Genomic DNA, 57,671 nt, shown 5'->3' with positions numbered 1-57,671 from the left:
GCATAAATAACAGTGCCAGTGATATTCATTTGGAAGTAGGCGAGCAGCCCGCGCTGAGGATCAACGGATCTCTTGTCAGGTGCGATGATTTTGAATCTTTATCATCTGAGAATATGGACGGGATACTGAAAAAACTGCTGACAAAAGAACAGGCGGAGAAGTTCTATCTTGAACGTGAATACGACTTCAGTTTCAGCCTTTCTTACGGAGCAGGGGAGAGCCAAAGGTTCAGATGCAACTTTTCTTTTGAACGCGGTAATCCTGCGATCGCACTCCGTATAATCACAACTAACATACGTACAATAAAGCAGCTCTGCCTGCCTGAAGAACTGAAGAGCATCGCATACAGGAACAGCGGGCTTTTTCTTGTAACCGGTCCGACAGGCTCCGGCAAGTCAACGACCCTTGCTGCCGTTATTCAGGAGATAAACCTAAACCGTTCGGTGCATATAATAACGATCGAAGATCCAATAGAATATATATACAATTCATCTCAGGCCCTAATCCATCAGAGGGAGGTCGGAAGCGACACAAAAAGTTTTGCCGAGGCGCTGCGCAGGGCAATGAGACAGGATCCGGACGTCATAATGATAGGAGAGCTGCGTGACCTTGAAACTATAGCGGCCGCAGTAACGGCTGCCGAAACAGGCCATCTTATCCTTGCGACCCTGCATACATCAGATGCACCGCAGAGCATTGACAGGATCATAGATGTATTTCCGCCTTATCAGCAGCAGCAGATACGTATCCAGCTGTCCTCCATATTGATAGGCATACTGTCGCAACAGCTTGTGCCAATTGCTTCAGGAGCCGGGAGGATGGCTGCAACTGAATTTTTAATAGCAAATAATGCTGTGCGTAATTGTATAAGAGAGGCTAAAACAGCACAAATCAAGAATGCTATACAGACGGGATCTACGCTCGGGATGCACACCATGGACCAGGACCTTGCGAGGATGTATAAGGAAGGTTTCATCAGCCGTAAAGATGCGCTTGCATGTTCTTACGACGTGAAAGAGCTTGAGCGATATCTTATTTAAAAATTATGAAGGCGCACACCGGTGCAATGCTGACAGAAACTATAGCGGCCTGTTCCATTGCCTTTATCACAATTGCCGCGGTAGCGTCTGTTTTATATACCGCAGCAGCAGTTGTCGGGGATTCAAATGACAATCTTATTATGGAACGGGTCAAAGAAAAAGTCCTGGCGGATCTGGCTGCGGGCAGTAATGTGTCAGATATCTCCGTCTCGGGCAGCGGGTGCGAAATTGGCCCCGTTCGATCGGAGGGCGGGACAATTATCCTGCGAATTTTTCGAGACGGATTTACGGGAAGGAAGGAATCCCTTGTCATCTGGCCGGCGGCGCAGTAGCGGGAGGCGAGGGTTTCTCCTCGTTGCGATGTGCGTAGCGTTGCTGCTCTTCGCCTTAATGGCTCCGTCTATGCTGACCACGCTGAAGACAGCTTCAGAGGGAGTCCCTCTTTATTTAGACTACAGGACCGCCTCTGCCAGGACCGCAAGGGCGGCGGCGCTTTTAAAGGCCCCGATCTTTTATTGCGGATACGGTCTGCCTGTGGATGGGCAGAAATATAAAGCAGCATTTGCAGATCAGCTCACGGAGCCATTCTCATGGGATGGCCCTATAGGTTCGGTCTCCCGGATCTATCCAAACAGCGAGCTTCGCATTGCCTATGCCCAGACGGGAACAACTAAGACGTCATCTGTTTTTAAATGCAACAGTCCGACCGGTACGATCCCGTTATCCAGGAAGCCGGAAGAAAGTGAAATAATATCAGTCTCGCCAGGCTCATCAAAACCAAAGAATATCAAGAACTGGATAATTTTTGGCGGGACGATCCCGCCATCCGCGCCTCTTTCAGTTATAAGAATCGAAGGATCATCATTGAAGGTCAAAAGCTATTCCGTATCCAGTTTTTATATTCCAAAGGGTGACAGAACGCATCTGTTCAGAGCGATGAAGATATTCTGCCGTGATGGCTGCCTATATACTTCGGACTACCGCACAAGCGGTGAACAGCCCCGTATCGAAGGTATCAGCGACATGCGCTTTGACGTTGATATGGCTAAAAGGGAGGTAACGGTCTATATCCTGTCAAGGGGCAACGCGGTTTATGATACTCCGCCGAAGATAATAGGAAGTGAGAGCTGGCCCGAAGAATATTTGCGGCCATGGGTGGAGGATCCTTCTGAATATCAGCTTTACGCTTCGGCTATAACATGGAGGCTGCCAAATTGCATCGGCGAAAATATACTGAGCGGAAAAGGCATAACGGAGTAATTTTTATTACTGTCATTTTATGGGTTTTTGCGGCGTGCACCTGCGCTGCGCTCATCCTCTCCGTGGCAAACAGCACTGCGGCGGAACACAATTGGCAGACGACCATACTGAGACGGGATAATATAGCATCGCAGGCGTCTGCATTGGCCGAAGCATGGTTCACCGGCAATCTGAACAGCGGCAGCCTTTTTTCGGCGTCGGAATTCGAAACGGGGGCGGCTCCGCGCAGCGACCCATATATCCCGTTGCCGTCAGACATGCTTACAATTTTGAAAAAATCAAATCCGCTTGCGGATATCAATGTCAGTATTATAGATCAGAATTACAGCGATAGCGTTGCTTCTTCCATGGATAAGCTCGGGGTCCCTTTTACCGGGCCATTGATGATAGCTTCTGCTGATGGAGTGTTAAGTCAGGACATATACGGTGTAAAATATTTTCAGCTGCGTGCGTCTGTTGCACTGAATGATCTGCCTGACGACCACATAACGCTTGTCAGAAATTTTGCTGTGCTGCAAAGAGAAGACGGAACTTATCAGGCGATTTGCATTTGTACAAAAAAACAATGAGTCAGGAAAGACAAAATCACGCTCTTTATGCTATGATTATGCGGCATGTTTATGGGTTTAGTTTTGTGGGGTAATATCCCCGCTAATCGGCGCAGGGAGGTTTTTTCATGGCACAAATGGTAGATACGAGTGATTTCCGTCCCGGACTGAAGATAAAATGGGAAGGCGGGATGTGGGTCATTCTGGAATGTTCACATCATAAGATGGGACGGGGAGGTGCGATCGTAAGAGGCAAGCTTCGCAACCTTGAGACAGGTGCAGGGGTCGACCAGTCATTCAAATCAGGGGAGCGCTTTGAGAGGATCGTTTTTGACGAGAAACCGGCCCAGTATCAATATAAAGATGGGGACAGATATGTATTTATGGATATGGAGTCCTACGATCAGGTATATCTTTCAGAGGATGTCCTGGGCGATGCCGCAAAGTATCTTGTAGATGACCTTGAAGTAAGCTTTGACATGTACGAGGGCAGGGTAATGGGAATAGAACTCCCTAACTCCGTCCCTATGAAGATAACAGACACCCCGCCCGGATTTAAAGGTGATACGGCCTCCGGCGGCGGCAAACCTGCTACGACGTCGACCGGCCTTAATATTACAGTTCCCTTCTTTGTAGAAAACGGAGAAATGGTTCTCGTTGATACAAGGACAGGAGAGTATCTCGAAAGGGCAAAGAAATAAACCTGCAGATCTGTCTCTGCAGGCATAATCCAACGGGAGGGATTCTTATGAGCGCACGGGAGAATATAGCATACCTGAAAGGGCTTATCGATGGTCAGAATGTGGCTGATACGCCGGAGAAGACGAAGTTTTATGCGGCACTTATCGACGCTCTTGATTCCCTGGCGGATGAAATTGAGGAACATGAAGAAGTCCATAAGGAACTCAACGACTATCTGGAACAGCTGGATGAAGATATCTGCAGCATAGAGGATGATATCGAGGCTATCATTGAAGATGAGACGGATGAAGAAGATGACGATGATTTCGACGAAGAAGAGTATACATCGGTGACATGTCCGCATTGCGCAAAGGATTTCTATTTTGAACCGGCAGCATATGACGATGACGAGGACCTTCTTTGCCCGCACTGCGGCAAACCGTTCAAATTTCCTGAAGATTGACCGGAGAAATATTGACATACAGGTACGATATCTTTTAGCATGGGAGGGATCACTACATGGTTGAAGCCAACAAAGAGAATATTGAGAATATAAAGGAAACAGCGGAATCTGGTCCGTCTATAGATCAGAACAACCTTGAGGGTAAGATTCGCATATCTGAGGATGTCATTGCCCAGCTTGCGACAAAAGCGCTGAACAGCGTAGAGGGGGTTTCGCCCGCTAATCCCGGGCTCATGGCAAATCTGCGCCTTGGCAGAAAAACCGTAAACGGAGTCAGGATCTCCATATCCGATGGAGAAACACCGGAGATATCAGTTGATGCATATATTGCAGTGAAGTATGGCCTGCGGATCCCGGATGTATGCTGGGATGTCCAGGAAGCGATAAAGGAACAGATAGAACGTTTCACGGGGTATACGATCAAGGCTGTGAATATCTATGTGCAGGGGATCTCTTTTACTGACAGGAAGGCTCCTGAATCAGCCGTGACAGATGAAACATACGGTTCTTTCGGCGAAGAGGCCTGATCCGGTTTATTGATCAGAAAGGGCCGGTTTCCATGCAGGAGCCGGCCCTCTACATTGAGAGGTGTTAGATATGCTTTTCCTCTGGACTACAACAAAGCACGGCAAGATCTGGGTCGACGGCGATGCCGTCAGACAGATCATCGCCAAAAGACTGCCGAAGGATTTTTACTGCCAGGAGGTTTCATTTATTGGTGAGAAGAATCTCCTGAACATCTACATTACTTTGCCGGAGGACAGTGCATCGGAAGAGAAAGCCGCTCTGGAAAAAAAAATGGTCGATATTTTCGGCAAATCGGGTATGGCTGTACAGATCGATTGGGGCTACGTCGCCCCGGAAGACAACCCTGTAACCACACCTTTATGGATGCTGCCTCTCTTCTGGTCAGGAGTTGCATCCGGACTGACCGCGCTTGTATATCTCGGGCTTAAGGGGATACTCTGGTCTCTCTTCGCGGCGGTCGTAGGCTATGGGATCTCATGGATATTCCTCACTGAAGACGGACAAAAACATGTCTCCGCATTGATGCAGCAATTTAGGAGATGATAGTTTGAGCCGTTCAGCAATGGCGCAAATGCGCCACAGATCCCGTGAAATAGCGCTTCAGCTGATATATGAGCTTAATCTGAGACCTGATGTTGATATTGAAGAAGCCATCGCCCTATACCCGTCAGAGGGAGAGCAGGAGGAAGTCTTTATATATGCATGTGAGCTTCTGAGGAGCGTAATGGAGAATGGAGAGGAAATATCAGAGCTTCTCAGGGATAATATCATAGGCTGGAGACCGGAGCGTATGGTAGCCGTGGATAAGGCTGCGATATGCATTGCGCTTTACGAAGGCGTAATTTCTGAAAGAGTCCCGATCGCAGTTGCGATCTCCGAAGCGGTCGAGCTTGCCAAGACGTTCGGCACAGCCGAATCAGGCCGCTTTGTAAACGGAGTGCTTGGAAGAATTGTACGCAAAGAACCCACGAAATAAATATACGCGATGATTTTGCAGCCTCAGAACAAGGTATTGACAGTTGATGAAATGACAGGCAGGATCCGCGAGGTGATCTGCTCGGCAGCTGACCTGCAGGATCTTTCCGTGCGCGGAGAGCTGCTGGGCTTCAAACGCCACACCAGCGGACATTGTTACTTTACGATCCTAGGCAAAGAGACCCGCGTCTCATGCATACTTTTCCGTTCAAATGCCTCATCGGTCATACAGTGGCCAAAGGACGGCGACGATGTCCTGGTGCGAGGCCGGATCGATATCTATGGGGTACGCGGCTCGTATCAGATATATGCCACGACCCTTCTTCCGCTTGGTGAGGGTGCAAAGGCGCGCGCAAAAGAAGAGCTGATGGACCGGCTTACAAGAGAGGGCCTGTTTGACCTGCGGCATAAACGCCCACTTCCCGTTTTTCCTGATAAAGTTGCAGTTATAACGTCACCGACAGGGGCTGCACTGCAGGACGTGATAAAAATATCTTCGATGCGCTATCCTGCCGCGGAACTTATAGTCGTTCCCAGCCTCATGCAGGGTGTGACCGCAGCGGATGAAATTGTTCACAGCTTCAGCATGTGCTGCGGCATCAGAGATCTTTCTCTCGTCATGCTAGTGCGCGGAGGCGGCAGCAGGGATGACCTTGACACCTTCGACAACGAGCAGGTCGTGAGGGCTGTACGTTCATGTCCTGTGCCCGTCATCACAGGGCTGGGCCATCAAATAGACAACACTTTGTCCGACATGGCGGCCGATGCTTCGGCCCCTACGCCGTCTGGGGCGGCGGAGAGAGTCTTTCCTGATATAAGGGAACTTCAGCAGTTTATTAAGGGTATAAGCCGTTCTTTATACGTAAGATTATCCTCAAAAATTGATAGGACGATATCAGATGTGGATGAGATCAAAAAAAGACTTACATCCGATATTATCAGATTCTGCTGCAACCCGGCTTCTGACTTTATCGACAATGTCAGAGGCAAGATATGCAGCAATATTAATTACCGCCTTCGTGAAGCTGAGGTCAGGCTTGCCACAGCTGCAGGAAATATGCAGAACGCGTCACCGCTGAATATTCTCTCCAAGGGCTATGCAATATGCAGGAGGCCGGACGGAACTATGATAAGGGACGTCTCCTCTGTCTCCGAGGATGACCTTATAAGAATACAGATGAGGGATGGGACTCTTTCCGCAAGAGTTGATGATGTTATGCAGTCTGCCCCGCTGAAAGGAAATGTTTGATGCTGCCCCCGACCATGCAGTGGCTGCCGCAGATCCCGGCCCTGAGGCTGCTGGATCAGAGGGCGATCCCTGATGCTATCTGTTTCTGTGATTGTCGGACTTATGAAGATGTGGCACGTGCAATTGAAGACATGACGGTGAGGGGAGCGCCTGCCATAGGGATTGCTGCCGCTTACGGAGTGGTGCTTGCGGCCCGCGGCGGCGAAGCTGATATAATGGCGGGCATTGACCGGCTTGCTAAAACCAGGCCGACCGCAGTGAACCTCTACTGGGCGCTTGACAGGATGAAAAAACTTATAAATAGATATCCGGGAAAGGACGAACTTGCATCTGTCCTTGAAGCAGAGGCTGTTTTGATGCATAAAGAAGACATAGCGGTCAATAAAAAACTTTCTTATTATGGGCAGCAGCTCCTTCCCGAATGTGCGACTGTAATTACGCACTGCAATGCAGGCGCTCTTGCCACCGCAGGCTACGGGACAGCGCTCGGGGTATTCCGCGCAGCGTCGGAGAACGGCAAAAAAATGAAAATATACGCAGACGAGACCCGTCCGCGTTTCCAAGGAGGGCGCATTACTTCTTTTGAACTTTACGAAGATGGTTTTGATGTCACTGTCATATGTGATTCAATGGCGGCATTCCTTATGTCCCGCGAAAAAATAGACGCAGTGATCACAGGGGCAGACAGGATCGCGCTTAACGGCGACACGGCAAACAAAATAGGCACTTATGGCCTGGCTATCGCGGCAGAGAAGCACAATGTACCATTTTATATAGCCGCACCCCTCAGCACTATAGACATGAACTGCCCTAATGGCAATGCGATCCAGATAGAGGAACGAAGCCACGATGAAATAAGGATCATCGGCTCGGAAGTTGTCATACCTGAGAGGATCGCTGTGTGGAACCCTGCGTTTGACATCACTCCAGCCGGGCTTATAACAGGGATAATTACGGAGGCGGGGATAATCAGCCGCCCTGATGCTGTTAAAATAGAAGGATTGAAACACTATAAAGATAAAAAGGGGATGACATCATATTGAAAAATGAATTTATTGTCGCTGATATAAATCTGGCGCCGGAAGGACACAGGCGTATAGACTGGGCATGGGAATATATGCCGGTGCTCAGGCTGGCGGCGGAGAAAGAAGCTCTCAATCAGCCGCTTTCAGGGATCGTCATAGGTACCTGTTTACACTTGGAAGCCAAAACAGCATGCCTGCTTAAGGTACTCCATCAGCTTGGCGCGACCGTTGTGGCCGTGGGCAGCAATCCGCTTTCGACTCAGGATGCCGTGTGTGCCGCGCTTGCTGAAAGCGGCATCCATGTTTTCAGCCGACATGGAATGAGTGCAAAAGAGTACGGCGATAACATCATGGAGATGCTTGACTGGAATCCTCAGGTAATAATAGACGACGGCGGGGATGTCGTCTCTATGATAATAGAGAAGAAAAGAGACCTCATCCCGAACATCCTGGGAGGCTGCGAAGAGACGACCACCGGCATAAAACGTCTCCGCGCAATGGATACGGAAGGCGTCCTCCCTTTTGCGATGCTTGCTGTTAACGATGCCCAGAGCAAGCATCTTTTTGATAACCGCTATGGTACGGGGCAGTCTGTCTGGGATGCGATACTCCGAACAACAAACCTCCTTGTTGCCGGCAAACAGGTCGTGATCGCAGGTTACGGCTGGTGCGGAAAGGGTGCGGCACGAAGGGCCTCAGGCCTTGGAGCCCGCGTCATCGTCGTTGAAGTTGACCCGCATCGCGCGCTCGAGGCTCTTATGGACGGCTTTGACGTCATGGACATGGACAAAGCGAGTAAAATCGGAGATGTTTTTATTTCCGTAACAGGAAACACCAGAGTAATAAGAAGGGAGCACTTCATCAACATGAAGGACGGCGTACTTCTGTGCAACGCCGGACATTTTGATGTTGAGGTCTGTATACCGGACCTTAAGGATATTTCTGTTGAAGTAAAAAAGCCGCGGGACAACATCGAAACGTATGTCCTTCCTGATGGGCGCAGGCTTCATCTGCTTGGAGAGGGAAGGCTCGTCAACCTTGCGGCGGGTGACGGACATCCTGTCGAGATCATGGACCTGAGTTTTGCGATGCAGCTGCTCTCCTGTATCTACATAACCCGGAACAGACTCAGATCCGGACTTTATAATGTCCCAGAAGAACTTGACAGGATGGTCGCGGATCTCAAGCTGGAATCGCTTGGGATCAAAATAGACAGGCTGACGCCGGAACAGGAAAAGTATCTGGCAGGCTGGAGGGAATAGAAATGTTGCGCTGTTACAGGGATGTGGTAGTCTGGGACGCATCGCGCACACGTGCGGAGAGGTGCGACGTCCTTACCGAGCATGGAAAGATCGCCGCCGTGTATCCTGCCGGTTCCGTCACATCGGGATGCGCATATGAGGGCAGGGGCAGGACCGCGATGCTGCCAGGATTTGTTAATGCGCACGGACATGCGGCCATGACTCTTCTCAGGGGGCTTGGAGAAGAACTCCCCCTTATGGAATGGCTTGAAAAACGTATCTGGCCCGTGGAAAACAGGCTGGATGCGGATCTTGTATACACGGGAGCACAGCTTGCCATGATGGAAATGCTCTCAACCGGGACGACCTGTTTTGCAGACATGTATTTCTTTATGGACAGAGTCGCAGATGCCGCACTAGAGGCTGGGATGAGGTGCGGCCTTTCACGGGGCATCGTCGGAGACAGCGACGGGGCGCGCCTTAAGGAAAACCTTCAGCTGGCAAAGGATTATAACGGAGCAAAGGGTCTGGTGAACATACAGCTTGGGCCGCATGCCCCATATACTGTTTCGATCGAACAGATGTCATCTGTCGCAGACGCGGCGCGGGAGAACGGTCTTGGAGTCCAGCTGCACTGGCTTGAGACTTCATCTGAATGGACGATAAGCGGTTTCGATGGCACAATGAGCCCCGAGGAATATCTTACGAGGACCGGTATGGCAGAGGTAAAGCATCTTGTCCTGGCCCACGGGGTCTGGATAGACAAAGGAGCAGCGGATTTCTATAAGCGGCCGAATGTCACAGTAGTACACAATCCAAAGAGCAATCTGAAACTTGGAAGCGGGGTAGCGCATGTTGCGCAGATGCTTTCAGCCGGGGTCTCTGTCGCGCTTGGAACTGACGGGGCCGCAAGCAACAACAGGCTTGATATGTGGGATGAGATGCGTTTTGCCGCTCTGATACAGAAGGGCGTCAATCATGATCCAACGTTGATTTCGTCGGCGGAAACTCTTAAAATGGCCACATCAGCTGGGGCGGAAGCCCTTGGTTTTAATAATACGGGGTTCATCAAAGAAGGTTATAACGCCGACATGATCCTGATAGATATCGACCAGCCTCACTATGTGGGCTGGGATGAGGAAAGCCTGTCCGGATATATCGTCTACGCCGGCTCGTCTGATGATATAAAGGCGACAATAGTAGCAGGTGAAGTCCTCTATGAAAACGGCCAATTTACAACGATTGACAGAGACAAAGTAATGGCATCTGCTCTAAATGCAAGAAAATCACTTACACAAAAATAAAAATAATTTATCACTGGGGGGAAATATTGATGCAGTATAGAAAAGGAAAAGAATTAAGAGAACTGTTTCTTTCATTTTTTGAAGAAAAGGGCTGCAGGCGCTATCGCAGCTTTTCCCTGGTGCCGGATGATCCGACTCTTCTTTTTACAATCGCCGGCATGGTTCCTTTCAAGCCTTATTTCCTTGGGCTGAAGACCCCGGAGGTAACGCGTGCGACTACCGCACAGAAATGTGTCCGTACAAACGACATCGAAAACGTCGGGCGCACCGCACGTCACCATACATTTTTTGAGATGCTCGGAAATTTCAGTTTTGGCGACTATTTCAAAAATGAGATCATCCCATGGTCATGGGAGTTTCTCACCGAGCGCATAGGTCTTGACCCGGACAGGCTTTATGCGACTGTCTATCTTGACGACGACGAAGCCCATGATATCTGGCGGGATAAGGTCGGGCTCCCTGAAAATCGCATAGTCCGCCTTGGTGCAGACGATAATTTCTGGGCAGCCGGACCTGTAGGCCCATGCGGCCCTTGTTCCGAGATCATATATGACCAGGGGCCTGAGTATTCCTGCGGCAAACCGACCTGTGCGGTAGGCTGCGACTGCGACAGGTACCTTGAGATATGGAACCTTGTCTTTATGCAGTACAACAGGGACGAGGCGGGCAACCTCACCCCGCTGCCCGCCAAGAACATAGACACAGGGATGGGACTTGAGAGACTTGCCTCGGTTGTGCAGAATGTCCCGACGGATTTTGAGACAGATCTTTTCCTCCCCATAATCGACAAAGCCTGTGAACTGGTAAACGTAAAGTACGGAACAGACAAGAAGAAGGATATGGCGGTCAAAGTTATTTCTGACCACATAAGGGCGGCTGCATTTATGATCGCCGATGGGATACTGCCCGCAAACGACGGCGGCGGCTATGTGCTCAGAAGGCTTATCCGGCGCAGCGTCCGCTACGGAAGGCTGCTTGGCATAGACAGGCCCTTCCTTACGGAACTTCTGCCGGCCGTACGTGAATCTATGGGCGATGAATATACCGAGCTCGTAGAGCAGGCTTCCGCAATCGAGCAGGTGCTCAGCACGGAAGAGGAGCGTTTTTCCAGGACACTCTCCCAGGGCAGCGATCTTCTTGAGTCTGAGCTTGAGAAACTCGCCATGGACGGCAAAAAGACGCTGCCGGGCAGCGTTGCGTTTATCCTTTACGACACCTTTGGATTTCCCCTCGAGCTGACTGAGGAAATATGCAAAGAACACTCTGTGTTGATCGATAAAGACGGTTTTGAAAAAGAGATGACGGAGCAGCGTGAGCGTGCCAGGGCCTCAAGCAAGCAGACCGGCAGCACCATTTCAAAGAACGTCTACACCGAGCTTGTAGACAAAACAGGCCCCAGCTTGTTCTGCGGATACACAAAAATGCAGTCTGAGGCTTATGTCATCGCAATTATTGCGGGCGCTGCGCTGAAAGACTCAGTCGCAGAAGGAGAGGCGGCGGATATCGTTCTCTCAAACACTCCCTTCTACGGCGAAAAAGGCGGACAGGTAGGCGACACCGGTTTTCTTACGGCAGATGATATGATTTTTGAGGTGCAGGATACTATATATCCTGTTCCTGATCTTATCGTACACAGGGGTATCGTAAATAAAGGGGTCCTTAAAAAAGGACAGCCTGTTACCGCGTCAATAAACGAGAGGCGCAGAAAAGCCATACAGCGTCATCACACCGCTACCCATTTGATCAACGAAGCTCTCACAAGGGTCCTCGGCAAGCATGTGCGCCAGGCAGGTTCAATAGTAACCCCTACTTTCCTCCGCTTTGACTTTAACCATTTCGCGCCTGTCTCGGTGGATGAGATCCGCGAAGTAGAAAAAATGGTATATGAACAGGTTTTGAAGAACCTGCCTGTCAAAACCACAATAATGCGGATAGAAGAGGCAAAAAAATCAGGCGCGCGAGCTCTCTTCGATGAAAAATACGGAGACGAGGTCAGGGTCCTTGATATCCCGGGTTACTCGACGGAGCTGTGTGGCGGTACGCACGTCAGGAATACCGGCGAGGTGGGGCTTGTCAAAATAATACGCGAAGAGGGCATAGGCTCTGGTATCCGAAGGATCAACGCCATTGCCGGAGAACCTGCACTTTTATTGTTTCAGCAGTTTGGCTCTGCCGTTACGTCGATGATGACGATGCTCGGAGAGGATACGGACTCCATCGTCAGCAGGATCGAAGAGATCATGGACGAAAAGAAGGTCCTTGAGCGTAAGAACAGGGAACTTCAGGTCAAAGTCGCAATGTCGGACATAGAGGGCACTGTCAGGCCATGCGCATCTATAAACGGCGTTGATCTCATCGTGGAGAAATTTGACAACATAACGCCGGACTTACTCAGGCAGATCGGCGACAGGATAAGGCAGAAGCACCCGGTCGCAGTTCTGGTGCTTGCAGGGATCGGCGAGATGAATCGCGTTACGCTGACAGCCATGGCAAGTGAGGAAGCTGTCAAAAAGGGCGTCAATGCAGGCACGCTGCTTAAGGATATAGCTGTGATAATGGGCGGTAAGGGCGGCGGGAGACCAAATCTCGCTCAGGGCGGCGCACCTGACGCCTCTAAGTTGGAAGAAGCTTTTGCCAAAGCTCCCGAAATATTTGCAGACCTCATGAAGAATAAGGAATAGTTTATTGCAGAGGATCATAGCGCTTGATATAGGAACTGTAAGGATAGGGGTCGCAGTGAGCGATCCTCTCGGCTTTTTTGCCCAGGGGATCGCAGTGCTCCGCGCAGAGGGTGAATGGCTGGAAGAACTTGCTGAGATAACGGCGGTATATGAGAACCCCAAGCTTCTGGTGGGACTTCCGCGCAGGACTGATGGCAGCGAGGGGCCTGAAGCCATAAAGATGAGGGATACGGCAGAGACTATCAGGGACCGCTTCCCGGATCTCGAGATAGAATTCTGGGATGAACGCTTCACGACCGCCATAGCGCAGCAGGCGCTTATAGAAGCTGATGTGTCACGCAGAGGAAGAAAGCAGAAGGTCGACAAGATCGCAGCTGCGCTTCTTCTGCAGAGCTATCTGGACAGAGGGAGGACATAACTGAGTTGGAACTTCCGCAGGGGATAAAAATGACCCCCATGCTGGAACAGTATATTCATTGGAAAGAACAGTACCCGGACTGCCTTCTTTTTTTCCGCATGGGAGACTTCTATGAGATGTTCTTTGATGACGCCATGACGGCATCATCAGTGCTTGATATTGTTCTCACCTCCCGTTCCCGCGACGCGGATAACGCGATACCGATGGCAGGAGTGCCGTTCCATTCGGTAGACTCATACCTCGGGCGTCTTATATCTGCGGGCTACAGGGTGGCCATATGCGACCAGATCACGGAACCGGACGGGAAGACACTTGTGCAGCGTGAAGTCACCCGTATCATCACACCAGGCACATGGCTTCCCGAAAATTCTGAGTCTGACGGACATCTCGCAGCATGCATATTTGACGGCAAAAATGTCTCCATCGCCCTGCTCATCTCAGGAAGCGGAACGCTGAAGGCAGGTACCTTCCCTGCCGAAGAGGCAGCATCTATTCTGTCATCATTCAAGCCTGATGAAATACTGGTGCGCAAAGGGCAGTGTGAATTGCTCTGTACGCTTGTCCCCAACATTACCGGTGCAAATATAGTTGAACGCGAAAAGGGCGAATTCAGCGTTCAAGCGGCATCAGCGTGGCTTTGCAGGAAGTGGGACATTGCGACGCTGAATTCAATGGGTCTCGACGATATGGATCCCGCCTCAGGGGCCGCTTATGCGGCTCTCCGCTATCTGGAGGAGACGCAGTTCTCGCAGGCGAAGCACATCTCTTGTATAACTCCTATTCTTCCCTCGGAAAATCTTGTGCTTGATCAGAGCACACAGATAAACCTTGAGCTTATCGAACCTCAGGGAACATCTCTTTATTATGTGCTAAACCGTTGCCGCACGCCTATGGGCAAAAGGCTGCTGAAAGAATGGATATTGTCTCCCCTGCAGGACCTCGATGCGATAGGACAGAGGCAGTCCTCCATTGCAGTGCTCGTGCAGGAAAGGCAACTTGCCGCCGAACTTGGCAGGCTGCTTTCAGAGTGCAGGGATATTGCGAAATCAATAGGCCGCATAACGCTTAATATGGGGACGCCGTCCGACCTTCTGGCAGTCAAGGAGACTCTTTCAGTGCTGCCGGAGATAAAAAAACTTGTCCTTTTATCACCTGCTCTTGCCGTGTGGGCTGACGTGCCTGATGTCTCACATCTTTCCGAACTGCTATGTGCGGCTCTCTCCGATACTGTGCCGCGTTTTGTGCGTGACGGCGGAGTTATAAGAAAGGGATACAGCCCCGCGCTGGATGAATGGAAGGAAAAGGCGTCGGATTCCGCAGTCTGGCTTGAACGATTTGAGGAAGCCGAGCGCAGCAGGACAGGGATAAAAAACCTAAAGGCTGGCGTCAACAAGGTTTTTGGCTACTATCTTGAGATCCCAAAGGGGAGCCTTGATAAGGTCCCCCCTGACTATATAAGGAAACAGACGCTTGTGAACGCGGAACGCTTCATAACTGAGGAACTTAAGGCATTTGAAAAGGAAATGTTCAGCGCGGAAGAGGAGATGCTGGATCTCGAAGCGGAAATATACGGGCAGCTCGTGGATACGACACTCTCCTACAGTACCGCGGTACAGAAAGCCGCACAGTTTATAGCTGTGACGGACGTTTTATATTCACTTGCAGACGTTGCCTGCGAAAGGGATTATGTCCGTCCCTTTATGGATATGGGTACAGACTTTATAGTCAAAGGGGCACGCCATCCGGTGATAGAGGTAACGCTGGGCCGCCAGCCGTTTACTCCCAATGATTATAATTTCAGCAGCTTAACAGGACAGAGGATCGCAATAATCACAGGTCCGAACATGGCCGGAAAATCCACATATCTGCGGACGGCCGCACTCATCGCCATACTGGCGCATATGGGCTCCTATATCCCTGCCGAGAGCGCGCATATCGGCGTCATAGACAGGGTCTTCACAAGAATAGGTGCGCGGGACGAACTTGCGAGAGGGCAGAGCACCTTCATGGTCGAGATGGTAGAGACCGCCAATATCCTGAGGAATGTTACTGACAGAAGCCTTGTCGTGCTGGATGAAGTCGGCAGGGGAACTTCTACATACGACGGATTGAGCATCGCATGGTCAGTCGTGGAATACCTGCAGAGCCAGGAGCAGCGCCGGGCAAGGGTGCTTTTTGCGACTCATTACCATGAACTTACGCAGCTTGCCGGAAGGCTGCCATGTGTCGTGAACCTGAGCATGGCCGTTGAGGAGAACGCAAACGGCATAACTTTCCTGCATAAAGTTGTACCCTCTCCGTCTGACCGTTCATACGGCATAGAGGTAGCGCGCCTTGCAGGAGTGCCTTCCGTTGTCCTGCGGCGCTCCAAAGAGCTGCTTGATCAATTTGAGAAATCTGATGCAGGGAGAAAGATCCCGGATGGCACAGGCGCACAGAATCAGATGATACTTTTTGATATAAGGCAGGAGGCCGTGCTTGAGGAACTCTCATCCGTCGATCCTGACGAAATGACTCCGATGGAGGCACTTGAACTTGTCTACAGGCTCAGGGAAGAGAGCCGGAAAGCGCTGGGTTTTTCATGATAAAAAAACTTGATGCCGACATAGCGACCAGGATAGCGGCAGGAGAGGTCATAGAAAGGCCGTCTTCCGTCGCGAAAGAGCTCATAGAGAATGCTATAGATGCATCGGCTCGAAACATGAATATCTATATAGAACAGGGAGGCAAGACATCTTTTGTCATTGAAGATGACGGCGTGGGAATTTCGTGCGAGGAACTGCCGCTCGCGCTTGAGAGATATGCCACGAGCAAGATAAGCTCGCTTGACGACCTTGAGAGGATATCAACTCTTGGTTACAGGGGAGAGGCGCTTGCGAGCGTAGCCGCGGTAAGCCGCCTTGAAATAAGAAGCAGGACCGCAGACTCTGAAACGGGCGGCATAATACGCTGCGAGGGAGGTATGGTCACACTCCACACGGATAACCCCTGCAGGCCCGGGACCAGAATTCAGGTTGATGACCTGTTTTATAACCTACCTGCTAGGCGAAAATTTCTGAAGACCGCATCGGCCGAGCTTCGACGCATAATCCAGATAGTAAATGATTACGCGCTGATACATCCGGAGATAACGATCAGAGTTTTTTCTGACGGGAAAAAACTGCTCGAACATACACGTACAGAAAATATAAGCGAGGCGCTGGCGAAAAGGTGGGGCAGTGACGGAGAAAAATATTTTTCTGGATCAGCGCTCGGCTCAAACAGGATACGGCTCTGGTGGAACCCGATACCGGATGCGAGGCGTGTTGCCATGACTGTTTTTGTAAACGGACGGCGCATACAGGATCCTACGATAAGGGCGGCGGTGTGCGGCGGAGATTCCGCTGCGTACGGCGAATGGCTGATAATACTTGATATGCCGCCAGACCAGCTTGACGTAAACATACACCCTACAAAAGAAGAGGTGCGCTTCAGGCGCTCTCAGGAGATTTTTAAGCTGGTTTATGATAATGCCCAGAATGTTTTTTCAAAACGTTTTTCAATACATCAGAACCCATGGGCCGGATCTCAATTTGGCCCGCATCGGCTTGAGACTGACTCCGGCATGCTTCAGCCAGATTTTGACCGAACAGCCCCTCTTTTCAGCCAGGTCCCATGGCGTCCGGTGACAAAACAGGAATGGGATAGGACTGCAAGCCATGCTGAAACCGTATTCACCCAGGCCGAGAAGGGGATAGGCGATAAAAATATCACATCAGACAGGAACTATATAGGACAAACGGCAAGCGGCTTTCTCCTTTTTGATTTTCCGCAGGGGCTGGCTGTTATGGACCCTCACGCCGCGCACGAGAGGATTCTTTTTGAGGAGATATCTTCCTCGTTCAAGGATTCTATTTTGACACAGACACTTGCAGTTCCTGTTGAAATACCTGCGGCGCTGCTGCCTGAAATCAGGGTCAGCATCGGAGAGCTGGGCAAACTCGGTTTCACAGTGGACGGAGCAATGCTGACAGGAGTCCCGCTGCTGCGCGGTAAGGGGCATATTTCCCCGCTTGACATGCTTCGTTCAGCGATGCGCGGTATCGAGGTCGAACATGACCCGGCAAAACGTGACATGGAGGTATGGTGGAGGCTGGCAAGGCTTGCCTGCCGCGATGCAGTCAAACTGGGACAGAAGATGGAGAGGGAAGAGGCTATGGCGCTTCTTCAGAGGCTTGAGCGGTGCGGCACGCCGTATACATGCCCGCACGGCAGGCCTACCTTGTTTATACTGGAAAACAGACGGCTTGAAGAATGGTTCGAACGCTGATGGAAAAGAAAGCAAGCAAAGGGATACCAGTTGTTGCGATAATCGGACCGACTGCCGTCGGTAAGACAATGTTCAGCCTCGAACTGGCGGCGAGACTGAACGCCGAGGTCATATCCGTAGATTCCCGTCAGGTGTACCGCTATCTTGATGTAGGCACAGACAAGGTCTCATGTGAAATACGCAGGCAGGTGCTTCACCATCTTATAGACATAGTTGACCCCGACCAGATATATTCGGCTGCGGATTTTGCTTCGCAGGCGTCCGACGCTGTCACGCGGATCATCGCAAGGGGCAGGATCCCGCTGCTTATAGGAGGGACGCCATTTTATTATAAAGCGCTCTGCGGATCACTGTCTGAAGGCCTGCCCAAAGACTCGGCTGTTCGTGAACAGATCGAAAAAGAAATAGAGGCTAAGGGGCTTGAGGTACTGCATAGTGAATTGAAGCTGATAGACCCGATGGCGTCAGAGAAGATACATCCTAACGACCCTGTCAGGACTATGCGTGCTCTTGAAATATTCCGCATAACAGGGAAAAATGCGACCTGGTGGTATGATCGGCAGAATAAGATCACATCTCCTTATAATATTTTATATATAGGCCTGATAAGGAACAGGAAAAATCTGTACAGGAACATCGAGGAACGGGTTAAAATACAGTTTGCAAGCGGCTATCCCGAAGAGGTAGAATGGTTGCTTTCAAAGGGATATTCGCCGAGGCTTCCTGCGATGCAGGGATTCGGTTACAGAGAGCTGGTCAGGTATCTGAGCGGCGGATGCACTTTTGAGGAGGCGCTTCTCGGAGACATCCGTTCGACAAAAGTTTTCTCGCGCAGACAGATGACATGGTTTAAACATTTTGAACCGGCTGAATGGTATGATTTAGACTCTTTCTCTGTGGAAGAAGTTCTCAGAGATGCACTCCCAAAATGTTTAAAACACATTGAACAGGGGGATCGGCGGACGTAATGGACATTTTCATAGCGAACCCCACAGGGCTCTGTTTTGGAGTAAAAAGGGCCATTTCGACACTTGAACGGGAACTGCATCGCACAAAAGCGGTATATTCGCTTGGGAGTCCGATACACAACCCACAGGAAGTAGAGCGCCTATGCAGGCTGGGGCTCGTCGTAGTCGATTCCCCTGAGGATGTTCCGATTGGAGCCGTATCATTCGTCCGTGCGCACGGGATAACACCTCAGGTTTACGAAACTCTGCGCATGCGGAGTTCATTGGTCGTGGATGGGACATGTCCTTTTGTGAAGACAGCACAGGAAAGGGCAAGGGCACTTTCCAAAGAGGGTTATATAGTGGTAATATCAGGCGACCTGGAACATCCTGAGGTACAGGGGATAATGGGATATGTGGACGGAAAAGTCGAAGTTATCTCCTCCGAAAGCAATATCCCTGAATCGTTAAAGGGCCGGAGGTGCGGCATCCTGAGCCAGACTACACAGAAAGTTGCATCTTTTGTCGCGCTTGTAGGCGCATTTGTATCTATATCTCCTGAAATTAAGGTATATAATACAATATGCAAGGCAACGCTTGCCCGTCAGGAGTCCGTCTGTCAGCTGGCATCTCAGGTCGACGGAATGATTGTTCTTGGCGGACGCAACAGTGCAAATACACGCAAGCTGGCGGAGATCGCCATAGATGCCGGAGTGTCGACAATATGGATCGAACACGCAGACGAACTTGACAGGGGGTGGCTGGAAAACAGAGAAAGAATAGGAATAGCGGCAGGCGGAAGCACACCTGACTGGCTAATAAAAGAACTGATTAAAAAATTAAACATAATGTAAGCAGGAGGATGTTGGGTATGGTTGACGAGCTTCGCACCGAAGAAGTGATGGAAACACAGGCAACACAGGAAAAAGAAGAAACGATGGAAGAAATGATGCAGCAGTTTGACGTGATGGGCGATTTCCATCGCGGCAAGATCGTGGAAGGCACAATCGTTGATACCCGTGAAGACGGCTGGCTTGTTGACGTCGGCTATAAATGCGAGGGATTTCTTCCCCGCAAGGAGTGGACGCACAGAGTTCTCGTCGAAGAGACACCGGAGCCGGAGAACGGAGCAAAGGTCAGGGTCCAGATCACAAACATCGGTCAGGGCGAAGACACGCAGCTCCTTTTGAGCCGTTGGCGCTGCGAGTTCGACGAACGCTGGAACAAGATTGAAGAAGACCTTGAAAAAAATGATACCATTGATGTCAAGGGTATCCGTAAGGTAAAGGGAGGGCTTATTGTCAGCTGCCGCGGGATCGAAGGATTCATTCCCATTTCACATCTCGCAGAAGAGGGACGCGGGGTCAATCCCGGGCACCTGCTGGAGCAGGATTTCCCTGTCAAGCTGATTGAAAAGGACCGCCGGAAGCGTCGCCTCGTATTCTCGCGCCGCAGCCTTATTGAAGCAGAGATGGCAGGTCTTCGCCAGTCATTCTACGAACAGATCAAAGAGGGAGATGTGCTTGAAGGCGACGTCAGCAGCATCACATCGTTTGGTGTTTTCGTAAATCTCGGTGCGGTAGAAGGGCTCGTCCACGTAAGCGAACTGTCATGGCAGCGCAATGCAAAGGCTAAGGATATCGTCAGCAAGGGTGACCACGTCAAAGTCAAGGTCATCGGCATAGACAAAGAAAACAACAGGATATCCCTTAGCATCAGACAGACGCTTGACGATCCGTGGGACTCTGTTGCGGAACGCTGGACAGCCGGCAGGACGACAGAGGGAACTGTGACCAACCTGACAGAATTCGGCGCATTTGTAGAGATAGAGCCTGGCATTGAGGGTCTCATACACATAGGAGACCTGAGCTGGACGCGTATAAAGCACCCGAAGGAAGTCCTTAAAAAAGGCCAAAAAGTGGAAGTCTCGATCATCGAGGTCGACACGGCCCGCAAAAGGATCAGCCTGGGATACAAGCAGCTGAAAGATCCTTGGAAGGACGCTGCTGAGAAGTACCAGAAGGATCAGGAAGTCCCTGTTAAAGTAGTGAGGCTTGCAGATTTTGGTGCCTTTGTAGAGCTCGAAGAGGGTATAGAAGGACTGATCCATATATCGCAGATCAGCCAGCAGAGGGTAGAGAACCCCAGGGAGATCCTTGCTGAGGGTCAGGAAATCACGGCAAGGATCCTAGAGGTCAACCCATCGGAGCGCCGTATTCGCCTGAGCCTGCGTCCCGCACATGAAGAGCCCGTAAAGCGCGCTCCCCGTGAGGATGCTCCTCAGAGTGCAGACGGACAGAAAAAGGATGATCGTCCCCGCCGCCGCAGTACAACGGGCGGAGACAGGAAGAGATCCGATAATCAGAACAATCATATGCCGCAGGAAGAGACAAATGTAACGATAGGCGATTTCCTGAAGCAGGCTGAGGATTCGGAAGCTTAAAAAATCTTCGGACGTAAAAAACATTTTTAATATTTCTTCCCCGTGCCTTTTTATGCAGGCATGGGGATTTCTGTTAAAATATATGTATGAATGAAAGCAATATATTTGGAGGAGACCTATTCAATGTCTGTCAGAAAAATCCATGTTTATCCTGATCCGGTCCTTCGCGGAACCACGGAGGCTGTTGAAAGTTTTGATGAACGGCTAAAATCTATCCTTACAGATATGTGGGATACTATGTATGTTTTTGACGGCATAGGCCTGGCTGCGCCGCAGATAGGCCTGAGTGAAAAAATAATTGTCATAGACTGTCACGATGAGAAACATGTGCTGATAAACCCTGAAATAATAGAAAAAGAAGGTTCGGCGGTTGTTGAGGAGGGCTGCCTCAGTTTTCCCGGCATATATGAGAAAGTAGAAGCGCCGGAAAGGCTGCGGGTCAGGTACAAAGATGAGAGCGGAGAACAGCATGAAAAAGATGTCGCCGGCTTCCTTGCCTGTGTCTTTTCGCATGAGATCGATCATCTCAACGGCAGGCTGCTTATTGACAGAGTTTCGCCGCTGAAGAGACAGTTCCTAAAGAAAAAAATATCCAAAAAAGCGGCTGAGGCCATATGACAAATAAGATCAAAGTTGGATTTTTCGGCTCCGGCAGTTTTGCTGCTGAATGCCTTGCCTGCCTATACGAAAGAATCAAGCCTGTATGGGTCATAACCAACTCGCCGAAACCTGCAGGAAGAGGCCTGGAATGTCGCAGCACACCTGTTCAGCTGGCAGCACAGGCATTGGGGCTCACATGCCGAACGACAGAAAAAATTTCCGCCGATACCGAACTGCTGGAATGGATCAGAAACAATCTGCCTGATCTGATGCTGGTCATAGATTTCGGACATATTTTAAAAGAACCCCTGCTTACGATGGCTCCCCTGTGCTGTATAAATATCCATCCTTCGCTGCTTCCAGCATATAGAGGGTCGGCTCCGGTACAGAGGGCGATCATGGATGGCCTTAAGATAACAGGGGTAACGCTATTCAGGCTCGACGCGGGTATGGACTCCGGGCCGATACTCGCTCAGGTGCCGATTCCTATAGAGGAATCTGATGACACTGCGTCGCTGCTGAGCAAGTGTGCGAAAGCCGGTACGGAAGCCATGCTTCATTACATCTGTGATGTTGATCCTTCAGAATGGGTTTTTACTCAGCAATCAGAGGGCGGGGCCTCATCGGCGCCTAAGATCGAAAAACATGAGGGAAGGCTTGACTGGAATGAGCCTTCAATAAAACTTTATAATACTATACGTGCACTGAGCTCCTCGTCCGGAACTTACTGTATGATAAACTCAAGGCGACTAAGGATATACAGTGCCCAGCTTGCAGAAAAAAACGGGACCGCAGGAACTGTAATTGCGATAGAGGACGGAATGCCTGTCATCGCCTGCGGGGCAGGGGCATTAAAGCTTATCAGCGTCCAGCCTGAAGGCGGGAAAATACAAAACGCAAACGATTGGCTTCGCGGCCGCAGGCTGAAACTCGGAGACAGTTTATAGCTAAAAACATTCTACAAAGTTCGACGGTAAAAGCCATAATATCAGGACAACCGCCCGAAAAATTTTTATAGTCCGTGCTCTGATCAATGTCCGGAGTTTTTCCCGTGAAAGGATCTGCTCTGTCTCTGCCGGTATGTATTAATCTGAAAAGGGGGAAGAGATGTTGGTATGCAGCAGCCATTTCCTCAGAAATATAATTGGACAGAAATATCAATACAGGGGCAGGGTGCTAAATCTTCGTATAGATACGGTGCTTTTCCCATCCGGTGCGGAAAAAATCAGGGAGGTCGTGGAGCATAAAGCCGCCGCGGCTATACTGGCCGTTGATAAAGACGGCAGCATACACATGGTTTCACAGTATCGCCATGCAATAGACAAAGATGTGTTGGAGATCCCGGCGGGGATAGTCGAGTCCGGGGAGGATCCTCTTGAAACTGCAGTGAGAGAGCTTCAGGAGGAGATAGGTTGCAAACCGGGCAAAATAGAGAAAGTGTCTGAGTTTTATTCTTCTCCGGGCTACTCAACAGAAAAAATTTATTTGTATTATGCGACAGACCTGGAACAGTCAAAACTGCCCGAAGACGACGACGAATATCTTTCTTCCTCTAAATTTACACCGCAGAAAATAAGCGCGATGATCGACTCCGGAGAAGTTAATGACGGAAAGACAATAATGGCTTATTTCTGGTATGTATCGAGAAAGGCGGCAGAAGAATGCCGTTGACAGAGATCAGCGATGCAAAATTTCTCAGATCTCTCGGCAGATTTGAGGACTATCTGCTGCTTGAACGCAGCTGCAGCCAAAATACACTTAAGGCATACTCCTCGGATATAAGGTTATGGTACTCTTACTGCTTAAATATGCAGCACGACCCGAAGGAGCTTACTGCTGAAAGCATATCCAGGTTCCTGCGCGCTCAGTCAGTCAGGGGTATGTCAAAGAGTACGATACAGCGCAACGCCGCGGTGCTTGCCTCTTTCACGCGCTTTCTCGTCTATGACGGAGAAATGGATAAGATGCCGAAACTCGACCCTCTGCCATCCAAGGACGAGAAACTTCCTGAAATAATGACAGAGGGAGAGATACAGAGGATAATCAACGCGTGCGAGGACGGGACTATCCTCGGGAGAAGGGACAGGACCATTATCGAACTTGCTTACGGGGTCGGAATGAGGGCCTCTGAGCTCTGCAACATAAAACTTAAGGACATAGACCGCAGCAGCGGACTTATCTACACAAGGGGCAAGGGCGGCAAGGAAAGAGTGGTGCCCTATGTCGGTGCAGTAAGAAAAAATGTCGAGGAGTATATAGCAGAATACCGTCCGCAGATGGACAAACTTTCCCTTCCGTGGCTTTTTCTGACTAGGACGGGCAGAAAGGTACAGCGTGAGTTCCTGTGGCACATTCTGCATAAAAGAGGGAAATCCGCAGGTATCTCCGCGTCCCGCCTGCATCCTCACGTGCTTCGCCACACATTCGCGACACACCTCCTGCGCAACGGGATGGATCAGAGGACATTGCAGGAGATACTGGGGCATTCATCTATCATGACAACAGAGAAATACACCCACCTGGACACTGAAATACGCGACTACTACGACAAGTATCACCCGAGATCCGGTCAACGTCAGGAGGAATAACAATGTTGTTTCCCGAAAAGGTAAACGAAGCCATGAGGTACATCGAAAATAAAACAGACCTCAGACCGGATATTGCGATAATACTGGGCTCAGGTCTTGGCAGGCTTGCAGAAAAAGTGGAGGGAGCCCAGATGATCCCATACACAGATATCCCGTACTGGCCTCATTCTACTGCTCCCGGACATGCGGGAAAACTTGTGATCGGCTCTCTTGAGGGCCGTCTTGTTGCCGTAATGCAGGGGCGTGTGCATTACTACGAAGGCTACACAATGGAGGAAGTGACATTCCCGATAAGGGTCCTGGGTTCACTCGGGATAAAAGCCCTTCTTGTAACAAATGCCTCCGGCGGCATAAATACAGATATTCCTGCCGGGACAATAACAGCTATAGAGGATCATATAAATTATATGGGCACGAATCCACTCATAGGTGAGAACAACGACTATTGGGGCCCGAGGTTTCCCGACATGACAATGGCCTATGACCGCGAGTTCCTCAAAGATCTGGAAAGGGCCGCCAAGAAGGAGGGGATAAGGCTTGAAAAGGGCGTCTATATTGCCTTTCCCGGTCCCTCGTTTGAAACTCCTGCCGAGATACGCATGGCAAAAAATATGGGTGCAGACCTGGTCGGGATGTCAACCGTGCCGGAGGTCATCGTAGCGGGACATATGGGGATAAGAGTATGCGGCATTTCCTGCATTGCAAACTATGCAGCCGGCATAACAGACCAAAGGCTTTCCCACAAAGAAGTTCTGGATTCAATGAACAATACCGCTGATTCTCTCTGCACGCTTATTTCGGCATTTCTGAGGGAAATGAGGCTCTGATGTTCAACGTTGTGGAATTTATTGAAAAGAAACGCGACGGAGGGCATCATACGCGTGCGGAGCTGCAGCACCTTGTCAGTGGCGTAATGGATGCATCCATACCAGACTATCAGCTTTCGGCGTGGCTTATGGCGGCATACCTGAACGGACTGGATGATCATGAGACAGTATATTTTACAGAGGCCCTTGCACATTCAGGAAATACCATTACATACCCTGCAACGGACAGGATAGTCGATAAACACAGCACCGGCGGCGTTGGGGACAAAACTACGCTTATACTGGTCCCGCTTGTGGCCGCCTGCGGCGCAAAAATATCAAAACTCAGCGGACCGGCGCTTGGCTATACGGGAGGGACAGTAGACAAGCTTGAATCAATACCTGGGATGGACCTCCATCTTTCCGGCGACAGGCTCACAGAGCAGGTGGCAAATATCGGCTGTGCCATATCAGGACATTCTGCCTGGCTTGCCCCTGCCGAGGGCAGGTTCTACAAGCTTCGCGACGTAACGGGTACAGTACCGTCCATCCCGTTGATAACATCCAGCATCCTCAGCAAAAAACTTGCAGGCGGTGCACACGGATTTCTTTTTGACGTTAAGTCGGGAAGCGGCGCGTTTATGCGCAACAATGACGAGGCTGCGGCGCTTGCCGAAAAACTGGTGCGGATATCGAGAAAACTGGGCAGGGTATGTATCGCAATAATAACCGACATGGAACAGCCGCTGGGAGAGTGGATCGGTAATGCCGCGGAGGTTTACGAGGCCATTCAGGTGCTTGGCGGAAACGGGCCTGCCGATACCAGGGAGCTCTGCATCACCCTGGGAGGTTATATGCTCAGCATGGCGGGCGTCGCATCTGATCCAGATGCTGGCTCCGTATTATGCGCCAAAGCACTGGGTGACGGCACCGCACTCAACAAATTTGCAGATATGGTCAAATCCCAGGGCGGCGACCTCAGGGTTATCGATGAACCACAGAACATACTGCCTAGGGCAAAATATTTCTGCGACATCATGTCTGATAAGGCAGGATATCTCTCCAGACTGTCCGCGCTGTCGGTCGGCGAAGGGCTGCGGGCACTCGGGGGAGGGCGCCTCAAACAGGAAGACGAAATTGACCGGGCTGTCTCAGTGCAGCTTTTTGCCAAGACAGGAGACAGGATCGATGCCGGCGGCAGGGTTATGAGAATACACTACAACACATCCAAACAGCTTGAGGCAGCTAAGCCTTACTTTGAGGCATCTTGGGACGTAGCGGGATACGCAGATAAGAGAAAACTCATAATAGACAGGATATATTGATTTGGCCGTTGTATTTCGGCGCTTTTTCTGCTAATCTGTCCTTATCCTTCGGAGGCGAGTTTCAGCTGGTGCTGGGCCCGGACTTCAAATCCGGCGGGGGTCGGTAACGCCGGTCCCGGTGTGTTCGATTCGCACACGCCTCCGCCATGTAATAGCAAGGGTTTACGGGTTTTAGCCTGTAAGCCCTTTTTGAATGGAATTTTGCCGCTATATATCATAATATACACGATTTTCATCGTTTCCATCCAAGAGACCTTTGTTATTGTAAAAAAACAGGAAGTATTGTCGGACTCACCCGATTCTCGCCAAGGTATAGCGGTCGATTTCTAGACTCAGAAGCCGCATTATCTCCAACTCATCAATCGCGTCGGTCAGAGCGTTATGTATCTCGCAATATCCATAGTCTCCGCTCAACATCCTGTAAACACTCTCAACGCCATATCCGCGCTTCAATCTGCCCGTACCGTAGCATTCGGCACAACTCGGAATTTTGGGATTGTGCTGCCTGTACGCCGCCAGCTTCATTATGTCGTGCCAATTCAGATGGCGGAGTTCCGGCAAGTGCCTGTGGTCAAAGACGGCGTTGTATGCAAAAATCGTGGTGGCATCATGAGAGGCGAGGAATCGAATCAACTCGTTCATCGCCTTTTCCCTTGAACATTCGAGGTCTGGCTTTATCCCGTCCGCATAGAGAGCGTATGAATACATACCGCCGTGGTTTTTGAACGGCGTGAGTATATAGTATTTCTTATCGATCGGCTTGAAGTTTTCGGAATCGGCTACGACAGTACCGATCGACATCACGGCGTCGCTCCAAGTCGTCTCAGTGTCGATAACGGCAAAACGGCCCATATATTTCCCCTCCACATATCCATCCTACATATTTTCTTGGAAAGCAATATTAATTCGTGGTCCATTTTATCATGTTTTCAAGACGGTCTATGACTGAGTTATTCATGTTTTTCAGTGACGACTACTTAATTCCTGCATTACGCTTTTTCCGGATTTTAATCCGGCGGGGGTCGTGACGCCGGTCACGGTGTGTTCGATTCGCACATGCCTCCGCCATATTGAAAATATGTCCCGCAGAAAGGAGTGTTTATCTCCTTTCTGCGGGATGTTTTGTGTTATGATTATCCGTTGTAGGGGTGTGGTATCATGTTTATTACCTTTGAGGGGCTTGATGGTTCGGGCAAGTCGACACAGGCAAGAATGTTCACAGACTGGCTCAATAAAAAACAAGATAGACATGCCGTTCTCACACGTGAACCCGGCGGGTGGGAAGGTGTGGCGGTGCTTCGGGATATCGTCATAAGCGGACGGCTGAAGCACCCCTGGAGTGAGGCATATCTATTCATGCTTGACCGCGCCGAACATGTTGCAAACGTCATACAGCCTTCATTGGATAAGGGGCTTGACGTCGTATGTGAGCGATATCAGGACTCAACAATAGCATATCAGGTCTGGGGTAGGGGGTTGCCGCTTGAGATCTTCCAGGAGCTTGCCCGCCTTTCTGCCTTCCCCGTTCCGGACGTGACCATATTTTTTGATGTTCCGGCTGAAACGGCGCTTGAAAGAACAGCGAGACGCGGCATGCCGGACACATTTGAGAGTGAAGGAATGCCGTTTATGACAAAAATCAGGGAAGGCTATCTCGCCCTTGCCCGCAGTGAGCCTGAAAGATGGATACAACTGGATTGTTCATACGGGGATGAGGAAGTTGTCTTCGGCAGCCTTTTAAAGGCGCTGGAGATGAGAGGGTTTTTTTGTGATTGACGACACTGGCGCCCTTCTTGAAAATTCAAGAGGCTGGCAAGAGATAATCTCTGCATTCAAAATGGGACGCAGTCCGCAATCGTTGGCAGTTGTAATCCCATCTGCGATGCAGGAGCTGTTTGTCGAGCGCTACGGTAAGCTTCTGCTTGGAGACAGTCCGGCCTGGAAAGACGGAACTCATCCGGATCTTGTCCACGCAGGCAGATATCTTACACAGCCTTCCATTGATGACTGCCGGACACTGCAGGGCGAGCTTGGACTCCATCCTGTGATTTCAGAAAGACGGCTTGCAGTGATATGGTCTGCGGACAAACTTTCCCTTGAGGCGGCGAACAGCCTCCTGAAGCTGACAGAAGAGCCTCCGCTTCATGGATATGTCCTTTATATATCTGAAGAGGACAAGCTTATTCCCACGATAAAGAGCCGCGTATGGTCAATATCAATAGAACTGCCGGAAGAACTTGTAAGGTCGCGCCCTCATCCGGAGACCCCGGAAGAATGGGCGGCATGGATGGACAACAGCAATAAAAAGGCCGGCGCCGAGATTTTATATCTTGAAATTGAAAGCTGGATCAAACATTTAACAGAGACAGGGGATTTTGTAAAAGCGGCGGAAATGGAATCACTAATAAGGCTGATGGAGCAGAAAAGGCTCTCCGTGCCGATGATCCAGGATCTGACTTTTGCTGTCCTCAAGGAGGGAATCCCATATGAGCAAATATTTGGCAGTGTATGGTAAACCGAGATATCTTGGTATTGTCGAATACGACGAAGAGATAAAAAAAGGTGATCCAATTATTGTAGAATCGCACCGCGGCGAGGAGATGGCTATAGTTGCCGGAGAACTAACGCCTGAACAGGAATCGTCATACAGACAGCTTAGAAATACGTCAGAACACGGCGACGGCACCGCAAAGAATGTTGAGCCCGTGGTAACGGATCTTAATTTTTTAAATTTTGCCACAGATGATGATCTAAAAGCGGATGCCGAATATCGCAGGGAAGAGGACGGGATCCTGCAAAGCGCAAAGGAGCTGCTGAAGCCTCATGAACTCGACATGAAGCTGATAGATGTTGAGTTTCTGCGCGGCAGGCGCAAACTTTTTTTCTATTTCTCTTCAGAACAAAGGGTGGACTTCAGAGCCTATGTTCGCGATCTTGCGCGAGAATTCAAAACGCGCATAGAGCTGAGACAGATAGGTGTGCGTGACGAGGCGAAGGTCATCAAGGGCATAGGTCCCTGCGGCCAGCCTTGCTGCTGCAGTTACTGGCTCAACCAGTTTGCGCCGATATGCATAAAGATGGTCAAGGAACAGAACCTGGCGCTCAACCCGGCGAAGATATCCGGCATTTGCGGACGTCTTATGTGTTGCCTCTGTTTTGAGCACAATGCATATCATGAGATATGGGAGAATCTTCCAAATCCTGGCAGTAAAATCAAAACCCCGAACGGGAATGTGATTGTTTCAGGCATAGAGCTGCACACAAAGAGCGTTCGCTGCTACATCCCCGGGAGAGGTGAAATAAAGATCCCCGTTGACAAATTTAAGGAATTCAGGGATACGGTAGTCAGCGGAAAAGAATGGCTGGTTCAGGCTGAGGAGATCGTACCGGTCCTTTCGAACCTGCGTTCGGTATGCCCCGGATGTATATCATCGGGCATGGATAAAAAAAAGCTGACGCAAAGGTCTGCGAATATTTCTCCTGCATTGGAAAGAAAGAGTCCTGTGATTGAAATCTCCGAAGATAGGGCCGGCAACGGTATGGCTCAGAAAAAGGCAAAAAAACGCCAGCGGAAACCGCCCGTTTTCTCCAAGGGAGCATATCCGGATCATATAATTGCTGCGGAAGAAAGCGGACATCGGCAGAAACAGCCTGTCACGGCAGAATTCGGCGATATCAACGCCGTTATACAGCCGAAGGCCCGTAAACCGAGACACAGAAGAGGACACGGGACAAAAAAGAACGCGGGACAGACACCAGTTCAAGAATAGCGGGGTATAAATGGACATGCCGATATGGAAAAACCTAACAGAAAAAATTAAGAAAACAAGCAACAAATGGGCTCAGGGTATCTCCAACCTTTTTTCAGACGAGCCTATTACGGAGGAATTCTGGGATGAGCTTGAGGAACAGCTGATCCTTGGAGACGTTGGTATTGATACCGCAGAAGTGCTTATAGAAAAACTGAAACAGACAGCCATTGACGGCAGGATCGGAAGGGCTTCGGAACTACGCGCAAAGTTTAAAGAGATTCTCATAGAGATGCTGGAGTCTGTACCTGGGATGGGCAAACCGCTGGATCTGGAGCATCGGCCGGCAGTGGTCATAATGATAGGAGTCAATGGAAGCGGAAAGACGACAACTGCGGGTAAACTTGCCGCTCAGCTTAAAAACAGCGGAATAAAGGTTATAATGGCTGCCGCTGATACATTCAGAGCTGCCGCCATAGAGCAGCTTAAAGCATGGGGAGAAAGGTCAGGGGTACGGGTCGTTGCGCAGAATCAGTACAGCGATGCCGCGGCAGTCGTGTTCGACGCCATCATGGCGGCAAAGGCTGCAGGGGATGATGTTGTAATTGCTGATACTGCAGGCCGCCTGCACACAAAATCAAACCTTATGGAAGAACTTTCAAAGGTTTATCGCGTGGTGAAGCGAGAGCTGCCTGAAGGCCCTGCAGAGGTTCTCATAGTTCTCGATTCGGTAACGGGACAGAACAGTTTTATTCAGGCGGAAACCTTCAGCAATGCCATGCCGATCACAGGAGTTATACTCACTAAATATGATAATACGTCCAAGGGCGGGATCATCCTTGCAATAGCAGAGAAACTGAAATTGCCTATACGCTACGTAGGGGTTGGCGAGGGCGTAGATGACCTTCAGCTTTTTGATCCCAGGACGTTTGTGGAGACACTGCTTGATGCAGGAAATACCGAATAAACAAGACCTGCTTCTGCATGACTGTGAGGGGCGGCATCCGCGGGATCCTCTCGTAAAAAAAATCCTCGCCATTCTAATTCCGCGCGGAGACGATGCAATGTTCGGAAAACTGAAAGAAATGCTGTCTGATAGCTGGGGCAAGCCTGAGCGGGAGAGCGGGCTCATACCATTTATATGGACGAATTATTACGAAGACATTGCACCGGAACTTGACAGGTGTTTTTTTTCATATCCCGGTCTTTTTCCCCTATCAAAACTCCCGGACTGGAAGCTGAAGACCTGTGAGATCGAAAGGGCAACCGGCAAGAGCAGGCGTGTCAACCTGGATCCGGGGGCTCTTGATGGAGCTAGTCTGATGCTGGCCTCTACAAAAGGACAGGCTCACAGAATATACCTCAGGAACGGGATCTTTGCCGAGGTGACGCTATGCCGTAGGAAAGGCAAATGGGAAAGGTTCTTTTATACATTCCCTGATTTTAAAAGCGGAGTTTATGACGATTGGCTGGAATGCGTCCGCGAGGACTGGAAGAGGGACCATAGCCGCACTTGAGGAGGTGCTCGGATGATACCGCGCTATGAAACAAAGGAGATAAAATCTATATGGACTGACCAGAACAAATTTCAGCGCTGGCTTGATGTTGAACTGACGGCATGTCGTGCCTGGAATGAAGCAGGAGTTATCCCTGACCAGGATTTCAGTAATATTTGTGATAAGGCCGGCTTCAGCGTAGAACGCATAAACGAGATAGAAGAAGTCACGCAGCATGACGTGATAGCGTTTGTCTCAAGCGTAGCAGAGACGGTGGGGGAATCAGGCCGTTTTATCCACCTAGGGCTTACCAGCAGTGATGTGATAGATACCGCCTCATCGCTCCTTCTTGGCGAGAGCATGTCCGTCATAATAGAAGAGCTGAAAAAACTTCACAGTACCGTAGGAGCCAAGGCATGGCAGTACCGATATACCCCATGTGCGGGAAGGACTCACGGCATCCACGCAGAACCTACCAGTTTCGGGCTCAAACTTCTCAACCATTATGCTGAAATTGGGCGAGACATAGAAAGGCTCTCTCAGTCAAAAAAAGAAATGATGGTTGGCAAGCTTTCAGGCGCTGTGGGAACCTATGCAAACTGCCCGCCTTCAATAGAGGCAAGGGTATGTGAGCTTCTTGGGCTTGACGTTGACCCGGTCTCAACACAGGTCATACAGAGGGACAGGCATGCGCGACTGGTCACCGACATTGCGATCTGCGGCGCATCGCTTGAGCGCCTTGCGCTTGAGATACGCCACCTGCAGCGTACCGAAGTCCTTGAAGCGCTTGAGCCTTTCAAAAAAGGCCAGAAGGGATCATCGGCAATGCCCCATAAGAAGAATCCGATACTCTGTGAACGGGTGTGCGGCATGGCACGCCTTCTTCGGGGATTTACCGTTCCGGCTGTCGAAGACATAGCGCTCTGGCATGAGCGTGATATAAGCCATTCGTCCGTCGAACGTGTGATGTGGCCTGATATGTTCCATCTTATCCACTACATGGCGAAGGTCATGGACAGAGTTGTCAGCGGTCTCGCAGTTGACGACAAAAAAATGATAGAGAATATTGAGATCACTAAGGGGCTCCTTTTTTCTGGAAGGGTGTTGCTCGCCCTTGTAGAGAGAGAGGGCCTCAGCAGAGAAGATGCCTACGCTATAACTCAGAGCAATGCGATGCGATGCTGGAATGAAAAGATCCCGCTGCTTACGCTCCTTAAATCCGACGGAAGAATAAAAAATATGACGGCAAAAGAACTGGAATCTTTGTTTGATGTAGGCTATTATTTAAAGCATATAGAAGAGATATTCAAAAGATTCCCTGAAATAGGCAATTGACATAGTCTGAAGACCAATAATTTAATTCGGAGGGGTTGCAAATGGCTGTACCAGACAGAAACATGGCGCTTGAAATGGTTCGTGCTACGGAAGCTGCGGCGATGTCCGCCGGGCGATGGATGGGACGGGGCGACAAGAACGGCGTGGATGGAGCTGCTGTAAATGCTATGCGCTTCATGCTAAACAACGTTCACATGGATGGCAAGGTCGTTATCGGAGAAGGCGAGAAAGACGAGGCGCCTATGCTATTCAACGGTGAGAAACTTGGAGACGGCTGCGATCCTCAGGTCGATATAGCTGTCGATCCTATTGACGGAACACGCCTTACGGCACAGGGACTTCCAAACGCAGTCAGCGTAGTCGCTTTTGCAGATCGAGGTACGATGTATAATCCCCAGCATATTTTTTACATGAACAAAATCGCTACCGGTCCGTTTGCCGCTCATGTTATCAACATCGAAGCGACCCCGACAGATAACATCAGAGCAGTTGCAAAAGCGCTCAGAAAATCTGTCGAGGACGTAACAGTAATAATACTGGACAGGCCACGCCACGAAGAACTTATCAAAGAAATACGCGAGATCCACGCTCGTATCCGCCTGATCCCGGATGGCGACATCGCCGGCGCGCTTTCAACGTGCAAGCCTCTTTCCGGTATCGACCTTCTTATGGGTATCGGCGGTTCGCCGGAAGCAGTAATAACGGCTTGCGCGGTGAAATGTGTCGGCGGTAATATGCAGTGCAAACTATGGCCCCGCAACGACGAGGAGCGTGAGAAATGCAAGGAGAAGGGGATGGATGTCAACAAAGTACTGTACCTTAACGACCTTGTCTCATCAAACAACGTGTTCTTTGCGGCGACTGGCGTTACTGACGGAGACTGGCTCAAGGGTGTCCGTTACGATGGAGAAGCTGTGTATACTTCATCCTTGGTAATGCGCGCTAAGAGCGGCACAATACGCTATATAGACGCAATACACAATATCCAGAAACTGGATGAGATCAGCGGTATCAAATACGGAGCAGCCTCTTCCTCGGTATCGTTCCTCTAAATTATAATTATCGTTTGCATATAACAGATAAGTTTCGAAGCCGGCAAGGGAATAATAAAAAATCCTGAAACCGGCTTTTTTAAAAACAGTTTTAAGCTTAAATACTCAAACCTCGATTGGGGCTGCAGTTGGATCATTTTTTGGAGCAGTCAAGTTTTACTGTGAACATGTGGATGACGGTGGCGGAGGCCAGGACTTTGATCCTGCTTTAAACAGACTGCAGCTGCTTTTTCCAGCGAGTTCCCTGCGGAGTATCTTCAATGATGATCCCGCGAGACGCAAGCTGATCCCTTATCTCATCCGAACGTGCAAAGTTCTTGGCCTTTCTTGCCTCGTTACGTTCTAAAATAAGAACCTCTATCTCGGATTCTTCCATACTGTTCTTTTCTTCGGCAGGGAAGAATCCGAGTATGTTGTCAGCCATGTTCAGAAAACCAAGGGCGGCCCTCAGTCCGGACATATCGGCATCGTCATGCTCCGTAAGGTGGACATTTACTGCTCTGACTGCATCAAAAACGGAACCGAGCGCCCCAGCCGTGTTAAAATCGTCGTCCATCGCCTCTTTAAAGCCATCAGATGCTTTTTTAACAGCAGCGGTAAGTTCCTCGTCCTTTTCTCCATGCTTACGGTTTGCAAGAGCGAACTTGAGGTCGGAACAGGAGTTGCTGAGCCTTTCAAGTGCACTCTGGGCCTGGTCAAGCCCCTCTTTGGAAAAGTTGATGGGCGAGCGGTAGTGTGCGCTGATAAGGAAATAACGCAGCACAAGCGGATTGAACATCTTGCGTATATCCCGCACAGTCTTAAAGTTGCCGAGAGATTTGGACATCTTCTCCCTGTCTATCATCAGATATGCGTTATGGAGCCAGTATTTGACGAACTGGCAGCCGAAGGCACACTCCGACTGAGCAATTTCATTCTCGTGATGGGGGAAGATAAGATCGCTTCCGCCGCCGTGTATGTCAATAGTATCTCCCAGATATTTAGTGGACATAGCACTGCATTCGATGTGCCATCCCGGACGGCCGCGACCCCAAGGGCTCTCCCAGAAAGGTTCTCCTGGTTTGCATGCTTTCCACAGCGCAAAGTCAAGCGGGTTTTTCTTTCTCTCGTCAACTTCTATGCGCGCACCTGACTGAAGCTCGTCGACGCTCTGTTTGGAGAGTTTGCCGTAATCCGGAAAACTCTCCACATCAAAGTAGACATCACCGTCAACCTCATAGGCGTGACCTTTCTCAACAAGTATACCGACTATCTTTATGATCTCATCTATTTCATGGGTGGCACGCGGGTTTACCGTCGCACGTTTGATTCCAAGGGCGTCGGCGTCCTCGTAATAGGCGGCGATGAATTTTTCAGCTAGTTCCGATACGGTTATGCCCATCTCGTTCGCTCGTTTGATCATCTTGTCGTCGATATCCGTGAAATTTTGAACATATTTTACTTCATATCCGCAGCTTTCAAGGTAGCGTCTGAAGACATCGAACAGCACAAACGGGCGTGCGTTGCCGATGTGAAAATAGTCATACACTGTGGGCCCGCATACATAGAACCTTACCTTGCCTTTTTCCACAGTATCAAAAGCCTCTTTTTTTCTCGTAAGATCGTTATAAACTACAAGAGCCATTGAATGGCACCTCCTGAATGCTTATTGGGACATACTGTGCTATCCTATACCAAGATATGCGCTTGGGCAATCGCAGAAAGGATAATTTTTTTGACAAAAGAAGAATTATTGCGCCACGTAAGATCTTTTCCTGATAAACCGGGAGTCTATCTGATGCATGGTTCAGATGGAATGATTATTTACGTGGGCAAGGCAAAATCATTGAAAAGACGTGTCTCCTCTTACTTCAGGCATGCCGATAAATTTGCCTCTCCAAGGCTCAGGAAACTTGTAGGATCTATCTGTGATATCTCAACTATACGTACGGAGACCGAAATTGAAGCGCTTATTCTGGAAAACAGGCTGATAAAGCTCTATCAGCCATTTTTCAATGTGGACCTTAAAATGAACGAAAGGTACGCCTATATCAAGATCACTTCCGAAAAATTCCCGACAATAGCTGTAACAAGATATAAGCAGGATGACGGATCTGTCTATATCGGTCCATATGTCAGGGTCGCAGAAGTACGCGAACTGCTCAGACTTATTGAGCGCTATCTGCCGCTGCGGTCCTGTTCTTCCGATATCGACGCGCAGGACAGAGACAGGCCGTGCATGAGGTATTCACTGGGTCGCTGCCTTGCTCCGTGTGCCGGTCTGTGTACTGAGAATGAATACAGGGACCGTGTCGCAGATGTAATGATGCTGCTGCAGGGCCACGGGGCCGAGCTTGTTGAAAGGCTCAGAAAGAGGATGGACAAAGCCGCTCAAAGCCTTGCCTTTGAAGAAGCCGCGCGTTTACGGGACACGATCCGCGCTATATGGAGAGTAAGCCGTCAGCGCCATACGATGCCTGATATTCCGACCGGCAAAGAAAACTTTTTGGAGACCCTCAACGCTCTGCAGAAGGCATTTAAACTGCCCATGCTGCCGTGGCGGATAGACGGGTTCGACATATCGCACACGGCAGGAAACGAAACAGTCGGTGTGGTGGTGGTTTTTGAACAGGGCTATCCAAACACATCTCTTTACCGGCGTTTCAACATCAGGACAGTTGACGGCATAGATGATTTTCGTTCGATGAAAGAGACGCTCAAGAGACGCTACAAACGCTGCATAGACGGCGAAGAACCCATGCCGCAGCTTATTCTTATAGACGGAGGTGCTGTCCAACTTGAATTTGCGCTGTCTGCGCTTCAGGAATTGGATCTGACAAATATCCCGATAATATCGCTTGCTAAAGAGTTTGAAGAAATATATATTGTCGGAGAAAGCAAGCCTCTAAGGCTTGAACATACAGATCCGGTACTTTGCCTGCTGCAGAGTGTTCGCGATGAGGCGCACCGCTATGCAATAACTTCGCACAGGGCGGCAAGGGGTAAGAATTTCCGCAGAAGCAGGCTGGAAGACGTTCCAGGCATAGGAAAGGCAAAGGCCGCACAGCTCATCACAAAATTCGGCAGCACTAAGGCGATACGTGATGTCCGGGAAGAGGAGCTTGCGTCGACGCCTGGCATAGGACCTGTTCTTGCAAGAAGAATAATAGAGCATCTGTCAGATGATACGGATAAAAACAGCCACTGAAAGGCAGGCAGATGACAAAGAAGGTGATCGTGCGGTGAAACAAGCTGAACAAAGACGCATAGACGAACATTATATGAGGATCGCGCTGAGCCTGGCAATGCGCGGCACAGGATCGGCCAGCCCCAACCCCAGGGTAGGTGCTGTCATAGTGAGAGACGGAGAAATTATAGGAAGCGGATGGCACAGGCACTGCGGAGGTCCTCATGCAGAGGTCGCAGCTGTGGATGACGCAGGCGGAGATGTCCGCGGTGCGACTGTTTACGTAAACCTGGAACCATGCTGTCACTATGGTAAGACACCTCCTTGCGCGCAGATGCTTATAGAGCATGGCGTTTCCAGAGTTGTCGCAGGGATCACGGATCCCAACCCTGTCGTTAACTGCGGAGGGGTCACACTTCTGGATAAAGCGGGGATAGAGGTAACAACGGGTGTACTTGAAGACCAATGCCGATGGATCAACAGAGGTTTTATCCGCAGGATGACGGTCGGGCGTCCGTGGGTTATGGTCAAGTCCGCGTCGTCTCTTGATGGGGACATCGCGCTGGAAGACGGTTCCAGCAAGTGGGTCACAGGGCCGGAGTCCAGGGAAAAGGTGCATATGCTAAGGGCTGAGAGCGATGCATTACTTACAGGCATCGGAACGATACTTGCGGACGATCCCGAGCTCTCTGTCCGAAACGCTCCAGGCAGGACACCGCTAAGAGTGGTGCTGGACAGCATGCTAAGGACACCGCCGGATGCAAGGATATTGGAATCGGGCAACACTTTGTTTTTTGCCGGCCCTGAAGCGCCGGAAGAAAGGCTCTATTTCTTTCGAGGCAAAGGTGCGGAGGTAGAAATAATAGATACCGCACGAGACAGACAAATTGAACAAATTTTACTGAAATTATGTGAAAAAGGGGTAAACTATCTTATGGTTGAGGCCGGAGCGAAGGTTACAAGTGCTTTTTTTGCTTCCGGCTCAGTTGACGAGTTCTCCCTTTTCATCGCACCAAAACTTATGGGCAACGGCATACATTATACCGAACAGCTTGAATTTGCATTTATGGAAAACTCAATAAGCCTTAAGAATATACAATATTCCCACTGTGGGGACGATCTTTGGATAAAGGGGGTGCTTGCATGTTCACCGGACTTATAGAAACAGTAGGTACAATTGCAGCCGTACAGCAGAAGGGCGATGTGTGGCAGCTGGATATATCTGCGCCGGAAATTGCCGCAGAGCTTCATCTCGGTGATTCAGTCTCGGTTTCCGGTGCTTGCAATACAGTTGTGCGCTATGATGCACAGGGCTTCAGCGTTGAGATGATGGAGGAGACGCGCAATAGAACAAAATTGGGTCGTCTTAAAAGAGGCTCGCATGTCAACCTTGAGCGCGCCATGCGTTTTGATTCACGCCTTGGCGGGCATCTGGTCGCTGGACATGTGGATGGGACCGCACAAATAGTAAGGATAGAGGCGGAGCAGAACACAAGAAAATATTTCTTCGCCGCATCGCCTGAGATTCTCTCCGGCATAGTTCCAAAGGGTTCTGTTGCGATCGACGGGATAAGCCTGACTGTTATCCACGTGGACGAAAGTACATTTTCAGCCGGGATAATTCCCACCACACTTACAAATACGACGCTTCCTGAGCTCAAGACCGGCGATGACGTCAATATTGAGACAGACATGATAGGTAAATTCGTCAAAAGCTTCCTTGACGCAAGATTTTCAGACAAAGATGGCAATGCAGAGGTGAAAAATTCTCTTACATGGGATAAACTTGTCCAATACGGTTGGGCATAGGGGGGCTGTTTGAAGATGTTTAATACGATAGAGGAAGCAATTGCCGACATAAAGCAGGGGAAAATGGTTATCGTAGTGGACGACGAGAGCCGCGAAAATGAAGGCGACCTTGTAATGGCGGCGGACTGCTGCCGAACAGAAGACCTGAATTTTATGCTCATTAACGCACGCGGACTGGTATGTGTGCCTATCGGGATAGAGCAGGCTAAACGCCTTAATCTTACGCCGATGGTTGACAACAGCACCGATTTGCTTGGGACAGCATTTACAGTCTCAGTAGACTATTCAGAAGGAACGACAGGCATCTCTGCGGCAGAGAGGGCAGCAACTGCCCGAGCACTGGCAAATCCCCTTTCGCGGCCCGAGGACTTCCGAAAACCGGGGCATATATTTCCGCTTGTGGCGCGCCATGGCGGTGTTCTTAAAAGGGCGGGGCATACAGAAGCAGCAGTGGACCTGTCACGTTTAGCGGGTTTTAACGAAGGCGGCGTTATATGCGAAATAATGAATGACGACGGCAGCATGTCGCGTCTTCCGCAGCTCATGAAGTTCTCCGAGGAACATGGACTTAAAATAATCTCCGTAGAAGATCTTATCAGATACCGTGTAATTCGTGAAAAGTTTGTACGTAAAGAGGCCGTCGTACATCTTCCGACAATGTGGGGCGATTTTATGTGCCATGCATATACCAGTCCATACGGAGATAACCCTGGGGCACTCCATCTTGCGCTGGTCAAAGGAGAAGTTGCAGGGATCGACGATGTGCTTGTCCGCGTACATTCCGAATGTTTCACAGGAGACCTGCTTGGTTCGCTTCGCTGTGACTGCGGGCCCCAGCTGCATAAAGCCATGCAGATGATAGAAAATGCCGGGCGCGGTGTTCTTCTCTATATGAGACAGGAAGGGCGCGGGATCGGCCTGCTGGCTAAGCTTAAGGCTTACGAACTCCAGGAAAAGGGAATGGACACAGTCGAGGCAAACACAGCTCTTGGTTTTGCCCCGGATCTCAGGGATTACGGTGTAGGCGCACAGATACTTGTAGACCTCGGGCTGAAACGGTTTAAGCTTATGACCAACAACCCGGTAAAAATTGCCGGGCTTGCCGGCTATGGACTTGAAATATCTGAGAGGGTACCGATCGAGATCCCGCCCAATAAATACAATGAGAAATATCTCAACACGAAGATATGTAAGATGGGGCACTATCTGCACACATCAGACCCTTTGTACAGAGACTGCAAGGAGTGCAATAAATAGACGCAAAAACAGCAGCGATCATTGTTACTTGACGGATTTTCAGATAAAACATATAAGGATCGGCCGCAAATAAAAATATTTTACAATCATTCGGAGAGGGAGATGTTTTATGAGAGTTTTCCAGGGAAATATGATAGGGAGCGGACTTCGCTTTGCGATAATAGCGTCAAGGTTTAATGAGCTCATCACTTCAAAGCTTATCGACGGGGCTAAAGATGCTCTTACACGGCATGACGTACGCCATCAGGACATCGATATTTACTGGACGCCAGGAGCATGGGAACAGCCTGTGGTTGCCAAGGAAATAGCGCTTGGCGGAAAATACGATGCAATTATTGCGCTTGGAGCCGTCATACGCGGTGACACTACGCACCATGAGTACGTAGCCGGCGAAGCGGCAAAAGGTCTGGCTTATGTCGGGCTCGACCAGCGTGTCCCGGTCTCGTTCGGAATACTTACATGCGACAACCTTGAGCAGGCTCTGATGCGTTCGGGCAGCAAGGCCGGCAATAAAGGCGCTGACGCGGCTCTTGCCGCTTTGGAAACAGCTAATCTCCTCAGGGAGCTACGCAGCAGCGACAGAGAAGGCAGTGAAGCATAATGCTTGATATCAAATGGATAAGGGAGCACTGCGACGAACTTGCTGTAATGCTCGCCGACAGAAACAATTCTTTTCCGCTGGACCGCTTTATGGAGCTTGACGCACTTCGCAGAGATACCCTTCTTGAGGTCGAAGCACTGAAAGAAAAGCGCAATGCCGGAGCAAAACAGGTTGGCGCACTTAAGAGATCAGGACAGGATCCCCAATCTCTTATGGAAGAGATGCGCGAAATCGGAGAGAAGGTAAAGGAGCTTGACGAGAAGGTAAATGCAATACAGGCTGAACTCGATGATCTTGCCCTGCGCATACCTAACCGTCCCCACGGATCCGTTCCTGTCGGCAAAGATGAGAACGACAACGTAGAGATCAGAAGATGGGGGATCCCCAGAGAATTCACATTTGAACCCAAACCGCATTGGGACCTTGGCGAATCCCTTGGCATAATGGATTTTGAAAGAGGGGTAAAACTTGCGGAGAGCCGCTTTACTGTCCTTAAAGCCGAAGGAGCAAGGCTGGAACGCGGCCTTATGAATTTTATGCTTGATCTCCACACAACACAGCATGGGTTTCTGGAAGTAGCCCCCCCCATCCTTGTAAACTCAAACACTATGAGCGGTACCGGACAGCTCCCTAAATTTGCCGAAGACCTCTATCGCTGTGACAACGATGATCTATGGCTTATTCCGACAGCAGAGGTACCGCTTACTAACCTTCACTCCGGTGAAATTCTGAACGAATGCGATCTGCCGAAATATTACTGTGCTTATACGCCATGTTTCCGCCGTGAGGCCGGAAGCTACGGAAGAGATATGAAGGGCATGCTGCGCCAGCATCAGTTTGACAAGGTCGAAATGGTAAAACTGAGCGTCCCTGAAAAAAGCTATGAGGAGCTTGAGCACCTTACAAACTGCGCAGAGAGAGTCCTTCAGTTGCTTGAGATCCCATATCGTGTCATCTGCCTGTGCACGGGCGATATGGGATTCTCCGCCAGCAAGACATACGATATCGAAGTCTGGCTCCCCAGCCAGAACTGCTACAGGGAGATCAGTTCCTGCAGCAACTGCGAGGACTTCCAGGCACGCAGGATGAATACTAAGTATCGCCCCGCTTCAGGCGGTAAGCCTCGTTTTATCCACACACTCAATGGTTCGGGCATCGCAATAGGCCGCTGTCTTATCGCAGTTATGGAAAACTTCCAGAATGAGGATGGATCTGTAACTATACCGTCGGCTCTGCGTCCTTATGTGGGTGGGATGGAAAAAGTCGGTTAAACGCGCTTAATACCATTTACCTTGTGTTACTCCAGATATATAGTGAACTTGCTTATCCGGTGTTTCCTTAAAAACACTTGCGGGGTCCCTGACGGTTAATTGAAATGCAGTACCTAAGGTCCCGCAGAGTGTTTTGTGTTGCAGAAGAAAAGCAGAACTGACCATAAAAAATTCACCAGGCGGGTGGAGGTTAAGCTTTATATGTTTAACAATACTAATGCAATGACAGTATTAATCGTACTTTTCATTGCCGCCCTCTGCGTCTTCATACAGAAATTCTTTAAAAAATACCTTGAAAGCGACCAGTATTACTACCTCAAGGACATAACTCTGGTTGCCGCTTGGGCGCTGTTCGGCATATGGGCCCCCGACGGCCCGTTGCGTGTGACGATAGCGGCCGGTGTCGTAGCTGCATGCATAGGTTTCTGTCAGAAGGTGACAAAAGGAAGAAATCTCCGATTTTTATATTTTCTCGTAGGGCTCGGTTTTTCATTATTCGGCCCGCGCATCGCCTTTATAGAGTTTTCTCATAGTGAATATTATTATCTCTCTTATTTTGCATCTCTTACTATAAGTACACTATGGATGGGAATATTCCCGATTTTTTTTCAAGAGATCGATGAAGTTCCAGGTATGTGCGGACTTCTTCTGGCAATCAGCTGGACTCTTGTATCCGCAGTGATACTCTCTTCTTCTCAGAATCTACGCGAAGCATCCCAGATATGCATAACAGGAATGATATTCCTGCTTGTCTTATGGAGCAGGCATATCCATGCTTACCGCAGACTTACAGAACCCCTTACGGCATTATGGGGGACGCTATTTGCAGGAGTATCGATCCTCGGAATAAGTAAGGGGATCCCATTTTATACCCTGGCACTCCTCTCCATTGGCCTTTTTGCCCTGCCGCTTGCTGAAACCCTGCTGAGCGTAATAAGCGCTGCATTATCACCCAAACCCACGGGAAATCTTATAATTTACAGAAAATTGATCGCCCGGGGTATGGATCACGCAAGCGCGATACATACGGTAGTCATGATCTGCGCGATAACCGGCTGTCTGGCTGCTTGTTTCCAGATAGGGGCTGATGGTTTCTTTTCTCTCATCACAGCAGCTGCCGTAATATTTGCAGTAACAGGTATCTTCTTCAGGGTCAAATTTGCCTCTGTTGGGAACAAAGGCTTCAGCAGGCGGCCCGGGCTTTGGGGCATAAGGGTAGACAATATATCCCTGAATTACGCGATATCACAAGTGCAGCACTGGATCACCTCGGAAAACACACCACATATAATAGTAACACCAGATGCTCTCGCGGCGTTGAGGAGCAGAAGTGACAGACGATACAGGAAGATAGTGCGTGAAGCAGGTCTTGTCCTGCCGGACGGCACAGGCCTTATCATGGCATTGCGCATTATAGGCAGCCCCATACAGGAGCGGATCCCGGGAGTTGAATTCACAGAACATCTTTGCAAACGTGCGGCCTATGAAGGCTGGAGTGTCTGGTTGCTTGGGGGAGGACCGGGGGTTTCGAAAATAGCGGGAGATGTGCTGGCTGCAAAATATCCGGGACTGGTGATCGCAGGAACCAACGATGGATTTTTTAAGGCTGATGAAACAGGGGATATATGTGCTGAGATCGCAGCAAGCGGGGCAAAAATACTATTTGTGGGACTCGGTGTGCCAAAGCAGGAATACTGGCTCGAAGATAATCTCGCAGCCACAGGTGCCATTGTCGGAATGGGAATAGGCGGCAGCATGGATGTCCTTTCGGGCAGACTTTCGCGTGCGCCGAAGATATGGCAGAAACTTGGGCTGGAGTGGTTATACAGGACTATTCAGGAGCCGTGGCGCTGGCGGCGTATCATGAAGTTGCCGATATTTGTTTTTTACATATTTCTTACGGTCATGCATATTGATTGGTATAAAGAAGATGGACCCGATGTCAGTTATACAAATGAAAGACCTTAGCCAGAAAAAAACCGGGTAGGATCTATTAAGGAATCGTCTGCTAATATACCGGCAATAGTCAGATACGCGGAGGAGATCCCGATGCTTTGCGTAGATGGTTGTTTATTGCATACTTGAACTTACAGGGAAATTGAATAAGTATTTTCCTCTGGCAATATCATCAATATAGTTGTATATTCACTGTTTATTAAATAATCGATATTCTGTCGAAAGGATGTTTTTTTGCAATGAATATGGATAAAATACTGAAACAGGCACAGAAAATGCAGGCACAAATGGCTCTGGCTCAGGAAGAATTAGGTAAAAATATAGTTGAAGGCACAGCCGGCGGCGGCATGGTCAAGGCAAAAGTAAATGGTCATGGTGAGGTTCTGTCTATCTCTATCTCTCCTGAAGTAGTACGACCAGATGATGTGGAGATGCTGGAAGATCTCGTTTTAAGCGCGGTAAAGGATGCCATAGGAAAGAGCAAGGAAATGGCAGACAAGGCCATGAGCTCTGTAACCGGCGGAATGGGCGGCTTTCCCGGACTGAAATAGGGAAAATCAAACTCCGGTGACACTTCCAAGTTCGGTACAGAAACTTATAAAATTATGGAGCAAACTGCCAGGCGTCGGGGAAAAGACAGCGAGACGCATGGTATTTTTCCTTTTAAGACAGGATCCCTCTTGGGTGAAGGATTTTTCATGCGCCGTAGCACAGCTGACAGAGGAGGTCCACCATTGCTCCGAGTGCGGCAACATAACGGACATGGAACCATGCTCTATATGCCGTGATTTGATGAGAAACAGAAAAATCATATGTGTTGTGGAAAGCGATGAAGATTGTGTGGCTTTAGAACAGGCAGGGATATTTAACGGGCTTTATCATGTGCTCGGCGGGAGGGTATCTCCTCTTGACGATCAGGAGATACCGAAGGCAAGCATAGAACGACTGAGAGCTAGGATCTCTGAGCTTGGCATAGAAGAGCTGATCCTTGCCACAGCTCCGAGAATAGAGGGAGATCTTACTGCATTTGCCATACAGGAGGCTGTATGCGGACTGCCCGTGAAAATCACGCGGCTCTCTTACGGCCTTCCGGTCGGGGGCAGTATAGGTTTTGCCGATCGGGTAACGCTCCATATGGCTCTTGAATCCAGAAAAGAAATGTAATTTATTGAGAGATTTTTCACTGTTTGTAAAAAGCAATAGAAATTAAAATTAAGAAAGGAGAATGTGTAATGTCTGAATCAGGACTTTCCATCGTCATGAGAAGATTGGTACGCGCAGTTATGGTTTTTATCTGCGGGGCTGCCGGTTATCAGATATCGAATCTAGTCCTTGATTATAACTGGTGGCCGTCGATCACACTGCTTCACCCTATCGGTACGACTATTTTTATCATACTGCTGTCAGCATGCCTCGGCTTTATTCTTGCACCTTTGTTCTGGTTAGGTCTCTCTAAGTTCAGTCAATTTATAGAATCTAGATTACAGAACACAAGCGTGCCTGATCTGATAGTCAGTCTGGTCGGGCTTGTTATGGGGCTGCTTCTGGCAAACCTTATCGCTATGCCTATGTCAAGGCTTCCGGGCGGAGTAGGGGTCTATATAGCAGTCCTGCTGAACATAGCCCTTGCTTATCTTGGGCTGCGTGTTTTTGCAAAGCGCAGGGACGACATATGGAACGTTATCACAAATATTGGTGATATCAGGCTGAAACTTCCAAAGCGCAAAAAGAAAATAGGCAACGGTGAGAATGTAAGAGAAGAAGAGGTCAGCACATCTGCAGAATATTATTTTTCAGTTCCCAAAATACTTGACACAAGTTCGATCATTGACGGAAGGATACTGGATGTTGCACAGACGGGGTTCCTGGAGGGCACTATAGTGCTCCCGAGATTTATTCTTGCGGAACTGCAGGGAGTCGCCGACTCTACAGATTCTCTGCGCCGCACGCGTGGGAGGCGGGGCCTGTCTGTAGTTACAGAGCTTCAAAAAATCGGGGCTCTCAACATCGAAATCCCAGAAATTACGCTTAAGGATCTGGAAAGAGACAAGGTCGATGAGGCGCTTGTCGTTCTGGCAAGGCGACTCGGAGGCAAGGTCATAACTACCGACTATAACCTGAACCAAGTCGCGCAGATCGAGGGTGTCTCGGTACTTAACGTAAACGACCTTGCAAACTCGCTTAAACCTATGCTTCTGCCCGGAGAAGATGTCGAAATCGACATTATCAGGATCGGCAAAGAAAACCATCAGGGCATAGGCTATCTCGACGACGGGACAATGCTGGTAGTCGAGGATGGCTATAAACACATAGGCGAGAGGGTAAAAGTAACAGTGACATCAATGCTCCAGACTTCCGCGGGAAGAATGGTATTCGGCCGCATCAGCGCTTAGGATCATGCAGAAAAACACATGGTCGTTCATTATAGTTGCCGGCGGATCAGGAAGCCGCATCGGGGGCATACCAAAACAGTTCAGGGAACTTAACGGCATCCCCTTATGGAGATGGTCCGCTGAAACAGCAGAAAAACTTTGGGCTGCAGGGGAAATAAAAGAGCTTGTCCTTGTGCTTCCGCCCACAAATTTTAAAAATGTTGAGTCTGAAGATGATCTCAGGATCCCTCTGAAGATCACAGCCGGAGGAGATACACGATCAGACTCGGTAATGAATGGATTAAAGATATGCAGCGGGTCACACGTGCTGGTCCACGATGCGGCCCGCCCTTTTATAACCGCCGGACTATGCCGCAGGCTCATAAAGAAAACTGAAGAATGCGGCTCTGGCGTACCGTTGCTTGCCTCCTCAGATTCATTGAAAAAAATCTCCGGCGGTAAAATCACATGTGTTGACAGGAAAGAATATTTTCGCACACAGACCCCGCAGGCATTTGAAAAAAAATCGCTCATCTCCGCGATAGAACAGTACGGGTCTAAGGGAAAGGACGAGGCTGAGGCATGGTTAGCTGCCGGACGTGAACTTGGCGTCGTAGACGGAATTGAGTCAAACTTCAAAATTACGACCTCTTTTGACCTGGCAATAGCCTATGCTCTTGCTGAAGGAAACATAGAGCGCCGCACCGGACATGGTTTTGACGTCCATAAACTTATCCCCGGACGCAGGCTGATACTTGCCGGCATGGAGATCAGCGACTCCGTTATAGGACTGCTTGGCCATTCTGACGCTGACATTATTACGCACACAGTGATGGATGCCATTTTGGGAGCAGCGGGTGAGCCCGATATTGGGACCCTATTCCCCGCATCTGATGTAAAATGGAAGGATGCTGCAAGCACAGGAATGCTCGACTCTGTTGTACAAAGAATAAGAGCTTCGGGATGGAAGATCGAATGGGTCGACATAACTCTAGAAGCTCAGACACCAAGGTTGGGCGACATGGTTCCGATGTTTATCGCAAGCCTTGCGCCTTACCTCAGCGAGAGTGACGGTGAGCGCAATTTGAACATAAAGATCAAATCAGGAGAGGGATGCGGCAGCGTTGGACGCTCTGAGTGCATGATCTGCCATGGAGTGGCTACTCTTTCGAGGAGAAAGGGCAAAATCGCGCTTAATGCATAAATAATCATAAAAAAATTAACCGGCGGAGGCATTTTAAAAATGGCAAAAAAACAGTCTGTAAACAAATTTGTAAGCTACCAGGGATTCACTTTTGACGACGTACTTCTGGTGCCAGGGTATAGTGAAGTAGTACCGTCCGCGGTCGATGTCTCTACAACCTTGACTCCGCAGATCTCACTCAATGTGCCGATCTGCAGCGCTGCAATGGATACAGTCACAGAGGGCCGCCTTGCCATTGCCCTTGCGCGTGAGGGCGGAATAGGGATACTGCACAGAAATCTTCCGGTCGAGCAGCAGGCAATAGAGGTAGACAAGGTAAAGCGCTCCGAATCAGGAGTGATTGTAGACCCGTTTTTTCGTCATCCGGAAGATATGGTACGAGAGGCTGTCGCACTTATGGAACATTATCACATATCCGGTGTGCCTGTTGTGAATGAAAATATGCGTCTTGTCGGAATCATCACGAACAGAGACCTCCGCTTTGTCACGAACCTTGACCAGCCTATATCAAACGTGATGACAAAGGATAACCTCATAACTGCGCCGGTAGGCACGACACTTGACGATGCCAAGAATATACTTATGGGGACAAAGGTAGAAAAACTGCCCATAGTAGACAAAGACGGAAAATTGAAAGGACTCATAACAATCAAGGACATCCTCAAAGCGAAGGCATTCCCTAACGCCACGAAGGACTCCCGCGGGCGGCTCCGTGCCGGAGCTGCAATAGGAGTAGGCTCTGACGCCCTTGAGAGGGCGGACGCCCTTGTAAAGGCCGGAGTAGACACAATAGTAGTCGACACAGCGCATGGCCATTCAAAAATGGTGCTTGATATGGTCAGAAGACTCCATGCACTTTATCCTGACCTGCCGCTGGTTGGCGGCAATATTGCTACTGCAGAGGCAGCAGAGGCTCTTATAGACGCGGGGGCTGATGCGGTTAAGGTCGGCATAGGCCCAGGCTCAATATGCACCACAAGGATAGTGGCCGGGATAGGCGTACCACAGGTGGCAGCTGTCATGAATGTATCCGAGGCCGCACACAGACTTGGTAAGACAGTGATAGCAGACGGAGGGATCAGATATTCCGGTGACATTGTCAAAGCTCTGGCAGCAGGAGCTGATGTTGTAATGATAGGTTCTCTCTTCGCCGGCACCGAAGAAAGCCCCGGTGAAGCAGTCATATACAGAGGCCGCTCCTTCAAGAGCTACCGCGGCATGGGCTCCCTTGGCGCCATGAAAGAGGGCTGCAGCAAAGATCGTTACTTCCAGGAGGGTACATCCGAGGATAAGCTTGTCCCTGAAGGTATAGAGGGTATGGTACCGCATAAGGGTTCTCTCTCAGGCGTTATTTACCAGATGGTTGGCGGTGTGCGTTCTGGAATGGGATACGTCGGTGCTGCAAACATCAAAATGCTTCATGAGGAAGCCAAATTTGTGCAGGTAACCGCGGCATCTATGAAAGAAAGCCATCCGCACGATGTCGTGATCACGAAGGAAGCTCCTAATTATTGGGCAGAATAACGAAACCTATCTGAGCAGTATTGACATGAGGAATGATAGATAGTAGAATCTTTGCTCGTTGGGCGATTAGTTCAGAGGTAGAACGCTTCCTTGACACGGAAGAGGTCAGAAGTTCAATTCTTCTATCGCCCACCATATTCGTAAACCACGGACGGGCTTCGGCTCGTCCTTTTTCATGTATTTTTTCCAAAGCGGGCAAAAAATGAACCAAACGAAAACTCACATTATCACCGGATAAATGACACTCCCGACGAAAAGGCCCGGGCAGACCAAGGATCAAGCATGCAGTTCGCATGGACTTCAGAAGCGCATAAAAGGCAATGACAGAAAGGGGGACCCATGCGGCTACACGAAAAAGACCGTAAATGCTGTACTCAGGAACCTCGGGTTAACGGATTTACTGGATGAAGATGTCCAAGTGGGTTACAGCAGATGACGAACAGTGTATTGAGTAGTAGGGGACCAGGTGCCCCCCGCTTTGTCATACGTGCCGTAGCAATTCTGAGAAGACGCAGAGTAACAACTATAGTCAAACTTCTGGCGAGTCGTTAATATGCGGGACCCCGTACGTGTTTTCCATAATCATCAGAACTGATTTACAGGCATCATCAAATGAAATATTTTTTACGTAATTGAATCTCCCTCGGTATTGCTCCCAAAAGTCCCGCATCCTTGGACTTGCCTGTATATCTTGAATTATTTGCCTATACTCGGGTAAAATCTGCAGGCTGCCTCTTTTTCGGGCAGTTTCAAGCAATGCCTGTTTTAAGACTGTTAAATCCAGCTGTTGGCCGTAGAGAGCAGTAAGAATGTAAATGTCATAAAAATCCCTCGGTCTGGTGTTCGCTATATTGCGGTACAATACAGTTTCAATCTTCTCCGCAAGTACCGTTTCCAGGTTATACGTCATGACCGAAATACTGCGGTCGTCAAAAAGGAGCCGCAAAGAACGTTTCACTTCGCGGGGAGTAATTTTATCGCCTGTTGTCACATCCACGGTTAATGGCACTGCAAGGGGGTGGTAGTTTGCTTCCAGCGCTACACGCAGTCCGGGATAATCGTCTCCCTCACGAATTTCAGTCGTCCGCAGTACATTGAAGGTAATATTGTCTTCTACCTTGATAGCGCAGATTTCCTTGAATATCCTGTCGATAGACTCGTGTGTTAAGTCCAGCCCCTTTATTGTGGTATCCAAGTCCATTGTCGTACGCGTATTCAGGCCCACGATGGCGGCTATTAGAAATCCGCCTTTGAGAATAAAGTTCTTCCTGTAGGGAGAGAGGGAGATACGTTCCAGAAGCCGTTCCATCATATAGTTCTGCATAACAAGCTGACTTGAAATATTATTTTCTTCCGCTTTTTTCTTAATAAACGTTTTCAATTGCATCGGATTTTTTGTAATCACAGCAAAACCTCCATAAATCTGAGTATCTTGGGTTTTACGCGTAACCGTTCCGCGTATTCCACGAGTTTTGCCACATCCTTTTCCCTGGAAACCGCATAGGCTTTCATTGCCTGAGTCACAAGCTGAATATCATAGGCGTTTTTACCTTTAACGATGTCGCATAGTGTTCTCTCCACGTTATAGACGCGAAGAGGATTCCCACAGGGGGAGGGTTTTTCTGTAATACCCAAATCATAAATTTCGGGTATTACGAATTTTGAATTCGCGTTAAGGCTTTTAAGTCCCACGGCGTTGTAGCCGTGGGGGAATGTCAGCGTGTAGCTCATCGGTGTGCGATCGGAAAGTCCGTGCAGATACAAAGCCGTTTCATTGGAAAAAATGCCTTTCGAAAAACGATATTGCAGGAAATACATTTCGTCCTCCCACGTTTCAGGCAGCGCGTAGATTCCTCTCGCCACGCGATAAACACGATTTGTCGTCACAAGCTCACCCAGCGCGCGCCGCTGAATTCCCGCTGCAGTTACCTCCGAAGCGGTAATAAAACCCTTGCCTTCTTTAAGCATTTTCAGGATCGTTTCGCAGTCGTTCATAACCGTCACCTCCTGTATGAACATTTACGCTACACACTATAGCATAATGTAGTGTAAATGTTCAACAAGCGATAATCTATTTTTGCAATTAATTCCGTCTCTGTCATGCGTATCGAATCACTGATCAGGAATCCCAGCCATTGATAATGCCGGCTGAGAACCGGTCGGCAAGGACTTGTATGACTTTTTTCTCCTCGTCTGTAAGCCATTCCGGCCTGATATATTTGGCCAGTCGTTCGTCAAGCACGTCAAATGCGTCGGCCGCTTCCAGGACCTTGCGGTTCCTGTCCCACAGAAGCAACAGCAGGTTAGGATACATAGTAAAATCGAAGCTGTCTTCGCTGATGTGTTTCATTATCTTTCTGAATTATAGCGCTCCCAAGAAATGAGACATGAAAATATGGTCTTCTCAAAAGACATACGTGAACGCATAGAGGACAAGAGCTTCATGGAACTCAATTCGAAGACCAGATGAGCATGCCGGTGGACAGAGAGTGGCACAGGAGAAAAAGCAGAAGGATAACGGATCTTACCCGCGATCCGTCATTCTGTTACAAAAGCGCCTCAGTTACAGACATTGACTGCCTTCCTACTTCCTGAGAGAAACCTTGACAGACGCCTCATAAACGAGCTTGCCTGCTGCGGATACATCGCAAACGGACAGAACATCATAATCATGGGATACACCCGGAGTGGGCAAAACATACCTGGCATGTGCGCTCGGAACAGCAGCCTGCCGGGGACGATATTCCGCAAAGTACGCCAGAATCCCCGATCTGCTCGAAGAACTGTCGTTTTCTCATTCAGATGGCTCATTTCAACATACATATGCATAAGTGGAATGGAGTGGTGAAACAATATGCATGCAGAGAGGCGATAGAAATCAAACGACAGTTGAAAGATGAAGAGACCGAGTTAAACGTCCCGCTCTCCGACATTGAGAAGATGCCTGTTGAAGCACTGAGGGATCTGGCCTTGTATGAGTCATCATGGCACCACACTTCTAGCTACTTCAACAAAACTTCTTTCTATTCTGTAGACGCAAGCGAGATCACGGAATCGTATTTAGAAAACTGGGGCACACAGGAAAAAACAGAGACAGAGCGCCGGGCCAAGGCTCAATACGCCAAATGGTCGGGAAACAGAGCAGGAAGTATCGTCAAAGGACTGACATTGAAGAATGGGGTGTTATAAAGGGTAACTGGTTTTACTCTGATAGCGGGGCTAAAAAACTTATAGAGAGTAATTGGTTTAACATTATTGAATATGAGGAAATTAAATAACTCACATTATTTGAGGAGGATGCATATTACGTTGAAATGAGCCCGCCATTCCACACTTCATGAGCCACCGTTCCGTCGTTCGCGAGCCCGCTTCCTTATGTCCTGTTTTGATTTAATGTTTTCATATTTACAAAACTGAAAACATTGGTTAAAATATCATGCAAGGAGGTGTTCCCATGAACGCAGAAATCCAAAAGCGGCAATTTATACCTCTTAAGAACCTGAAAGAGGACGGGTATTCCCTCTATAAGATAAATCAGCTTGTTTCGGCAGGGAAACTTGGCAGGGTCAACCGCAGCTACTATGAAAACATGGAATATAACGGCGAAATCAACGATTTCTATGCCGTTCCCGCCTACTCTGATGAAAAAGGCATAATCTGCCTTATGAGTGCGGCAGCATATTATGAGCTTACAACAGAAAGACCCGCGCAAATTGACGTTGCCCTCCCCCGGAGATCAAGGGTGCCGCGGTCGCCTGACTGGCCGCTGATGCGATTCTATCTTTTTTCGGATCAACGATATAAAGTCGGAGTAGAAAAAGTCAATGCGGACGGCAATCCCTTTTATATTTACGATATGGAAAAAACAGTATGCGACGTTATCTTCTATCGCAACAAGCTGGGATTTGAACCGGCTGTCGAGGTCATTAAAAAATATCTGAATAAGCGGAACCGAGACCTTAACCGACTGACGCGGTATGCCGGGATGCTCCGCCTTAAAACGACTATGAAACAATTTGTGGAGGTGCTGATATGAGCGGCGCCGCTTCGATAAAGGACAGATTAAAAAATTACGCAATAAAAAGCGGACGGATATTTCAAGATGTGCTGACCGCTTATATTTTAGAGCGTGTACTCTTTCGTATTTCAAAATCCAAGTATATGGATAATTTCACTTTAAAAGGCGGCATTCTTCTCTATGGCTTATATGAGGATGACTTTACCCGCGCCACTACCGATATCGATCTCCTTGGCGGGAATATCACCAATGACAAGGATGAACTGAAAAGTGTATTTGCGCAGATTCTTTCCATCGAGACGGATGACCCTATCCGTTTTGATATTGATGCGCTGGATGTCGACAATATTACGGAATTCAAGAAATATCACGGTGTAAAGGTTACTACAGCAGCCTATCTCGACAGAACAAGGATTCCTGTCAGCATAGATATCGGATTCGGTGATATTATCTATCCCGACAGGATTATAATGGATTATCCCACCATTCTCGACAATGACGCTCCCCATATTTTCGCATACCCCACTTATTCAATCGTAGCGGAAAAAATTGAGGCGATTGTTTCACTTGGACTGACAAACAGCCGTTATAAAGACTTTTATGATCTCTGCACTCTTTCAGAGCGTGAAGATTTTAACGGAGAAATGCTCAAGCAGGCAATAATAGAAACATTTGAAAACCGTTATACCCATTTTGAAGAAATTGCGGCATTTGAAGAAAGCTTTACGGATAATTATGAGAGGCAGCAGCGTTGGAAAGGATTTCTTCGCAGCAAAAAGGTGTTGGATAACCGTTCTTTTTCGGAGGCGGTATCAGGCACGAAGCTGTTCCTTCTTCCAGTAATAGACGCTATAAGACAGAACCTTCCTTTCAGAAATCACTGGATACATACTGAAAAACAGTGGCATAGAGCAGAGGACCCCAGGCTCGGCGGCAATAATCCGGAAGTAATCAAGATGATTCTGGAAGCAGGCGAGGAACAGGAGAAAAACATCGAAAATAAAACCGCCTCATTGAAAATGATCCTGGAAACTCTCAATGCAGAAAAGGAAAAACTGGAACAGGAGCAGGGACCTGAGTTGTAGATCATAAACCGGCAAATACGGCGATAAGGACTACATGGGAAAGCATCCTTGCGACAGCGTCTATAGCACACTACGTCGAAGAGCACGAATATTGCGGGTATACTGCCTGCATTGTGAAGCATTTCAATAATAACATCCGTTGTCGACATCCTTGCAAGTTTACGCCGCTTATAGCCGTTGGTACGCTTATCGGCCTCCTGGCCCGGGCAGATCACATTTTCATCTCTTGGTGAGCTCAGAAGGCTGAAATTGACCGGAAGGAATGTGTTGCCGTCAGACCATCCAAGGGTAAGCATACGGAACCCGCGGCAGTATATATGGCTTGTATGGCCGAACACTCTAGAAAGCAGTCCCACTTTCTTGCTGCGCTGTCTGCTAAACAGGGAATCATCTGCTATAAGCACCGACTCCCTGTTGTTTCCTGTCAGGCGGTCGACTTCTGAAATGAGCTGAGACATTACCCTATACAGAAGTTTTTTTCCAGTTGAAATGTCCGCTGTTGAGGAAACGGTACGCTGTGTTCTTGCTGAAGGAGAGCACCGCATCCTCCGATAACAGACTTCCGTAAAGGTTTTTGCCTGTAAAAACCAGGGTAGAAAACTCCTTGAGTATCTGAGTGCAGCTGAACCCCGACTCCTTGTAAAAGTTTGAGATCTTGAGCTGTTTGGATATATTTATTCTGGAAAAGAAATGGTCAACCGATGATTTAAAGACGTCGCGGTTATCATTTATATCTGCTATAATGTTTGTCATAGGAAAGCTTCCCTGTTGTTGGTATTGCTTGATTTGTCGCTATCTCAATTATACCACTCAAGGGGCTTTTCTCTTGTTTTTTTCGCGTGATCCTATATGTATTTTTCAACGCCCCATGAAATGCCATCACAGCCGGGAATGAAAATAAAGGTAGCACGGTGTTGCGTCTTATTTTCGTAGCAGAGGTGCTGGAGATTATTACGGTGGAGGGGGAGTATGGTTATGTCCAAGACTGGGAAGAAGACAGAACCGGAGGAGGAATTCTCGATCAAATTAGCGCCTCCGGACGACCCGATTTATACGCGTGGGTACGTGATAGGGTGATACTATTCGAGCAGATCCTCAAAGACTACTCCGGAGACAGTCTCAGAGCAAAAGAACGAGCCGCTGACATCGGGAGAGTTGTACAGGAAGTTGGGGGCAGAGATAATCAAGAGGAACGCGGAGAAAAAGGATCAATAGGGGAGGGGGTTTCTGTGAAAAAAATAATTGTGGCATTATTATTGGCCTTCTGTGTTGCGTCTATGGCAAGTGCTGCAAATTTTGTTGAAATATACAGGGATGATGATTATTATTCAATTTATTTAGATTCAGATTCTTTTCAGAATAAGGGAGATTATGTGACTTGTTGGAAAAAGTGTATTCCGATAGGGGAAGAATTAAAACGTGTAAACAAAATATCAAAAAAGAAAGTGTCACATTTTATGTATTTTGATGCATATAAATTAAATGAACGTCAAAGTCAAAATTTAGCACAATATGTTTATTTTGAAAATGGAGAACATGAAGAATTGTTTAATTCCAATTTATCAATTGATAAGTGGAAAGAAATAGTTCCTGAGACTGTTGGCGAACATATTTGGGAGTGGGTAAAAGCTATATCTGAAGCTAAATATCAAAAATAAAGATGCAAGAGGTCAACGGCAACAAAAAGGTGGCTGATTGCGGCATATTATCACTCGTTGTTGCAGTAGTGGTCTTTTATTAAAAAACAGAGGCTAAAAAACATTCCCAATTCCTTGGGTGAATCCCGTTAAACAAGCCCAGGGAGACATCACAAAATAAGGTGGTGTGATTTGAAAAACACCCCTTGAGCCCTATCTATGTTCATTGCCACATCCTTCTTATATGCTTTCCCTAGGTAATCCTAACTTTTCTCACGCATACTGCTGAGGTGATTCTTAATGATATGGATTCGCAATTCCTCTATGATAGAGCAAGAGCCGACTCAGTTGCAAATTTATACCCAACACAGCATAAAATAAACAAAACCCCCTCCACATCCACAATGCGAAACGCGTTTTTTTAGAGCCTGCAAAATCAGTTGATTCCTCCGCGGTGCTGAATAGTGAAGCATAGCATAGTCCAAGTTACCAAGTCGGATGTCTTTTCGCAATCAGCCAGACCGAAGACCAGGCTGCAAATATTTTTCCATACTTCCTCTTAAAAATAGATTATTGACTTTTACATTTTTATATCATAATATATGAATATTAAGATGTTTATATCGAAAGTTGGTGCTTTAATGGATCGCGATTTTGAGAAGTTTAACGAAGCAGCAGAGCTTCTGAAGGTTTTGGCTCACCCTGTGCGTCTTTGCATTGTAAAAGGATTGTTAAGCAAAGGTGAATGTAACGTTTCTTACATGCAGTCATGCCTCCATGAACCGCAATCCACAATTTCACAGCATCTGCAAAAATTAAAAGCAGCGGGTGTCATAACAGGCGCGCGGAACGGGAAGGAAATCAAATACAGGGTAAGCGATAATCGGGTTGAAGCATTGATAACAGCATTATTTTTATAGAAAATAGAAGGAGGTCGGTTATATGAGAAAGGATGGGAGTTGGAGTCCTTATTTAGCAGGCGCGATGAGCGGCGTGGTAGCAATCGGCTCAGCCTGGTTTGTTGGTAAATTCTTCGGTGCGTCGACTACGTTCGTAAGAACGGCAGGAATGATTGAAAAGCTCTTTTCGCCGGAGAGGGTTGCCCAAATGGCTTATTTTATCAAAGAAGTGCCAATGGTAGACTGGCAGTGGATGTTCGTTGTCGGCATTGCCATCGGTGCGTTTATCTCCGCGATAACATCCGGAGGTTTTCAGATAAAAATGGTGCCTGATATGTGGGAAGCCCGTTTTGGTTCAACAATTAAACCAAGAGCGGTGACTGCTTTTATTGGCGGTATCATTGCCATGTTTGGCGCACGCCTGGCTGATGGCTGTCCCAGCGGGCATGGCCTTGCCGGTGCTTCACAATTGGCAGTCAGCGGATATATAGCTTTAGCCTGTTTCTTTGTCGGCGGGCTGATTTCAGCAAATTTACTGTATAAAGGAGATGACAGCAAATGACCATTCTCATGTATGGTTTGATTACAGGTATCCTGTTCGGGTTTTTCCTGCAAAAGGGCCGCGTTCTTCGTTATGACAAACAAATCGGCGCCTTGCGCCTGAAGGATATGACCATCGTAAAATTTATGTTGTCCCACGTCCTTGTTGCTATGGTTGGCATCTACTTCCTAAATGATTTAGGCCTTGTGAAGCTTTCATTGAAACCAACAATCTTGGGCGGTGTTGTCATCGGCGGATTGATTTTTGG

Annotated in this window: 58 protein-coding genes, 2 tRNA genes and 2 pseudogenes (1 of these 62 running past the window's edge); 55 read left to right on the top strand and 7 right to left on the bottom strand. The window is 48.9% G+C overall.

Features of this window, described 5'->3' with window-relative positions; translation table 11 throughout:
- The 27 genes from LLF78_01645 to LLF78_01515 all read left to right on the top strand — a co-directional run.
- Nucleotides 1–1,040 carry the 3' portion of a type IV pilus twitching motility protein PilT gene (locus LLF78_01645; GenBank protein ID MCE5201204.1) on the top strand. It extends 37 nt beyond the left edge of the window, so the window shows 1,040 of its 1,077 coding nt (coding positions 38–1,077); its start codon lies off the left edge, out of view; its stop codon occupies nucleotides 1,038–1,040.
- Nucleotides 1,041–1,066: 26 nt separating this feature from the next.
- Nucleotides 1,067–1,372 carry a hypothetical protein gene (locus LLF78_01640; protein MCE5201203.1) on the top strand — a complete coding sequence of 102 codons (306 nt, stop codon included), beginning with the start codon at nucleotides 1,067–1,069 and terminating at the stop codon, nucleotides 1,370–1,372.
- Between the two features lie 28 nt (nucleotides 1,373–1,400).
- A complete protein-coding gene (locus LLF78_01635; protein ID MCE5201202.1) occupies nucleotides 1,401–2,300 on the top strand; it encodes a hypothetical protein in 900 nt (299 codons plus the stop codon).
- Nucleotides 2,255–2,869 (top strand): hypothetical protein, encoded by a 615-nt coding sequence (locus LLF78_01630; protein MCE5201201.1) that lies wholly within the window; start codon nucleotides 2,255–2,257, stop codon nucleotides 2,867–2,869. Before LLF78_01635 ends, LLF78_01630 begins: the two co-directional genes overlap by 46 nt.
- 107 nt (nucleotides 2,870–2,976) lie before the next feature.
- Nucleotides 2,977–3,549: an elongation factor P gene (efp, locus tag LLF78_01625; GenBank protein ID MCE5201200.1), complete on the top strand. Its 573-nt coding sequence runs from the start codon at nucleotides 2,977–2,979 to the stop codon at nucleotides 3,547–3,549.
- Between the two features lie 47 nt (nucleotides 3,550–3,596).
- Nucleotides 3,597–3,992 (top strand): hypothetical protein, encoded by a 396-nt coding sequence (locus tag LLF78_01620; protein ID MCE5201199.1) that lies wholly within the window; start codon nucleotides 3,597–3,599, stop codon nucleotides 3,990–3,992.
- A gap of 56 nt (nucleotides 3,993–4,048) precedes the next feature.
- Nucleotides 4,049–4,519, top strand: a complete 471-nt coding sequence (locus LLF78_01615) for an Asp23/Gls24 family envelope stress response protein (protein ID MCE5201198.1) — start codon at nucleotides 4,049–4,051, stop codon at nucleotides 4,517–4,519.
- Between the two features lie 70 nt (nucleotides 4,520–4,589).
- Entirely contained in the window at nucleotides 4,590–5,063 is a 474-nt protein-coding gene (locus LLF78_01610) for a hypothetical protein (GenBank protein ID MCE5201197.1), read from the top strand.
- 4 nt (nucleotides 5,064–5,067) lie between these two features.
- A complete protein-coding gene (gene nusB, locus LLF78_01605; protein MCE5201196.1) occupies nucleotides 5,068–5,496 on the top strand; it encodes a transcription antitermination factor NusB in 429 nt (142 codons plus the stop codon).
- 9 nt (nucleotides 5,497–5,505) lie between these two features.
- Nucleotides 5,506–6,744 carry an exodeoxyribonuclease VII large subunit gene (gene xseA, locus LLF78_01600; GenBank protein ID MCE5201195.1) on the top strand — a complete coding sequence of 413 codons (1,239 nt, stop codon included), beginning with the start codon at nucleotides 5,506–5,508 and terminating at the stop codon, nucleotides 6,742–6,744.
- On the top strand, nucleotides 6,744–7,787 hold the full coding sequence (mtnA, locus tag LLF78_01595; protein ID MCE5201194.1) for an S-methyl-5-thioribose-1-phosphate isomerase: 1,044 nt from the start codon (nucleotides 6,744–6,746) through the stop codon (nucleotides 7,785–7,787). Before xseA ends, mtnA begins: the two co-directional genes overlap by 1 nt.
- A complete protein-coding gene (locus LLF78_01590; GenBank protein MCE5201193.1) occupies nucleotides 7,784–9,031 on the top strand; it encodes an adenosylhomocysteinase in 1,248 nt (415 codons plus the stop codon). Before mtnA ends, LLF78_01590 begins: the two co-directional genes overlap by 4 nt.
- Before the next feature lie 2 nt (nucleotides 9,032–9,033).
- A complete protein-coding gene (locus tag LLF78_01585; protein ID MCE5201192.1) occupies nucleotides 9,034–10,314 on the top strand; it encodes an amidohydrolase in 1,281 nt (426 codons plus the stop codon).
- Nucleotides 10,315–10,343: 29 nt separating this feature from the next.
- Nucleotides 10,344–12,995 (top strand): alanine--tRNA ligase, encoded by a 2,652-nt coding sequence (gene alaS / locus LLF78_01580; protein MCE5201191.1) that lies wholly within the window; start codon nucleotides 10,344–10,346, stop codon nucleotides 12,993–12,995.
- Nucleotides 12,996–12,999: 4 nt separating this feature from the next.
- Nucleotides 13,000–13,413, top strand: coding sequence for a Holliday junction resolvase RuvX (ruvX, locus tag LLF78_01575; protein MCE5201190.1), 414 nt, complete (start codon nucleotides 13,000–13,002; stop codon nucleotides 13,411–13,413).
- A gap of 5 nt (nucleotides 13,414–13,418) precedes the next feature.
- Entirely contained in the window at nucleotides 13,419–15,998 is a 2,580-nt protein-coding gene (gene mutS / locus LLF78_01570) for a DNA mismatch repair protein MutS (GenBank protein MCE5201189.1), read from the top strand.
- Nucleotides 15,995–17,722, top strand: coding sequence for a DNA mismatch repair endonuclease MutL (mutL, locus tag LLF78_01565; GenBank protein MCE5201188.1), 1,728 nt, complete (start codon nucleotides 15,995–15,997; stop codon nucleotides 17,720–17,722). Before mutS ends, mutL begins: the two co-directional genes overlap by 4 nt.
- Nucleotides 17,722–18,690, top strand: coding sequence for a tRNA (adenosine(37)-N6)-dimethylallyltransferase MiaA (miaA, locus tag LLF78_01560; GenBank protein MCE5201187.1), 969 nt, complete (start codon nucleotides 17,722–17,724; stop codon nucleotides 18,688–18,690). Before mutL ends, miaA begins: the two co-directional genes overlap by 1 nt.
- Nucleotides 18,690–19,523: a 4-hydroxy-3-methylbut-2-enyl diphosphate reductase gene (gene ispH, locus LLF78_01555; protein ID MCE5201186.1), complete on the top strand. Its 834-nt coding sequence runs from the start codon at nucleotides 18,690–18,692 to the stop codon at nucleotides 19,521–19,523. The genes miaA and ispH overlap by 1 nt, the downstream gene beginning before the upstream one ends.
- 17 nt (nucleotides 19,524–19,540) lie before the next feature.
- Nucleotides 19,541–21,112 (top strand): S1 RNA-binding domain-containing protein, encoded by a 1,572-nt coding sequence (locus LLF78_01550; protein ID MCE5201185.1) that lies wholly within the window; start codon nucleotides 19,541–19,543, stop codon nucleotides 21,110–21,112.
- Nucleotides 21,113–21,235: 123 nt separating this feature from the next.
- Nucleotides 21,236–21,730, top strand: coding sequence for a peptide deformylase (gene def / locus LLF78_01545; protein MCE5201184.1), 495 nt, complete (start codon nucleotides 21,236–21,238; stop codon nucleotides 21,728–21,730).
- Nucleotides 21,727–22,659, top strand: a complete 933-nt coding sequence (gene fmt / locus LLF78_01540) for a methionyl-tRNA formyltransferase (protein ID MCE5201183.1) — start codon at nucleotides 21,727–21,729, stop codon at nucleotides 22,657–22,659. Before def ends, fmt begins: the two co-directional genes overlap by 4 nt.
- Before the next feature lie 160 nt (nucleotides 22,660–22,819).
- Entirely contained in the window at nucleotides 22,820–23,383 is a 564-nt protein-coding gene (locus LLF78_01535) for an NUDIX hydrolase (protein ID MCE5201182.1), read from the top strand.
- A complete protein-coding gene (locus LLF78_01530) occupies nucleotides 23,374–24,300 on the top strand; it encodes a tyrosine-type recombinase/integrase (GenBank protein MCE5201181.1) in 927 nt (308 codons plus the stop codon). The genes LLF78_01535 and LLF78_01530 overlap by 10 nt, the downstream gene beginning before the upstream one ends.
- 2 nt (nucleotides 24,301–24,302) lie before the next feature.
- Nucleotides 24,303–25,127 carry a purine-nucleoside phosphorylase gene (locus LLF78_01525; GenBank protein MCE5201180.1) on the top strand — a complete coding sequence of 275 codons (825 nt, stop codon included), beginning with the start codon at nucleotides 24,303–24,305 and terminating at the stop codon, nucleotides 25,125–25,127.
- A complete protein-coding gene (locus LLF78_01520; protein MCE5201179.1) occupies nucleotides 25,127–26,431 on the top strand; it encodes a thymidine phosphorylase in 1,305 nt (434 codons plus the stop codon). Before LLF78_01525 ends, LLF78_01520 begins: the two co-directional genes overlap by 1 nt.
- A gap of 50 nt (nucleotides 26,432–26,481) precedes the next feature.
- Nucleotides 26,482–26,578, top strand: a tRNA-Sec gene (locus LLF78_01515).
- A gap of 144 nt (nucleotides 26,579–26,722) precedes the next feature.
- Here the strand turns inward: LLF78_01515 and LLF78_01510 are convergent.
- On the bottom strand, nucleotides 26,723–27,283 hold the full coding sequence (locus LLF78_01510; protein MCE5201178.1) for a hypothetical protein: 561 nt from the start codon (nucleotides 27,281–27,283) through the stop codon (nucleotides 26,723–26,725).
- Between the two features lie 306 nt (nucleotides 27,284–27,589).
- Here LLF78_01510 and tmk point away from each other — a divergent pair, with 306 nt between their 5' ends.
- Genes tmk through glpX form a run of 7 tightly spaced genes read left to right on the top strand, consistent with a single transcriptional unit; the run spans nucleotide 27,590 to nucleotide 34,063 of the window.
- The gene (gene tmk, locus LLF78_01505; protein ID MCE5201177.1) at nucleotides 27,590–28,207 is read left to right on the top strand and encodes a dTMP kinase; all 618 of its coding nucleotides are present in this window, start codon (nucleotides 27,590–27,592) and stop codon (nucleotides 28,205–28,207) included.
- Complete coding sequence (locus LLF78_01500; protein ID MCE5201176.1) at nucleotides 28,200–28,946, top strand: hypothetical protein; 747 nt, start codon at nucleotides 28,200–28,202, stop codon at nucleotides 28,944–28,946. The genes tmk and LLF78_01500 overlap by 8 nt, the downstream gene beginning before the upstream one ends.
- Complete coding sequence (locus LLF78_01495; protein MCE5201175.1) at nucleotides 28,918–30,201, top strand: hypothetical protein; 1,284 nt, start codon at nucleotides 28,918–28,920, stop codon at nucleotides 30,199–30,201. Before LLF78_01500 ends, LLF78_01495 begins: the two co-directional genes overlap by 29 nt.
- A 16-nt stretch (nucleotides 30,202–30,217) precedes the next feature.
- Nucleotides 30,218–31,147, top strand: coding sequence for a signal recognition particle-docking protein FtsY (gene ftsY, locus LLF78_01490; GenBank protein MCE5201174.1), 930 nt, complete (start codon nucleotides 30,218–30,220; stop codon nucleotides 31,145–31,147).
- Nucleotides 31,128–31,697: a DUF4416 family protein gene (locus LLF78_01485; GenBank protein ID MCE5201173.1), complete on the top strand. Its 570-nt coding sequence runs from the start codon at nucleotides 31,128–31,130 to the stop codon at nucleotides 31,695–31,697. Before ftsY ends, LLF78_01485 begins: the two co-directional genes overlap by 20 nt.
- Before the next feature lie 12 nt (nucleotides 31,698–31,709).
- Complete coding sequence (gene purB / locus LLF78_01480) at nucleotides 31,710–33,011, top strand: adenylosuccinate lyase (protein ID MCE5201172.1); 1,302 nt, start codon at nucleotides 31,710–31,712, stop codon at nucleotides 33,009–33,011.
- Between the two features lie 41 nt (nucleotides 33,012–33,052).
- Nucleotides 33,053–34,063, top strand: coding sequence for a class II fructose-bisphosphatase (glpX, locus tag LLF78_01475; GenBank protein MCE5201171.1), 1,011 nt, complete (start codon nucleotides 33,053–33,055; stop codon nucleotides 34,061–34,063).
- A gap of 208 nt (nucleotides 34,064–34,271) precedes the next feature.
- On the opposite strand, the gene cysS is transcribed toward glpX, so the two are convergent.
- On the bottom strand, nucleotides 34,272–35,687 hold the full coding sequence (cysS, locus tag LLF78_01470; GenBank protein ID MCE5201170.1) for a cysteine--tRNA ligase: 1,416 nt from the start codon (nucleotides 35,685–35,687) through the stop codon (nucleotides 34,272–34,274).
- Between the two features lie 90 nt (nucleotides 35,688–35,777).
- On the opposite strand from cysS, the gene LLF78_01465 reads away from it, so the two are divergent.
- From LLF78_01465 to LLF78_01405, 13 genes are all read left to right on the top strand, one after another.
- Entirely contained in the window at nucleotides 35,778–37,250 is a 1,473-nt protein-coding gene (locus LLF78_01465) for an excinuclease ABC subunit UvrC (GenBank protein MCE5201169.1), read from the top strand.
- Complete coding sequence (gene ribD, locus LLF78_01460; GenBank protein MCE5201168.1) at nucleotides 37,225–38,391, top strand: bifunctional diaminohydroxyphosphoribosylaminopyrimidine deaminase/5-amino-6-(5-phosphoribosylamino)uracil reductase RibD; 1,167 nt, start codon at nucleotides 37,225–37,227, stop codon at nucleotides 38,389–38,391. Before LLF78_01465 ends, ribD begins: the two co-directional genes overlap by 26 nt.
- Entirely contained in the window at nucleotides 38,373–39,038 is a 666-nt protein-coding gene (gene ribE / locus LLF78_01455; protein ID MCE5201167.1) for a riboflavin synthase, read from the top strand. Before ribD ends, ribE begins: the two co-directional genes overlap by 19 nt.
- 15 nt (nucleotides 39,039–39,053) lie before the next feature.
- Entirely contained in the window at nucleotides 39,054–40,295 is a 1,242-nt protein-coding gene (locus LLF78_01450; GenBank protein ID MCE5201166.1) for a bifunctional 3,4-dihydroxy-2-butanone-4-phosphate synthase/GTP cyclohydrolase II, read from the top strand.
- Nucleotides 40,296–40,404: 109 nt separating this feature from the next.
- Complete coding sequence (gene ribH / locus LLF78_01445) at nucleotides 40,405–40,896, top strand: 6,7-dimethyl-8-ribityllumazine synthase (GenBank protein MCE5201165.1); 492 nt, start codon at nucleotides 40,405–40,407, stop codon at nucleotides 40,894–40,896.
- A complete protein-coding gene (serS, locus tag LLF78_01440) occupies nucleotides 40,896–42,167 on the top strand; it encodes a serine--tRNA ligase (GenBank protein ID MCE5201164.1) in 1,272 nt (423 codons plus the stop codon). Before ribH ends, serS begins: the two co-directional genes overlap by 1 nt.
- 201 nt (nucleotides 42,168–42,368) lie before the next feature.
- Nucleotides 42,369–44,135 carry a WecB/TagA/CpsF family glycosyltransferase gene (locus LLF78_01435; protein MCE5201163.1) on the top strand — a complete coding sequence of 589 codons (1,767 nt, stop codon included), beginning with the start codon at nucleotides 42,369–42,371 and terminating at the stop codon, nucleotides 44,133–44,135.
- Nucleotides 44,136–44,362: 227 nt separating this feature from the next.
- Nucleotides 44,363–44,674, top strand: a complete 312-nt coding sequence (locus LLF78_01430; protein MCE5201162.1) for a YbaB/EbfC family nucleoid-associated protein — start codon at nucleotides 44,363–44,365, stop codon at nucleotides 44,672–44,674.
- Between the two features lie 16 nt (nucleotides 44,675–44,690).
- Nucleotides 44,691–45,287, top strand: a complete 597-nt coding sequence (gene recR, locus LLF78_01425) for a recombination mediator RecR (GenBank protein ID MCE5201161.1) — start codon at nucleotides 44,691–44,693, stop codon at nucleotides 45,285–45,287.
- A 68-nt stretch (nucleotides 45,288–45,355) separates the two neighbouring features.
- Nucleotides 45,356–46,516 (top strand): TRAM domain-containing protein, encoded by a 1,161-nt coding sequence (locus LLF78_01420; protein ID MCE5201160.1) that lies wholly within the window; start codon nucleotides 45,356–45,358, stop codon nucleotides 46,514–46,516.
- A gap of 4 nt (nucleotides 46,517–46,520) precedes the next feature.
- Nucleotides 46,521–47,699 carry a 2-C-methyl-D-erythritol 2,4-cyclodiphosphate synthase gene (ispF, locus tag LLF78_01415; GenBank protein MCE5201159.1) on the top strand — a complete coding sequence of 393 codons (1,179 nt, stop codon included), beginning with the start codon at nucleotides 46,521–46,523 and terminating at the stop codon, nucleotides 47,697–47,699.
- Nucleotides 47,700–47,738: 39 nt separating this feature from the next.
- Nucleotides 47,739–49,223, top strand: coding sequence for an IMP dehydrogenase (gene guaB / locus LLF78_01410; protein MCE5201158.1), 1,485 nt, complete (start codon nucleotides 47,739–47,741; stop codon nucleotides 49,221–49,223).
- Between the two features lie 60 nt (nucleotides 49,224–49,283).
- Nucleotides 49,284–49,358, top strand: a tRNA-Val gene (locus LLF78_01405).
- A gap of 394 nt (nucleotides 49,359–49,752) precedes the next feature.
- Here LLF78_01405 and LLF78_01400 read toward each other — a convergent pair.
- From LLF78_01400 to LLF78_01390, 3 genes are all read right to left on the bottom strand, one after another.
- Nucleotides 49,753–50,628 (bottom strand): nucleotidyl transferase AbiEii/AbiGii toxin family protein, encoded by an 876-nt coding sequence (locus LLF78_01400; GenBank protein ID MCE5201157.1) that lies wholly within the window; start codon nucleotides 50,626–50,628, stop codon nucleotides 49,753–49,755.
- The gene (locus LLF78_01395; protein ID MCE5201156.1) at nucleotides 50,625–51,218 is read right to left on the bottom strand and encodes a type IV toxin-antitoxin system AbiEi family antitoxin domain-containing protein; all 594 of its coding nucleotides are present in this window, start codon (nucleotides 51,216–51,218) and stop codon (nucleotides 50,625–50,627) included. Before LLF78_01395 ends, LLF78_01400 begins: the two co-directional genes overlap by 4 nt.
- A gap of 124 nt (nucleotides 51,219–51,342) precedes the next feature.
- Nucleotides 51,343–51,573 (bottom strand): hypothetical protein, encoded by a 231-nt coding sequence (locus LLF78_01390; protein MCE5201155.1) that lies wholly within the window; start codon nucleotides 51,571–51,573, stop codon nucleotides 51,343–51,345.
- A gap of 334 nt (nucleotides 51,574–51,907) precedes the next feature.
- On the opposite strand from LLF78_01390, the pseudogene LLF78_01385 reads away from it, so the two are divergent.
- The 4 genes and pseudogenes from LLF78_01385 to LLF78_01370 all read left to right on the top strand — a co-directional run bounded on the left by LLF78_01385 (nucleotide 51,908) and on the right by LLF78_01370 (nucleotide 54,014).
- Nucleotides 51,908–52,036: pseudogene (locus LLF78_01385) on the top strand (ATP-binding protein).
- Nucleotides 52,037–52,067: 31 nt separating this feature from the next.
- On the top strand, nucleotides 52,068–52,412 hold the full coding sequence (locus LLF78_01380) for a hypothetical protein (GenBank protein MCE5201154.1): 345 nt from the start codon (nucleotides 52,068–52,070) through the stop codon (nucleotides 52,410–52,412).
- 265 nt (nucleotides 52,413–52,677) lie between these two features.
- Entirely contained in the window at nucleotides 52,678–53,259 is a 582-nt protein-coding gene (locus LLF78_01375) for a hypothetical protein (protein MCE5201153.1), read from the top strand.
- Nucleotides 53,256–54,014 (top strand): annotated as a pseudogene (locus tag LLF78_01370) (nucleotidyl transferase AbiEii/AbiGii toxin family protein). The gene LLF78_01375 and the pseudogene LLF78_01370 overlap by 4 nt, the downstream one beginning before the upstream one ends.
- A gap of 104 nt (nucleotides 54,015–54,118) precedes the next feature.
- Here LLF78_01370 and LLF78_01365 read toward each other — a convergent pair.
- Entirely contained in the window at nucleotides 54,119–54,871 is a 753-nt protein-coding gene (locus tag LLF78_01365) for a transposase (GenBank protein ID MCE5201152.1), read from the bottom strand.
- On the bottom strand, nucleotides 54,789–55,079 hold the full coding sequence (locus LLF78_01360; protein MCE5201151.1) for a hypothetical protein: 291 nt from the start codon (nucleotides 55,077–55,079) through the stop codon (nucleotides 54,789–54,791). Before LLF78_01360 ends, LLF78_01365 begins: the two co-directional genes overlap by 83 nt.
- A 158-nt stretch (nucleotides 55,080–55,237) precedes the next feature.
- Here LLF78_01360 and LLF78_01355 point away from each other — a divergent pair, with 158 nt between their 5' ends.
- The 4 genes from LLF78_01355 to LLF78_01340 form a co-directional block, all read left to right on the top strand.
- On the top strand, nucleotides 55,238–55,984 hold the full coding sequence (locus tag LLF78_01355; protein ID MCE5201150.1) for a hypothetical protein: 747 nt from the start codon (nucleotides 55,238–55,240) through the stop codon (nucleotides 55,982–55,984).
- Between the two features lie 620 nt (nucleotides 55,985–56,604).
- Entirely contained in the window at nucleotides 56,605–56,883 is a 279-nt protein-coding gene (locus LLF78_01350; GenBank protein ID MCE5201149.1) for a metalloregulator ArsR/SmtB family transcription factor, read from the top strand.
- A 22-nt stretch (nucleotides 56,884–56,905) separates the two neighbouring features.
- Complete coding sequence (locus tag LLF78_01345; protein MCE5201148.1) at nucleotides 56,906–57,424, top strand: YeeE/YedE family protein; 519 nt, start codon at nucleotides 56,906–56,908, stop codon at nucleotides 57,422–57,424.
- Nucleotides 57,421–57,671: YeeE/YedE family protein (locus LLF78_01340; GenBank protein ID MCE5201147.1), on the top strand; the 251-nt coding region annotated here is incomplete at its 3' end. The genes LLF78_01345 and LLF78_01340, both read left to right, overlap by 4 nt.

This window comes from Synergistaceae bacterium (assembly GCA_021372895.1).
Lineage (GTDB): Bacteria > Synergistota > Synergistia > Synergistales > Synergistaceae > JAJFTP01.
Note: the sequence above shows the minus strand (reverse complement) of the source record. Positions and strands in the feature narration are given on the sequence as shown.

What these genes read in the sequence shown, in the direction of transcription:
- LLF78_01640 (MCE5201203.1), top strand. Translation starts at nt 1,067, where the DNA reads ATGCTGACAGAAACTATAGCGGCCTGTTCCATTGCCTTTATCACAATT.
- LLF78_01635 (MCE5201202.1), top strand. Translation starts at nt 1,401, where the DNA reads ATGTGCGTAGCGTTGCTGCTCTTCGCCTTAATGGCTCCGTCTATGCTG.
- efp (MCE5201200.1), top strand. Translation starts at nt 2,977, where the DNA reads ATGGCACAAATGGTAGATACGAGTGATTTCCGTCCCGGACTGAAGATA.
- LLF78_01620 (MCE5201199.1), top strand. Translation starts at nt 3,597, where the DNA reads ATGAGCGCACGGGAGAATATAGCATACCTGAAAGGGCTTATCGATGGT.
- LLF78_01615 (MCE5201198.1), top strand. Translation starts at nt 4,049, where the DNA reads ATGGTTGAAGCCAACAAAGAGAATATTGAGAATATAAAGGAAACAGCG.
- LLF78_01610 (MCE5201197.1), top strand. Translation starts at nt 4,590, where the DNA reads ATGCTTTTCCTCTGGACTACAACAAAGCACGGCAAGATCTGGGTCGAC.
- xseA (MCE5201195.1), top strand. Translation starts at nt 5,506, where the DNA reads ATGATTTTGCAGCCTCAGAACAAGGTATTGACAGTTGATGAAATGACA.
- mtnA (MCE5201194.1), top strand. Translation starts at nt 6,744, where the DNA reads ATGCTGCCCCCGACCATGCAGTGGCTGCCGCAGATCCCGGCCCTGAGG.
- LLF78_01585 (MCE5201192.1), top strand. Translation starts at nt 9,034, where the DNA reads ATGTTGCGCTGTTACAGGGATGTGGTAGTCTGGGACGCATCGCGCACA.
- alaS (MCE5201191.1), top strand. Translation starts at nt 10,344, where the DNA reads ATGCAGTATAGAAAAGGAAAAGAATTAAGAGAACTGTTTCTTTCATTT.
- mutL (MCE5201188.1), top strand. Translation starts at nt 15,995, where the DNA reads ATGATAAAAAAACTTGATGCCGACATAGCGACCAGGATAGCGGCAGGA.
- miaA (MCE5201187.1), top strand. Translation starts at nt 17,722, where the DNA reads ATGGAAAAGAAAGCAAGCAAAGGGATACCAGTTGTTGCGATAATCGGA.
- ispH (MCE5201186.1), top strand. Translation starts at nt 18,690, where the DNA reads ATGGACATTTTCATAGCGAACCCCACAGGGCTCTGTTTTGGAGTAAAA.
- LLF78_01550 (MCE5201185.1), top strand. Translation starts at nt 19,541, where the DNA reads ATGGTTGACGAGCTTCGCACCGAAGAAGTGATGGAAACACAGGCAACA.
- def (MCE5201184.1), top strand. Translation starts at nt 21,236, where the DNA reads ATGTCTGTCAGAAAAATCCATGTTTATCCTGATCCGGTCCTTCGCGGA.
- fmt (MCE5201183.1), top strand. Translation starts at nt 21,727, where the DNA reads ATGACAAATAAGATCAAAGTTGGATTTTTCGGCTCCGGCAGTTTTGCT.
- LLF78_01535 (MCE5201182.1), top strand. Translation starts at nt 22,820, where the DNA reads ATGTTGGTATGCAGCAGCCATTTCCTCAGAAATATAATTGGACAGAAA.
- LLF78_01530 (MCE5201181.1), top strand. Translation starts at nt 23,374, where the DNA reads ATGCCGTTGACAGAGATCAGCGATGCAAAATTTCTCAGATCTCTCGGC.
- LLF78_01525 (MCE5201180.1), top strand. Translation starts at nt 24,303, where the DNA reads ATGTTGTTTCCCGAAAAGGTAAACGAAGCCATGAGGTACATCGAAAAT.
- LLF78_01520 (MCE5201179.1), top strand. Translation starts at nt 25,127, where the DNA reads ATGTTCAACGTTGTGGAATTTATTGAAAAGAAACGCGACGGAGGGCAT.
- LLF78_01510 (MCE5201178.1), bottom strand. Translation starts at nt 27,283, where the DNA reads ATGGGCCGTTTTGCCGTTATCGACACTGAGACGACTTGGAGCGACGCC.
- tmk (MCE5201177.1), top strand. Translation starts at nt 27,590, where the DNA reads ATGTTTATTACCTTTGAGGGGCTTGATGGTTCGGGCAAGTCGACACAG.
- LLF78_01495 (MCE5201175.1), top strand. Translation starts at nt 28,918, where the DNA reads ATGAGCAAATATTTGGCAGTGTATGGTAAACCGAGATATCTTGGTATT.
- ftsY (MCE5201174.1), top strand. Translation starts at nt 30,218, where the DNA reads ATGCCGATATGGAAAAACCTAACAGAAAAAATTAAGAAAACAAGCAAC.
- LLF78_01485 (MCE5201173.1), top strand. Translation starts at nt 31,128, where the DNA reads ATGCAGGAAATACCGAATAAACAAGACCTGCTTCTGCATGACTGTGAG.
- purB (MCE5201172.1), top strand. Translation starts at nt 31,710, where the DNA reads ATGATACCGCGCTATGAAACAAAGGAGATAAAATCTATATGGACTGAC.
- glpX (MCE5201171.1), top strand. Translation starts at nt 33,053, where the DNA reads ATGGCTGTACCAGACAGAAACATGGCGCTTGAAATGGTTCGTGCTACG.
- cysS (MCE5201170.1), bottom strand. Translation starts at nt 35,687, where the DNA reads ATGGCTCTTGTAGTTTATAACGATCTTACGAGAAAAAAAGAGGCTTTT.
- ribD (MCE5201168.1), top strand. Translation starts at nt 37,225, where the DNA reads ATGATACGGATAAAAACAGCCACTGAAAGGCAGGCAGATGACAAAGAA.
- ribE (MCE5201167.1), top strand. Translation starts at nt 38,373, where the DNA reads ATGTTCACCGGACTTATAGAAACAGTAGGTACAATTGCAGCCGTACAG.
- LLF78_01450 (MCE5201166.1), top strand. Translation starts at nt 39,054, where the DNA reads ATGTTTAATACGATAGAGGAAGCAATTGCCGACATAAAGCAGGGGAAA.
- ribH (MCE5201165.1), top strand. Translation starts at nt 40,405, where the DNA reads ATGAGAGTTTTCCAGGGAAATATGATAGGGAGCGGACTTCGCTTTGCG.
- serS (MCE5201164.1), top strand. Translation starts at nt 40,896, where the DNA reads ATGCTTGATATCAAATGGATAAGGGAGCACTGCGACGAACTTGCTGTA.
- LLF78_01435 (MCE5201163.1), top strand. Translation starts at nt 42,369, where the DNA reads ATGTTTAACAATACTAATGCAATGACAGTATTAATCGTACTTTTCATT.
- LLF78_01430 (MCE5201162.1), top strand. Translation starts at nt 44,363, where the DNA reads ATGAATATGGATAAAATACTGAAACAGGCACAGAAAATGCAGGCACAA.
- LLF78_01420 (MCE5201160.1), top strand. Translation starts at nt 45,356, where the DNA reads ATGTCTGAATCAGGACTTTCCATCGTCATGAGAAGATTGGTACGCGCA.
- ispF (MCE5201159.1), top strand. Translation starts at nt 46,521, where the DNA reads ATGCAGAAAAACACATGGTCGTTCATTATAGTTGCCGGCGGATCAGGA.
- guaB (MCE5201158.1), top strand. Translation starts at nt 47,739, where the DNA reads ATGGCAAAAAAACAGTCTGTAAACAAATTTGTAAGCTACCAGGGATTC.
- LLF78_01395 (MCE5201156.1), bottom strand. Translation starts at nt 51,218, where the DNA reads ATGAACGACTGCGAAACGATCCTGAAAATGCTTAAAGAAGGCAAGGGT.
- LLF78_01390 (MCE5201155.1), bottom strand. Translation starts at nt 51,573, where the DNA reads ATGAAACACATCAGCGAAGACAGCTTCGATTTTACTATGTATCCTAAC.
- LLF78_01375 (MCE5201153.1), top strand. Translation starts at nt 52,678, where the DNA reads ATGAACGCAGAAATCCAAAAGCGGCAATTTATACCTCTTAAGAACCTG.
- LLF78_01365 (MCE5201152.1), bottom strand. Translation starts at nt 54,871, where the DNA reads ATGCGGTGCTCTCCTTCAGCAAGAACACAGCGTACCGTTTCCTCAACA.
- LLF78_01360 (MCE5201151.1), bottom strand. Translation starts at nt 55,079, where the DNA reads ATGACAAACATTATAGCAGATATAAATGATAACCGCGACGTCTTTAAA.
- LLF78_01350 (MCE5201149.1), top strand. Translation starts at nt 56,605, where the DNA reads ATGGATCGCGATTTTGAGAAGTTTAACGAAGCAGCAGAGCTTCTGAAG.
- LLF78_01345 (MCE5201148.1), top strand. Translation starts at nt 56,906, where the DNA reads ATGAGAAAGGATGGGAGTTGGAGTCCTTATTTAGCAGGCGCGATGAGC.